Below are 51,072 nucleotides of genomic sequence, written 5' to 3'. Positions count from 1 at the left end.
TACACGAGCCTTATCGTCGGCAGCGTCAGATGTGTATAAGAGACAGGGGCTCAGGTGTTGCGCGTGCGGGCCAAGGGCGGGTTGCGCGCGAAGTAACGCTCGATGCTGCGCATCAGCGCATCGGCCAATTCGTTTTGGTAGCGTTCACTGTTGAGGCGGGTTTCCTCATCGGGGTTGCTGATGAAGGCGGTCTCGACCAACACACTCGGGATATCCGGCGCTTTGAGCACCGCAAACCCGGCCTGTTCGACCTGAGGTTTGTGCAGTTTGCCGATGCGCCGGATTTGCCCCAGCATCTCGCTGCCAATTTTCAGGCTGTCGTTGATTTGGGCGGTGGTGCTCATGTCCAGCAGGGCGCGCTGCACCGTGGCGTCTTGTACCTTCAGGTTCAAGCCACCCACTTGGTCGGCACGGTTTTCTTGCACCGCCATCCAACGCGCGGCGGCGCTGGAGGCGGCGCCTTGGCTGAGCGCAAACACGCTGGCGCCGCGTGCATCGGGCGTGAGGAAGGCATCGGCATGCAGGCTGATGAACAAGTCGGCTTGTACGCGCCGCGCTTTGTCCACCCGCACGTGCAAGGGCACAAAGAAATCTGCATCACGCGTTAAAAAGGCGCGCATGGGCAGCGTGCCGTGGCGGGTTTTGATTTGCGTGGCATTGATGCGATCCCGCATGCGGTGCGCGATTTGCAACACCACGTCTTTTTCTTTGGTGCCACGCGGGCCAATGGCGCCCGGGTCTTCGCCGCCGTGTCCTGGGTCGAGCGCCACAATGATGTAGCGCTCTTGCGGTTCAGCTTCTTGTGCCGCCGAGGCGGCCAAGGTGATCGGGGGTGCCACCACGGGCGGGGGCGCCGGCGGCAGTGCGGTGGGTTGGCGTTTTTGGGTGGCCAGCAAATCGGCCATGGGATCGGGCGTGGTGCTGAGCTTGGCGCCTGAGGGGGGCGGTGGCAGGGCGGTCATGGACGGCGCGTTGGCGAGTCCGGGGTTGCTGTTGCCCGCTTTCAGACGCTCCGCAATCAGGGCCTCCAGCGGGTCGGCCACCAAGGTGGGGTAGAGGTCGAGCACCAGGCGGTGTTGGTAGCGTGCATTGCCCGCTTGCACCGGCGCCAGATTGAACACCTGAGGTTGCACCATCTGGCGCAGGTCGAGCACCAAGCGCACCGTGTTGGGCGTGTACTGGCCCACCCGCACCCCGGTGATGAAAGGGTCGTCCGAACGCACCTTCCCGACCAGCTCGCGCAGCGCTGGGTTGAGCTCAATGCCTTCAATGTCCACGGCCAAGCGCGGTGGGTTGGCCACAAACAAAGGCACGGTTTTCAGCGCCGTGTCGCTCTCAATCGTCACGCGGGTGTAGTCGGCAGCGGGCCACACCCGCACCGCGACGATGGTGGCGCCCCATGCGATGTCCGTTTGGCCCAGCAGCAGCGACAAGGCGCCGGCTTTCAGCAGCGAGCGGCGCTGGCGCAGGGCCGATGGGGCAGTGGTGTCTGTCATGCCAGCCAGGCTTCGCCCAGGGGCGTGTTGGCATGCAGCGTGACCTGACGCTGGGTGTCGGTGTCGACCTGAAGGTGCAGGTCCAGGTCGGGCGTGGGCATCACGCCACTGGCGTGCTCGGGCCATTCACACAGTTTCAAGCCGGGGCTGGCAAAGATGTCGCGAAAGCCCGCGTCTTCCCATTCGCGTGGATCGCTGAATCGGTAAAAGTCAAAGTGCCAGATTGGCCACGGGCCTGCCGAGGTTGTCACCTCGTAGGGTTCAACCACCGCGTAGGTTGGGCTTTTGATGCGCCCAGTCACGCCCAAGGCGCGCAGCAGATGGCGCACGAACGTGGTTTTGCCCGCACCCAAGTCCCCATGCAGGGCCATGCACGCAGGGGCAAGGTGATTCGCAGACAGGGTCGCCGCCAGTTGCTGAGCAAAGGCTTGGGTGGCGGCTTCGTCGTGCCAGGTGAGGGTTTTTACAATGGACACATTGTTCAAGGAATTACGGTTGTCGAACCACCACACATTGTTGCTGTCGCAGATGCAGATTTGGGCTCAGTCCCTGGGATTTTCCCAAATTGCGGTGGCCCCTGTGGATTTGTCGTCGGCTGAGCCGGGTTTGCGCGATTGGCTGGCCCACCATTTTCACGGTGAGATGGCCTACATGGCCCGCCACGGCATGAAGCGCGCCCGACCTGCCGAGCTGGTGCCGGGTACCTTGAGCGTGGTGACCGCCCGCATGAACTACCTGCCGCGCGACACCCCTGCCGATTGGCAAGCGCTGGAATGGCAGCGCTTGCGCAGTCCGCAGCAAGGCGTGGTCTCGGTCTATGCCCGGGGACGCGATTACCACAAGGTGCTGCGCGCGCGGCTTGACACCTTGGCCCAGCAGATTGATGCACACCTGAGCGCCCATGGCCCCGAGGTCGCCCCTTTGCAGTACCGCGCCTTCACCGACTCTGCGCCCGTACTTGAAGCCGAGTTGGCCACCCGCAGCGGCCAGGGTTGGCGGGGCAAACACAGCTTGGTGCTCAACCGCGAGGCGGGTTCGATGTTCTTCTTGGGCGAGATCTACCTCAATGTGCCCTTGCCTTCCAGCGCACCGGTCAGCGCGCATTGTGGCCAATGCAGCGCCTGCATCGATGTCTGCCCCACCCAGGCCATCGTGGCACCGGGCGTGGTGGATGCGCGACGTTGCATCTCTTACCTCACGATCGAGCATGCGGGGCCGATTCCTGAGGACCTGCGTCCGCTGGTGGGTAACCATGTGTATGGCTGTGACGATTGCCAATTGGCTTGCCCCTGGAACAAGTATGCGCAAACCGCCAGCTTGGCCGACTTCGATGTGCGTGAGGGCATGGTGGATCAGGGCCTGGACCAGTTGCTGGGGTGGACCGAAGCCGAGTTTTTGCAGCGCACCCAAGGCAGTGCCATTCGCCGCATTGGCCACCCGCGTTGGTTGCGCAATGTGGCCTTGGCCGCAGGCAATGCCTTGCGCGTCGCGGAATCGGTGAGCCTGCGCCAAGCCTTGGCGGTGCACCTCACGCACAGCAGCGAGGTGGTGCGCGAGCAGGTGCAGTGGGCCTTGCAACAGTCCTCAGAGGTGTGAGGTCACCGCATGCCGCCTGCTCAGGGCTGGAAGACGGGCAGAAAGTGAGAAGCGATGGCCCGAGTCCCTGCGTTGTTGAGGTGGGTCGCATCGCGGTACCACACTTGGCCCCCTTGGCCGCCCCAGCATTGCGTGGCGTCACAAAAAACGCCTGAGGTGTCGATGATGCGCACGTTGGGAAATTTCTCAACCAATCGCTCAAACACAGCCAGTTCTGTGTGTCGGCTGGTTTGGTTGTAGTGCGCCCATGACACGCTCCCGACTTGCGGATGTTGGGGCTGCTTGGCATAGGCGGTCATCGGGTCCAGCGCGTGCCCACCCGGCGTGTCCACCACCAACCACACGGCCATGTGGTGTTGGGTCAACTCGGCCACGGTCTGGACCAGCTGCTGCTCCAGCATGGGGTTGTCCAAACCCTGCCACGAAGAAGCCAACACCACCCGGGTGATCGAGAGCGCTTGTGCCTTGGCCATCACCTTTTGGAACACCTCTTGGTTAGAAGCGTCCAACTCCAGCAGGGGCCGGGTGTTTTTGGTGTTCACATACAAGCTGCTTTGGTGGTCTGAGGCCAGTTGGTCGAGCATGGGAATCAGCATGCTGGCGTGGCTGTTGCCCCACAGCAGCACCTTTTGAGGGTTGGCGGTGTTCTCGTGGTGGTGGCAAATGGGGGAGCGCAAATCGACCACACGCGCAGAGACTTCACAGCGCTTGGTGTACGACTGAATGCGGGCTGTCAAAAACGCGCGGGGTTGTTCGGCATAGCGGTAGGCCGCGCCATCGGTGGTCACCACGTGAAGTGCAAATGCCGTGATCACCACAAAGCCCACCAGCACGGCCTTGAGCAAGCTGCTGGAGGAGGCGAGCCAGCGCTTGCGCCGAATTGGCAGCTCCAGCCACCGAAAGCTGGCGTAGGCCAACGCCAAAGCGGCCAACCAAAAGCCCATGAATGGCAGCACGTCTGTGGGCTTGAGCTGCAGGTGCTGCATGAACACCAGCAGCGGCCAGTGCCACAGGTACAAGGGGTAAGAGATCAGGCCTATGGCCACCCAGCTTGGGCGCGACAACAACTTGCCCAGGGAGCTGTCCGACGAGCCACCCAGCAGCACCACCCCACACGCACCCAAGACAGGCACGAGCGCGATTTTTCCTGGAAAGGGCATCGTGGCGTCAATGAAGAAAATGCCATAGGCCAGGGCGGCCATGCTGGCCCACCCCAGTGTTTCCCGCAGCCAAGCGCTCGGTCGTTGCGCCTGCCCCCAGTGCAAGCGCCAGACCGCCGCCAGACCGCCCAGCCCCAGCTCCCAGGTGCGCGTGAAAAGCAAGAAAAAAGCAGCCTGTGGCTCGCTCAAACTCAGGGTGGCACTCAGGTAAAACGACGCCAAGATCAGGCCGCACGCAGCACCCACCCAAGCCTTGAATGAGAACCTCTGCAGCCCAACCAACAGCAAAGGCCAAAACAGGTAGAACTGCTCTTCAACAGCCAAGCTCCAGGTGTGCAGCAGCGCTTTGGTCTCGCTGCCCCGAAAGTAATTGCCCTCAGACAAAAACACCAGGTTTTGCAAAGACAGCGGCTGAACCACCAGCGAGTAAGCCAACGACCGCAGGTCCTCGGGCTCCAACAGCCACCAGGCCACGGCGGAGACGGCCATCAGCATGGCAATCAACGGTGGCGCAATGCGACGGATCCGGCGCAGGTAAAAACTCTTGAGGGTGAAGGTGTTGTTTACCAACTCTTGGCGAATTTGGCTGGTGATCAAAAAGCCGCTGATGACAAAAAACAGGTCCACACCGACAAACCCACCCGGCGCCCACACCGGGTTCAGGTGAAAAAAAATGACCGACAACACCGCGACAGCGCGCAAACCGTCAATGTCTTGCCGATACCGCATGTCATGCGTGGCGGCTGTGGAGGGGGTGGGCGGATCGACGTGCATGTGTGGATTGTGACGATTCCCATGCAGCACATGTCTTCCTGAAGCCCAAGCCAGGCAAGGTTTCAGCCGCTTGCGTAGGCTGACATCGGCTTGGATGTCATCCTCTCATGGGCGATATTTAAAAGGTTTTCAAACCAACCGCAGTTCAACCCGCTTGCCCAGAGCTTGAGCATATTTGCGAAGGGTACTTAAACTGGGTGAGTGTTTGCCACTTGCTAAAGAGCTTTCAAGGCGAGCCACAGAAGGGGCTTTTGTGCCCATGCGCTCTGCGATTTGCGCTTGAGTTAAGCCAGCCGCTTTGCGAGCAGCGAGGATTTGATCCAAGATCCCAAACTCTTCTTTGTTGAGTCTATCGACCTCTCGATTGACCTCTGGATTTTTGAGCATCTTTTTGACCATTTGGTCATGGGTCATTTGGGGCTTAGTCATTTTTTAATTCCTTCATTCGTGCCTTGGCAACTTTGAGCTCTTTGTCTGGCGTCTTCTGTGATTTTTTGATGAAACTGTGCAGCATCACAATTTCTTGACCCACCATGGTGCAGAAGAAAACTCGGGCAATACCCTCTGCACCCTTTAGCCTCAACTCAAACAAACCATCACCAAACGCATCGGTATGTGGTAGGCCCAGATGAGGCCCAAAATCAATCATCCTTTGTGTCAGGGAGATGTAGCGGGCTTGCAGAGTTGTGGGTAATTTAAAGATGTCTTCTTGCACTTCATTGCTGAAATAACGGATCGTGTAAGACATGATCAATAGTAACAAATATGTTAACAATCGGCAAGCACTGATTCGACTAAAAATGATGAAGCCTTCAGCAGATGTTTATCGCAATCCCATCCAACGGTCAGGACTTCAACAGCGCTCTTTTAAATGCCCATCTGACACACGCGACCCAATGCTGAGGAATCAACTTGCTCGGGCTTGAACTGGTCAAACCCAACCCTGCCGCCAAACCCCGTCATCCTGCAGTTCACGCCAAGGAATGATCTGTGTGGCTTTTGAAAACACCGCTTCGATTTCCACCGACTCGATCGGATCGGTGGCTAACTCGGGTTGAATCACCCGGCTGACCAAGAAGTGTTTTTGCTTGGCCACGGGTCGCACTGCCGTCCACTTGGTCAGGTGCAGTTTTTTAGGGTTCAACGGATTCATGGTGGCAGTTCAATGGGGCATGGGCGCTTTGACTGCTGCGCCCAACTCAATCATCCACAGGGCGTGATAACTGGTTAAAAGCAGCAAGGCCCTGTTGCACGCTGCGTGTGCGTCTTTAGCTATGACCTGCCCCCAGCGCAGTTCTCGCGCTGTAAGCGTTTTTGATTTGTATAGGCGAGCGTTAGCTTTGGTGCCTGAATTGTGACGCTTTCCATGGAAAGAATGGCCTGAAGGGACTATTTGAAAAAATAAGTATCGGCGCTTAAATATCATTATGAAAAAAGTAATTCAATTTCTAACTAGAACATCAATTGCTTTGATGGCTGGATTGTTCTTGTTCAGTGCGAATGCTGCCACGGTTGTCTCCTCCTGCAATCCAACTGCGGCGGCGGCTGATGGCGTGACCATGCTCAAGACTTGCGCGCCCGAAATCACTTTTTACGCTGCTGGTAGTGCAAACGTTATGCGCCCTGCCATTGAAAAGATGTTGAGCACTCATGGCAGAGTCTTTGACAGATACAAACCGTTTGTAACGATCAAATTATCTGGCGCTGGTGATGCTTATGCTTACTATGGTTATGGTGCGGCTGGCAAGCCATACATGGACAAGCGCGTGGCTGTGATCGTGAACGGCACCAATGGTTCCATGGCGGGTGTTAACCAACTGTTGACTGGTCTGAAAAAAGGCTCTGTTTTAAATGGCGTGGACAATCTAGAGTACATAACCATCCAATTGCACACTGCTGCAGCGCAGAAGGCTGGTTTAACCATGGCTGATACTGACTTGCAGACGGTCACCAACTACGATGTTGTTACCAATAAATTAACACCCATCGTGACACTGGCTTCTCATCGCGTCGCTGACTTCAAGACCGGCTGGGGCATAGACAAGCAAAAAGTGGCGCACATGGCCTTCTCGGATGTGCGACCTTCTGAGTTTCCACCAGGCATGATCACCAGTTGGGACCCCAAGGCTTTCCCAGCAGAAACAATCGCCATGCAAGGATTCGGCGTCTTGGTCAACAACAACATGTACAAAGCATTAATGGCCCGTGATGTGCGAGAAGGCGAAATCACAGACCTTGCCTGTGATGCGTCTGATGCCAGCATGCTCTTGTCCAAGTGCCAGCCTGGCATCACTTTGGCGGACTACTCGGCATTGATGAAAGGCAACATCACTTCGGCTGCAGAGTTTGTGAGAGACAAATCGGAAAACCGTGTTTTGAATCACAACCGCCGCATTGGCATTATAGGTTCACAGATTGCAACTCAAATCATCTTTGCCGGACAGGCCAACTATGCAGGTAAAGCTCCTCTGGCCACTGGTTTTGCAATCGTCGGGAAGGACACTATCATGACCAACATTCAGACTTTAGCGGTAAACCCCGGCTTCAACGTGATAACCCACTGGGCCACGGCTGCATTGGTTAATCAAGTGAAGTATGACTACACGGGCTTATCGATAGGCGTTGCGTCCTTGGCACACGCTTACGCGAACGGGCTTGGTTTCGGCCTCAGTCCAGAGTCTCAAACTGCCAGGTGGATTAAATTGGACCGATCGCCCAATTTCAAACCGGATGGCAGCATAGACACAAAGTTACGCACAGGACTTCAATTGGGCTATCCGTTTGTCTTTGAGTTTGTGACACTCAAGCCCGCTAAATTAATGTCCCCCTACCTCGACATCGCTAATGAAATCGTGAGTGGTCTGAAAGACCCCGCAAACGATGTGACGGGTTTCGCTTACATCGCTTCTTACGATGGGACTAAGAACACTACTTGGACACGCGGCGGCAACAATTACTTTCCACTGAGCAAATATTGATACGTTGCTGGGGCTGTAACTGTAACTTGCTTAGTTTGAGATCGCGCACAGGGTGTGTGGCGCTTCGTGCAAAGACTATTTTCATTTAGGGGTGCGTGGCACGCCAACACAGAAGTTCCGTTTGCAGTTTGTTTGTTTTGAAGTTTGAGGGTTTTGAAATATGCCTAGCAGCTTGCCTCAGGCCCCCAAGCCCCCCAAACCCAAGACCATCAAACCCATCAAGCCCCAGAGTTCTGAGCATATGAGAGTCACCCAGTTAAAGGCGAATGTGGGTCGGCAAAAGGATGCGCTTATGCGTGAGCGTGAAAACCAGAAACGCCAAAGAGATGCAGAGCACAGGTGGCGAAATCTAGGCTTGACCGAAAAACATGCTGAATTTTCAAGCAGTGACCACACGCCTGATAGGCTATGCACCAACGGTCACATGGTCGATTTGCTCTTCGCGTGCCGAGACATATGTGACAGTTTGCACGCAAAGCTTAGTCCAAACGGGCCAATTCGTTTTGACAGTATTGACACATGAAAAGTCCGATTGCTTATATTATTGAATTTATTATTTTGGGTAAAAGCTTGGTATCAACAACGCCTAACTTTTAGCCAACTCTCAGCATTGGCAAACACACCTTGGATGGCAATACCGCCGCCTTGAGTTCAGCCACTGCCAGGCTAAAAAATAATCTTAAGAACAGGAAAGACCATGAGCAGCAACATCACCCTGATCGATTCCCGCGTTACTGGCTACCAAACGCTGATCGACAAGCTGCCCATGGGGGCTTCGGTGTTGGACAGTGGCAGCCTAGAGTCCCATGCCGTGCAACTGGCCAGCATCGGCAGCGCAATGACGCAAACTGGCGAGATATTTTGAGCTACCAATGGCAGGCCTCTTGTTCATCGTCTGAGGATCGAGTGGGTCGATTTGAAAATCAAGTGAGCGGCGCAGTTGGAGCCAACCGCCGCAAGGAGTGATCATGATGTCGGATTATCAGCGCCAGGTTTTGTGGACTCGGCTGCTCGGGTCGAGTTCGTATGGTGGCGCAGACGCCCTCACCACGGGCGCCGACGGGGCTATCTACATGGCGGGGTATACCGGCGGCTCGATCGACGGGCAGGCGAATTCGGGCGGCATCGATGCCTTCCTGACCAAGTACAACCCGGACGGCAGCAAGGCGTGGACTCGGCTGCTTGGGTCGGATGGGTTTGATTCGGCCTTCGCCCTCACCACGGGCGCCGATGGGGCTATCTACATGGCGGGGTATACCCCAGGCTCGCTCGACGGACAGGCGAATTCGGGCAGCTATGATGCCTTCCTGACCAAGTACAACCCGGACGGCAGCAAGGCGTGGACGCGGCTGCTCGGGTCAAGTTCGGATGATTTCGCCTACGCCCTCACCAAGGGCGCCGACGGGGCTATCTACATGGCGGGGTATACCCTAGGCTCGCTCGACGGGCAGGCGAATTCGGGCGGCTTCGATGCCTTCCTGACCAAGTACAACCCGGACGGCAGCAAGGCGTGGACTCGGCTGCTTGGGTCAAGTTCGGATGATGTGGCCCTCGCCCTCACCAAGGGCGCCGACGGGGCTATCTACATGGCGGGGAGAACCAGCGGCTCGCTCGACGGGCAGGCGTATTCGGGCAACGGCGATGCCTTCCTGACCAAGTACAACCCGGACGGCAGCAAGGCGTGGACTCGGCTGCTCGGGTCGAGTTCGAGTGGCTTGGCCCACGCCTCCGGCCTCACCTCGGGCGCCGACGGGGCTATTTACATTGCTGTGGATTCCGACCGCGGCGATATCCTGACCAAGTACAACCCGGATGGCAGCAAGGCGTGGACTCGGCTGCTCGGGTCAAGTTCGGAGGATTTCGCCCGCGCCCTCACCAAGGGCGCCGACGGGGCTATCTACATGGCGGGAAGAACCAGCGGCTCGCTCGACGGACAGGCGAATTCGGGCAGCTATGATGCCTTCCTGGCAAAGATCCAAGCCCCCCCCCACTACATTGCCGAGAACACCAAAACCGTCACCACCTTTGCTGTGTCCGATGCACTGCTGGGCACAGCCCCAAAGTACACCCTCACCGGTGCCGATGCAAGCCTCTTCAAAGTCTCCAGCAAGGGCGTTCTGACCTTCGCCACAGCGCCTGACTACGAGCAACCACTGGACGCTAATCATGACGGCATCTACGATGTCTCGGTGACCCTGTCCAATGCTAAAACGGGCTACCAGGTGGTCCAAGACCTGACTGTGGGCGTTGAATTCACCCCCATCTTGGGCACTGCCGGTGCAGATACCCTCAAAGGCACTGCAGGCTGGGACACCTTGGACGGATTGGTGGGTGACGACAAACTGACAGGCGGTGCTGGACTGGACACCTTCATAGTCAGCAGTGGCCATGACATGATCCTTGACTTCAACCTGCTGACCAAGGACGCGACAGGCAGCGAGATTCTTCAAGTGTCTGCAGGCGCAACAGCAGATGCCACGCTCAAGGCAGCCTGGACTGCCACCTCAGATTCGTTCAACGACGGCACAGCCAACCTCACGACCAAGGGCATGGCTGTTGACCTGTCAGGCATCACGCACGGACAGGGCTGGAACGTGACCAATGCAGGTGCGGCTACCACGATCAAGGGCAGCCAATTTGACGATGTGCTTATCGGCGGTTCTGGCAATGATCAGCTCTTGGGTGGCGCTGGCAATGACGTGCTGGCCGGTGGCAAGGGTGCAGACACGTTGACCGGTGGCACGGGCAGTGACACCTTCCGCCTGAGCGGCGATGTCAAGACTGACCACATCACCGACTTTTTATCGGGCACGGACCGCATAGAGCTGGACCACTTGCTGTACAAAGTTCTGGGCACTGGTCAGTTGGCGGCGAACCAGTTTGTACAGGGCACTGCGGCAACCACCGCCACTCAACGCATCGTCTACGACCAACCCACAGGCAACCTGTGGTACGACGCGGACGGCTCAGGCAAGGGCAAGGCGGTGTTGATCGCGGTATTGGACAACCATGTGCAGATTGCGCACACGGATTTTTGGATCGTTTAAAACAGTCTTGCGACAGAGGTCAATAACGCGATGGCTGTTTCACCTGAAAGGGGCAAACGTGCGATGTAAGAAACTTTGCATGTGCCGTCCGTACCTGGTGTTTCAAATGACAGATGCGTCACTTTGGATGCTCATGATGCACTTGTCATTCATACGACATCCACAGTTATTAACGTTATGGAATGCAAGTTTCCAACCCAAGAAAGTGTCAGCCTTGCACCGCATGTTGTGAAGGTTGGTTAGACGTCAATACCCCTGTGGCAAAAGCCCATCTTGGTAAGCCATGTACCCATTGCCAAAACAATGGATGCACTATTTACAGCCGCCGTCCCGTAGACCCTTGTCAAACATTTCATTGCGCTTGGCGGCAAGATGGCTCATTGTTGCCAGAGTCCATGCGGCCAGATCAATCAGGGGTGATCATGATGACGGATCAACTTCAATGGGAAGGTCAATACATCATCATGGCAGTCGCTACTGGCCATCGCATTCCGATTCGAACATTTCATTGGTTATCCAGCCTTGCCCACCTCACTTCGCGTCAGTTGGCCGCCGTTGAGTTCAACAAAGAAGCTGAGGTTTTCAACGGTGAATTCCATCTGCGTACGATTGGCACCGATTCATTCAGACAGGCTATGGTGATGTACTTTTCACAAAAGGGATTCGTCGGCTCCATCGTTGAACACCAAGGTGTCGAGATTAACTAAGGTCTGATTTTTAGCCAATACGGTGTGGTGATTCGGATCTACAAATAGAAGGTGCTTTCGCAACGAGATCTCTCGACTGTCTCAAACCCAAACCTGCCGCCAGACTGCGTCGTCTGGCAACGGGTTCATGGTGGCAGTTCAATGGGGCATGGCCGCTTTGACGGCTGCGCCCAACTCAATCACCGCCATGGCGTAGTAGCTGCTCCAGTTGTAGCGCGTCACCACATAAAAGTTGTCGGTGCCCGCCACATAGCTTGGGGCGTCGTCGCCATTGAAGAGTTCCACCAGCGCCAAGGGGCCTGGGTGTTGTTGTGCCACCTCGTCCAGCACCGCGCCCTTGTCTTGGAAATTGCGCACGCTGAATGAGGGCAAGATGTCAGGCGCGAGCAGCGTGGGTTTGTCGAGCTTGGCTTCGTCAAACCTCACCGGGTAATGGGTGGGCATGCCAGTTTGCCAGCCAAAAGCTTGGAAGTAATGGGCCACCGAACCAATGGCGTCGACCGGGTTGTTGAGCAAATCAATGCGGCCATCGCCATCAAAGTCAACTGCAAATTTGGCCCAACTCGAAGGCATGAATTGGGGCCAACCCATGGCGCCTGCAAAGCTGCCTTTGATGGGGGCGGCGCCAACAGGCTGCTGGCGCATCTGCACCAAAAAGTGCCCCAACTCGGACTGAAAAAAAGCTTGGCGTTCTGCCGCGCGAGGGTGCTCTGGCGGAAAGTTCAAGGCCAGGGTGGTCAGCGCATCCAGCACTTTGTAATGGCCCATGTGCTGGCCATAAAAAGTTTCGACGCCCAAGATGCCCACCACCATGTCAGCGGGCACGCCGTAGACAGCTTGGGCCTTTTCTAAGGCGCTGCGGTAGGTGTTCCAAAAGGTCACGCCAGCGTTGATGCGCTTGGGTTCGATGAAGCGTTCTCGGTAGGCGCGCCAATTTTTGGGCACGCTCACCGGAGGAGGCAGCACCAGTTTGGGCAAGCCACGCAACTGCTGCGCGCTGCTGAGTTGCTGGCGCACCCAGGCCGGGGGCAATTGGTGGGTTTGGGCCAGCGTGTCTGCCAACTGCAGCACCTCGGGTGTCGCACCAAAGGGTGTGCCGGTGACGGCGCGTGGCATGGCGCGCACGTGATGGCGGGCGTGGTGTTTGCCACCTGCCAGGCTGGGCGCTGAACAAATGGCCAGGGCCAAGCCAGTCATCAGTGAGAGCCAGCAGCCAATGTGTTTGCGCGACATCAAGAACAAGGAAGCAGAGGAGGTCACTAGGGGGGTGTGGGGGGCGAAAAGCAAGGCTTGCATGTTAAGCTGGATCGAGACCCTCACAAGACAAGAGACCATGCGTAAAACTGGTTATTACACCCACCCTGTGTGTTGGCAGCATGAGATGGGCGCGGGGCACCCCGAGTGCCCTGATCGGCTCAGCGCCATTCAAGACCGATTGCTCATCAGCGGCGTGGACATTGGGCTCACGCAGCTGGAGGCGCCAGAAGCCCCGTTGGCAGACATCGAGCTGGCCCATGACCGCATGTACATCGCAGCCTTGCGCGGCATGTCTGACCGACTGGTCGAAGACATGCAAGCGGGTGGTCCCGCCTATGCGCACATGGATGCGGACACCGCCCTCAATGCCCACACGTGGAAGGCGGCCTTGCGTGCCGCAGGTGCCGCCATTGCCGCCACCGATGCTGTCGTGGCCGGCGAATTGGAAAATGCGTTTTGTGCCGTGCGTCCGCCGGGTCACCATGCCACGGCAAAACAAGCCATGGGCTTTTGTTTTTTCAACAACGTGGCCGTGGCTGCCAAATACGCGCTGGAGCGCCATGGCTTGAAACGTGTGGCGGTGGTCGACTTTGATGTGCACCACGGCAACGGCACCGAAGACATCTTGTCGGGCGATGACCGGGTGTTGATGGTGAGTTTTTTTCAGCACCCGTTTTATCCCCACTCGGGCACAGAGCACCCCGCACGCAACATGCTGAACTTGCCAGTGCCGGCCTACACCAAAGGCATGGACGTGAGAGAGTTGATCGAGACCTATTGGGTGCCACGGCTCGAAGAGTTCAAACCAGAGATGGTCTTCATCAGTGCAGGGTTTGATGCGCACCGCGAAGACGACATGGGTCAAATGGGCTTGGTCGAGCAAGACTATGCCTGGATCACCGACCGCATCAAGCAAATTGCGTTGCGTCATGCCAAGGGCCGCATCGTCTCTTGTTTGGAAGGCGGCTACAGCCTGAGTGCTTTGGGGCGCAGCGTCGAGGCGCACCTGCGTGTCTTGGCTGACATTTGAGGACACACCCATGAACGACTTGCAAGAACTTTTGCGCGACTTGCAAAGCCCCGGCATTGCCTTGGAGCTGGGCGGTTTGCTCATGTGCTTGGGCCTGGCTTGGTGGCTCACGCGCATGTTGGGGCGCAGCTTTGCGGGGCACACGATCGTCTTGGGTCGTCGCATTGTCGATGGGGTGTTGTTCCCCGCGCTGAGTTTGGTCTTCACGTCGCTGTTGAAGTTGGGGCTGCTGAAAATCCAACATGTCCCGGTGCTCAAAGTGGCCGTCCCGGTGCTGGTGTCGTTGTTGCTGATTCGCTTGATGGCCCGTGTGCTGGCTTCGGCTTTTCCCGACTCTTCGGGCGCGCGCGCGATTGAACGCATGGTCTCGTGGATGGCTTGGGGCCTGGCGGTGCTGTGGATCACTGGCTGGATCGCGCCAGTCCTTGATGAGTTAGAGGGCATTCAGATCAGCTGGGGCAAAACCCACATCACCTTGTTGCACATGCTGCAAGTGGTGCTGACCTCCGGCTTGGTGCTGGTGCTCAGCTTGTGGATGTCTGCTGCGCTGGAGCAGCGCGTCTTGCGCCATGCGGTGGCGGATTTGTCCATGCGCCGGGTGCTGGCCAATGCGGTGCGCGCTGTGTTGCTGGTGCTGGGGGCTTTGTTTGCCTTGTCCACTTTGGGGGTTGACCTCACGGCGTTGTCGGTTTTGGGCGGCGCGCTTGGGGTGGGCTTGGGGTTTGGTTTGCAAAAGCTGGCTGCCAATTACGTCAGCGGATTTGTCATCTTGCTTGAGCGATCGCTTCGCATTGGCGACTATGTGCGGGTGGATGGGTTTGAGGGCACGGTGTCAGACATCAAAACCCGCTACACCTTGCTGCGAGCCAACAATGGCATTGAGTCGGTCGTGCCCAATGAACTGCTGATCACCCAGCGGGTTGAAAATCTGTCGCTGGAAAACAGTCGCATGTTGCTGACCTGCCATTTTTGGGTGGGCCTGGAGGCCGACCCGGTGCAGGTCCAAGCTGTGTTGGTCCAAGCTGCCCTGGGTGCGCCGCGGGTGCTGGCTGATCCCGGCCCCTCGGCTGTGCTCCATGAAGTCACGCCGCAAGGCCTGCATTTCGTGCTTAACTTTTGGATGGACGACCCGTCCAGCGGACAAGCACCTGTGCGCTCAGGGGTCAATTTGGCCGCTCTGTCGGCCTTGCGCAGTGCCAACATTTCCCTCGGTCAAACCCCGCAGGAAGTTGTGATGCGGAGATGATGGTTTTTCGACGAAAATGAAAAAAGCACGAACGTTCTAAAAAGCCGCTGCAAAACCTTACAATGTGACGTTTACGTAAACGTCAATCTCTTTTTCTATTCAACCGTGGAGTTTTTCCCATGAAAGCATTGGTCGCTGTCAAACGCGTGGTGGACTACAACGTCAAGGTCCGGGTCAAGTCGGATCAATCGGGTGTGGACATTGCCAACGTGAAGATGAGCATGAACCCGTTTGACGAGATCGCCATCGAAGAGGCGGTGCGTCTCAAAGAGGCGGGCGTGGTGACGGAAGTCATCGCGGTGTCGTGCGGCGTGACGCAATGCCAAGAAACCCTGCGCACGGCCATGGCCATTGGTGCCGACCGAGGCATCTTGGTCGAAACCAGCGAGGAGTTGCAGCCCCTGGCTGTGGCCAAGCTGCTCAAAGCCTTGGTGGACAAAGAACAACCCGGCCTCATCATCTTGGGCAAACAAGCCATTGACGACGATTGCAACCAAACCGGTCAAATGCTCGCGGCCCTGGCCCATCTGCCCCAAGCCACCTTCGCTTCCAAAGTGGTGGTGGCCGATGGCAAAGCCCAAGTCACCCGCGAAGTGGACGGCGGTTTGGAAACCCTGTCCATCAGCCTGCCTGCGGTGATCACCACCGACTTGCGCTTGAACGAGCCGCGCTACGTGACCTTGCCCAACATCATGAAGGCCAAGAAAAAGCAACTCGATGTCTTCAAACCCGAAGACCTGGGTGTCAATGTGGCCCCGCGCATCAAGACCCTGAAAGTCAGCGAACCGCCCAAGCGCAGCGCTGGCATCAAAGTGGCCGACGTGGCCGCTCTGGTGGACAAGCTCAAAAACGACGCCAAAGTTATCTAAGCACACGCAGAACCGATCAAGGACAACACACCATGACATCTCTCGTCATTGCAGAACACGACAACGCCAGCCTCAAGGCGTCTACCCTCAACACCGTCACCGCAGCCCTGGCCATGGGGGGTGACGTGCATGTGCTGGTCGCGGGCCACAACGCCGCAGCCGCAGCCGCAGCCGCAGCCCACATTGCTGGCGTGGCCAAAGTGCTGCACGCCGATGGCGCCACCTTGGCCGATGGCTTGGCCGAAAACGTGGCGGCCCAAGTGCTGGCCGTGGCGGCCAGCTACAGCCACATCCTGTTTCCGGCCACCGCAGGCGGCAAAAACGTGGCACCCCGCGTGGCCGCGTTGTTGGATGTGGGCCAGATCAGCGACATCACCCGCGTGGACAGCCCCGACACCTTTGAGCGCCCCATCTACGCGGGCAATGCCATGGCCACCGTGCAGTCGAGCGACGCCACCAAGGTGATCACCGTGCGCACCACCGGCTTTGATGCGGCAGCCGCCACCGGAGGATCCGCCAGCACCGAGAGCGTGGCCGCAGTGGCCGACTCGGGCCAAAGCAGCTTTGTGGGGCGTGAAGTCACCAAGAGCGACCGCCCTGAGTTGACGGCAGCCAAGATCATCGTCTCGGGTGGCCGTGCTTTGGGCAGCGCCGAAAAGTTCAACGAGGTCATGACGCCGTTGGCCGACAAGCTGGGCGCTGCGCTAGGTGCCAGCCGTGCCGCCGTGGACGCGGGCTACGCGCCCAACGACTGGCAGGTGGGTCAGACCGGCAAGATCGTGGCGCCGCAGTTGTATGTGGCGTGTGGCATCAGTGGTGCCATTCAGCACTTGGCGGGCATGAAAGACAGCAAGGTGATCGTGGCGATCAACAAAGACCCCGAGGCCCCGATCTTCAGCGTGGCCGACTTCGGCTTGGAGGCGGACTTGTTCACCGCTGTGCCTGAGCTGGTCGCCGCACTGTAAGAAACGTTTCAAAAGGCACCCTCAGGGGTGCCTTTTTTTCTGTTGCATTGATTTTTGGAGACACACCGTGAGCTACATCGCCCCCATCAAAGACATGCTGTTCAACATGCAACACCTGGCCGGTTTGGACCAGATCGCGCAAATCCCGGCCTTCGAAGACATGGGCCTTGAAACTGCCCAAGCTGTGTTGGAAGAGTGCGCCAAGTTGAACGAGTCGGTGTTGGTGCCTTTGAACTGGCAAGGTGACAAGAACCCCTCGTATTTCAAAGACGGTCATGTCACCACCACGCCAGGGTTCAAAGATGCCTATGCGCAGTACACCGAAGGTGGCTGGCAGAGCTTGCAGCACCCCGCCGAGTACGGTGGCCAAGGCTTGCCCAAAACCATTGGCGCTGCGTGTGGCGAAATGCTCAACTCCGCCAACATGAGTTTTGCCTTGTGCCCCATGTTGACGGACGGTGCGATTGAGGCTTTGTTGACGGCGGGTTCTGACACGCTCAAGGCCACGTACCTTGAAAAGTTGATCTCAGGTCAGTGGACCGGCACGATGAACTTGACCGAGCCGCAAGCGGGTTCTGACTTGGCCGCCGTGCGCACCCGTGCCGAGCCACAGCCCGATGGCACTTACAAGGTGTTCGGTACCAAGATTTACATCACCTACGGTGAGCACGACATGGCCGAGAACATCGTGCACTTGGTGTTGGCGCGGGTGCAAGGTGCACCCGAAGGCGTCAAGGGCATCAGCTTGTTTGTGGTGCCCAAGTTCTTGGTGAATGCCGACGGTTCGCTGGGCGCGCGCAACGATGTGCATTGCGTGAGCATTGAGCACAAGATGGGCATCAAGGCCAGCCCCACTGCCGTGTTGCAGTATGGCGACGGCACGCTGGGCGGTGTTGCAGACAGCGCCGGACCCGGCGCTGTGGGCTTCTTGGTGGGTGAAGAAAACCGTGGCCTCGAGTACATGTTCATCATGATGAACGCGGCTCGCTACGCCGTGGGCGTGCAAGGCATTTCGATGGCTGAACGTGCTTACCAAAAAGCGGTGCAGTTCGCGCGTGACCGGGTGCAAAGCCGTCCGGTGGATGGCAGCATGAAAACCAGCGCGCCGATCATTCACCACCCTGATGTGCGCCGCATGCTCATGACCATGCGGGCCTACACCGAAGGTTGCCGTGCCATGGCCACGGTGGCCGCCGCAGCCTATGACGCGTCGCACCACCACCCCGACGCAGCCACCCGCAAAGAGAACTTGGCGTTCTACGAATTTTTGGTGCCCCTGGTCAAAGGCTTCAGCACCGAGATGAGTTTGGAGGTCACCAGCCTGGGCGTGCAGGTGCACGGGGGCATGGGTTTCATCGAAGAAACCGGTGCCGCGCAGTATTACCGCGACGCCAAAATTTTGACCATTTACGAAGGCACCACTGCCATCCAAGCCAACGATTTGGTGGGACGTAAAACCGGGCGTGATGGCGGTCAAACGGCCAAGGGCATTGCGGCGCAAATTGCCCGCACCGAGGCAGACTTGATCCAGCAGGGCAGCGCCCATGCCCTTGCCGTGGCTGCGCGTTTGAAGGCGGCCCGGGAAGCGTTTTTGCATGTGGTGGACTTTGTGGTGGCCGGCAGCAAAACCAACCCCAATGCGGTGTTTGCAGGCAGCGTGCCTTACCTCATGCTCACAGGCAATTTGGTGGCCGGCTGGCAGTTGGCCCGTGCTTTGTTGGTGGCGCAAGAGGCCATGGCGCGCGATGAGGAGGCGGCATTCATGCAAGCCAAAATCACCACCGCGCGTTTTTATGCGGACCACATCTTGTCCAAAGTGCCCGGCGTGCGCGACAGCATCGTGGACGGTGCAGACAGCGTGACCGACATGGCGCTTGAGGCGTTTTGACTACAACGATACAACGTTCAAACTAGCCCGTCAGAGACGAAGCACTTTGATCTTGCAAAAGGTACCACACATTGGTACTATCTTGTTATGAAGCGCGCACATCAAAAGACACTGGAAGCAGTCTTTGCACATCCAACCAGCGCCAACATCGCCTGGAAAGATATTGAGTCCCTGTTGATCGGTCTTGGTGCTGAAGTCAGTGAACGCGAGGGAAGTCGCGTTGCCATGGTCTTATTCAACGAAGTGCGTGTCTTTCACAGGCCACATCCTTCGCCAAAGACAGACAAGGGGGCTGTGGTGTCCGTGAAGAAGTGGCTTGAGCAATATGGAGTTAAACCATGAACGTGATGACTGTCGATGGATACCAGGCAAGAATTGAATATGACTCTGACATCGATATGTTCAGGGGCGAGATTCTTGGGCTGACTGGAGGTGCCGATTTCTATGGCAAGACCCCCAAGGAGTTGAAGGCCGAGTTCAAGAAGTCTTTGGCTGTATTTCTTGAGGTTTGCGCGGAGAAGGGCATCGAGGCCAGGCGCAACTACTCGGGAAAATTCAATCTGCGTATTTCTCCTAAATTGCACGAAAGGTTGGCCATCGCAGCCCAAGCCGAAGGCAAAAGCATCAACACGCTGGCGCAAGAGGCACTGGCACAGCATATTGCTGCCTAATCAGCCTATCTATCATCAAAATCGCCCGTTCAAGACTGGCTCCATAAGAGAATCATTCATGTCCAATTTACCTCCGGTATTTAAGCAGCTGAAGTTTCCAGTCATTGCTTCGCCCTTGTTCATCATCAGCAACCCCCAGTTGTTGATTGCGCAGTGCAAAGCAGGGGTGGTGGGGTCCATGCCCGCGCTCAACGCGCGACCCGCTGAGCAGTTGGAAGAATGGTTGATCGAAATCACCGAGGCCTTGGCTGCGCACAACCGTGACCACCCCGAGCAGCCCGCAGCGCCTTTTGCCATCAACCAAATCGTGCACAAGAGCAACGACCGACTCGAGCACGACATGGCCCTGTGTGTGAAGTACAAGGTGCCCATCATCATCACCTCATTGGGGGCACGTGAAGATGTGAATGCAGCCGCCCACAGCTATGGGGGTGTGGTGATGCACGACATCATCAACAACAAGTTTGCCAAGAAGGCCATCGAAAAAGGTGCAGATGGTTTGATTGCCGTGGCCGCTGGTGCCGGTGGTCATGCGGGTGTGAAGAGCCCGTTTGCCCTGATTCAGGAAATACGCGAATGGTTTGACGGTCCCGTGGCGTTGAGCGGCTCGATTACCACGGGCGGCGCCGTGCTGGCTGCCCAGGCCATGGGGGCTGACTTTGCCTATGTGGGCTCGGCCTTCATTGCAACGCAGGAGGCCCGTGCGTCGGATGCTTACAAGCAGTGCATCGTTGACAGCAACTCAGACGACATCGTCTACAGCAACTTGTTCACCGGCGTACATGGCAACTACTTGGCCCCGTCCATTCGCAATGCCGGCCTCGACCCCGAGCACTTGCCTGAGAGCGACGCCAGCAAGATGGACTTTGGCGGCGACAAAACCAAAGCCTGGAAAGACATATGGGGCTGTGGCCAAGGCATTGGTGCGGTCAAGGCCGTGGTGCCAGCGGCTGAGTTGGTGGCGCGCTTGAAGCGTGAGTACCAAGAGGCCAAGTCACGCTTCACGGCCTGAAGGGCATCAGACCTTTGCACCCACAAAAAAGGCCAGAGATCACTCTGGCCTTTTTGTTTGCGGGTTCAAATGCTCAGCGCAGAACCAGCACAGGAATGGTCGAGTGAGTCAGCACTTGTTGCGTTTCGCTGCCCAACAACAAACGTTTGATGCCGCGACGGCCATGCGAGGCCATGACGATCAAATCGGCTTTGTGTTTTTTGCTGGCAGCGATCAAGGCGTCGGAGACGATGTCTGATTTGACAACGACTCCTTTGGCGGTCACACCTTTGGCTTTGGCAGCCTTGACCACGCCGTCCAACAACTTTTGCGCGTTGTCGCTCCAGGTGGTTTCAATTTTAGAAACTTCGGTGGGGCTCAAAGGCAAAGAACCTTCGAAGTAGCTTTGTGGATAACGTGGTGTGATTTTCACCGCTACCAACTCGGCGCCACTCAAAGCAGCCAAATCAATGGCGCTGCTGACGGCTTTTTTTGACAGGGTGGAACCATCGGTGGCGACCAAAATTCGTTTGTACATACAAATGCTCCTTTGTGATTGACAGGGACTAGCTTAACGCAGTTGCACCGCTTGCATTTGACGCATGTCAACTGCACGTCAAGCAAACCCGCTACGCTGCGCACTTATGTCTTTTGACCCATCTGTCTCCACGCTGCTTGACGACCCCCAGGAGTGGTTGCGTTTCAGCCAGCCTCACACAAGCAACGCTTCACTGGCGCAAGACACGCTGTGGGACTCGCAGGTGGTGATTCAGGGCATGCACTGCGCAGCCTGTGCCTTCACGGTCGAGGCCGCGTTGTTGGCGGTGCCCGGTGTGCGCTCGGCAGAGGTCAATGCCGCCACCCACCGGGCTAAGGTGGTGTGGTCGGCGTCGGTGGTCAAACCCTCAGTCTGGGTGCAAGCCATTGCCGCTGTGGGCTACGGCGCATTGCCAGCGGCCGACAGCAGCTTGCGTCAAATCCGGCAAGAAGAAACGCGTCGGGCATTGTGGCGTTGGTTGGTCGCAGGGTTTTGCATGATGCAGGTGATGATGTACGCCTACCCAGCCTATGTGGCGGGCGAGGGTGACATCACCCCCGACATGGTGCAACTGTTGCGCTGGGCTTCTTGGGTGCTCACCTTGCCGGTGGTGTTTTTTTCGTGCGGGCCTTTTTTCAGCGCCGCTTTGCGTGACATTCGGTGGCACCGCATCAGCATGGATTTGCCGGTGGCTTTGGGCATGGCCATCACGTTTGCACTCAGCTCGGCCGCCACGTTTGAGCCCAACGGCATCTTGGGCGGCGATGTGTACTTTGATTCACTCACCATGTTCGTGTTCTTCTTGCTGACGGGACGTTGGCTGGAATTGCGCGTGCGCGACCAAACCGCCGGTGCCCTTGAAGCTCTGATGAACCGTTTGCCCGACAGCGTGTTGCGCCAGTTGGGAGACGGCTCTTTTGAGCGTGTGGCCGTGCGCCGCTTGTTGCCTGATGACGTGATCCGCGTGTTGCCGTCTGAGGGCTTTCCATCAGACGGTGTCATTCTGGAAGGGCAAACCTTGGCCGATGAAGCGTTGCTCACCGGAGAGTCTCGACCACAGTCACGGGGTGTGGGGCAGCCAGTGGTGGCGGGCAGCCACAACCTGTTGGCGCCCGTGTTGGTTCGGGTCACCCAGGTGGGTGAAGACACCCAGTTCTCCAAGATCGTGGCGCTGATGGAAAACGCGTCGCTGCAAAAACCACGGCTTGCGCAATTGGCCGACCGTGTGGCCAAGCCTTTTTTGTTAGGGGTGTTGGTGATGGCCGCATTGGCTGGCGCTTGGTGGTGGCCCAGCAACCCTGGGCATGCGTTGATGGTGGCGGTGGCCGTGTTGGTGGTGACCTGCCCGTGTGCTTTGTCTCTGGCCACGCCAGCGGCCATGCTAGCTGCGGCAGGGGCCTTGGCCCGTCAGGGGGTATTGGTGCGGCACCTTCAGTCTTTGGAGGCACTGGCCGGTATTGACACCGTGATCTTTGACAAGACCGGCACCCTCACACGCGATGCGCAACGCATCACGCATGTGTTTGTGAGTGACGCGTTGTCCAGCGAATTGGCCCTTGGATGGGCCGCCGCTTTGGGTGCGCATTCTTTGCATCCCTTGTCGCGCGTGTTGGTGGCTGCGCGTGATGCGTCTGGCGTATCCCATGTGGCGGCGCAAGATGTGGTGGAGACCGTTGGTCTGGGCTTGCAGGGGCAAGTGGATGAGGTGTTGCGTCTGGGGTCCGCTACTTTTTGTGCCGACTGGGGTGTGGTGGTGCCTGAGTTTGCATGTGCTGCGCAGGTGCATTTGTGCCGTAGGGGCGAGTGGTTGGCCAGTTGGCAGTTATCCGAAGATGTGCGTGAAGACGCGGCACCCACGGTGCAAGCTTTGAAGGACATGGGTATAGCGGTCTATGTGTTGTCGGGTGACCATTCACAAGCGGTGCAACAAGTGGCCCAAGAGCTTGGCATTGATCTGGCGTTTGGGGCGTGCACCCCGCAAGACAAATTAGCGCGCATGATGGGCCTGCAAGCGCAGGGACATCATGTGGTGATGGTGGGGGATGGTTTGAACGATGGTCCAGTGCTAGCAGGTGCCCATGTGTCGATGGCGTTTGGCCAAGCGGTACCACTGGCACAGTCCAAGTCTGACTTGGTGTTGATGGGCGGCAAGTTATTTGTGGTGGCGACCAGTTTGCGTTTGGCCCGGCAAACCTTGCATGTGGTGCGGCAAAACTTGGTGTGGGCTGCGATTTACAACACGGTGTGCGTGCCGCTGGCCGTGGTGGGATGGTTGCCTGCATGGCTGGCCGGCTTGGGCATGGCCTTGAGTTCTTTGTGTGTGGTGTTGAATTCGTTCAGGTTATCGAAAGCTTCTTGATGGACATTCTGTACGTACTCATTCCGTTGTCGGTTTTTTTGGTGTTGTGCATCTTGGCCGGCCTGTGGTGGGCCATTGACCGTGGCCAGTTTGAAGCTGTCGACCAAGAAGGGGAGCGGATTCTTCGTGACGATTGATTTGCATCAATAACCGAGCTCGGTCTTTTGCGGATACTGGTAAAAAATGAAAGGTGACCGATGAACTCATCACAGCAAGCCGTCTACAGCGACACCGTGGTACGGCAGTTTTCCATCATGGCGGTGGTTTGGGGTGTGGTTGGCATGTTGGTGGGCGTGATCATCGCCTCTCAACTCGCTTGGCCAGAACTGAACTTTGGCATACCTTGGCTCACGTATGGTCGCTTGCGACCTTTGCACACCAACGCCGTGATTTTTGCGTTTGGTGGCAGTGCCTTGTTTGCCACCAGCTACTACGTGGTGCAGCGCACCTGCCACACGGCGTTGTTTTTGCCCAAGCTGGCTGCGTTCACCTTTTGGGGTTGGCAGTTGGTCATTGTGGCGGCGGCCATCAGCTTGCCCATGGGCTTCACCCAGGGCAAAGAATACGCTGAGCTGGAGTGGCCCATCGACTTACTGATCGCGGTGGTTTGGGTGGCGTATGCGGTGGTCTTCTTTGGCACCGTGGGCACACGCAAGGTCAAGCACATTTACGTGGCCAATTGGTTTTATGGTGCATTCATCATTGCGGTGGCCTTGTTGCACATCGTCAACAGTGCGGCCATTCCGGCAGGTTGGATGAAGTCGTACTCGGCTTACGCGGGTGCGCAAGACGCCATGATCCAGTGGTGGTACGGTCACAACGCGGTGGGCTTTTTCCTCACCGCAGGTTTCTTGGGGATGATGTATTACTTCATTCCCAAACAAGCCGAGCGTCCCGTGTACTCGTATCGCCTGTCGATCGTGCACTTCTGGGCTTTGATCTTCACCTACATGTGGGCGGGTCCTCACCACCTGCACTACACCGCCTTGCCCGATTGGGCGCAGTCTTTGGGCATGGTGTTCTCGCTCGTGTTGTTGGCCCCCAGCTGGGGCGGCATGATCAACGGCATCATGACCTTGTCGGGTGCGTGGCACAAATTGCGTGACGACCCCATCTTGCGTTTCTTGATCGTGTCCTTGTCTTTCTACGGCATGTCCACTTTCGAAGGCCCGATGATGGCCATCAAAACAGTGAACGCCTTGAGCCATTACACCGACTGGACCGTGGGCCACGTGCACTCGGGTGCCTTGGGTTGGGTGGGCTTGGTGTCCATGGGGTCGCTCTACTTTTTGATCCCCAAATTGTTTGGACAGAAAAAAATGTTCAGCGTCAAAGCCATTGAAGTTCACTTCTGGCTGGCCACCATTGGCATCGTGCTCTACATCGCTGCGATGTGGATTGCCGGTGTGATGCAGGGCTTGATGTGGCGCGCCATCAACACCGATGGCACGTTGACTTACACCTTTGTGGAGTCGGTGAAAGCCACGTACCCCTATTACGTGGTTCGTGTGGCGGGTGGTTTGCTCTATTTGGGCGGCATGTTGATCATGCTCTGGAACGTTGTGAAGACAGCGACTCAGGGCAACGCAGTCAGTGTCGCGATTCCTGCACCCGCTCACGCCTGAGGAGATACACATGTCTGATCACAATTCCAAAGGTTTTTCCCACGAGCGCGTGGAGACCAACAACTTTTTAATGATCGTGCTGATTTTGATCGCGGTCGCCTTTGGCGGCATCGTCGAAATCGTGCCCTTGTTTTTCCAAAAATCGACCACCGAGCCGGTGACGGGCTTGAAGCCTTACACCGCGCTGCAATTGGCGGGGCGTGATGTGTACATCCGCGAGGGCTGCTACAACTGTCACTCGCAAATGATCCGACCTTTTCTGTCTGAGACGCTGCGCTACGGCCACTACTCGGTGGCAGGCGAGTCGGTGTATGACCACCCCTTCCAGTGGGGCAGCAAACGCACGGGCCCTGACTTGGCACGGGTGGGTGGCAAATACAGCGACGAGTGGCACCGTGTGCACTTGAACAACCCACGCGATGTGGTGCCCGAGTCCAACATGCCCGAGTACCCTTGGTTGTCGAAAAACATGGTGGATCCCAGCGATATGGCGCCGCGCATGAAAGCCTTGCGCATGGTGGGTGTGCCTTACAGCGACGAGGACATTGCAAAAGCAGCAGAAGACGTCAAGGGTAAAACCGAGTTGGATGCGGCCATTGCGTATTTGCAATCGCTCGGTCTTGCGCTCAAGTAAGAAGGTTCTCCATGGACGTCAACGACTTACGCATCGCCACAACCTTGCTTTCATTTGCCATTTTCATTGGCATCTTGGTATGGGCTTTTTCTCGGCGCAACCAAACCGATTTCGACGCAGCTGCAAAGCTGCCGTTCGATCAAGACTAGGCCACCAGCGCCTGTGTAAAGGAATCGAATCATGAGTGATTTCACCAGCAATTTTTGGTCGGTCTTTGTGGCCACCATCTCCATCTTGGGCATCGTCTACTGCATCGCTTTGTTGTGGTTTTCGTCCAAGGTCAAAGTCTCTTCGCACAACACGCAAGACGGCACCACCGGACACGTGTGGGATGAAACCCTGCGCGAAATGAACAACCCCTTGCCCCGTTGGTGGCTGTGGCTGTTCATCATCACCATTGTGTTTGCGGTGGTTTATGGCGTGGCTTACCCCGGATTGGGCAGCTTTGCCGGCCAACTGGGATGGACCTCGCAAGGCCAGTACGAGTCTGAAGTGGCCAAAGCCAAACAAGCCTTGGAGCCCATGTATGCGGCCTTCACGGCCCAGCCCCCTGAGCAATTGGCGGGAGACCCCAAAGCCATGGCGGTGGGAGAGCGTTTGTTCATGAACAACTGTGCGCAGTGTCACGGCTCCGATGCACGTGGCTCCAAGAGCTTCCCCAACTTGACCGATGGCGATTGGCTGCATGGCGGCACGCCCGACAAGATCAAAGAAACCATCACCAAAGGACGCATGGGACAAATGCCCCCCATGGCGGCCGCGGTCGGCACGCCCGATGACATTCGCAACGTGTCGCACTATGTGCTGAGCCTGTCAGGCAGTCCCAGCGACTCGGTGCGTGCCTCGTTGGGCAAAGCCAAATTTGGCGCGTGCGCAGCGTGTCACGGCGCCGATGGCAAAGGCAATCAAGCCCTGGGGTCGGCCAACTTGACCGACAAGATCTGGTTGCACGGTTGGGGTGAAGAAGCCATCACGGCCATGATCACTGGCGGCAAGATCAACCCAATGCCTGCCCAAGAAGGTCGTTTGACCGAAGCACAAATCCATGTCTTGACGGCCTATGTGTGGGGCATGTCAAACAAACCCCAAGCCGTTGCGGCTGTTTCCAAGTAAACGATTTGAATCCAGAAGACACCCCTACGCGCAAGACTATCCCCATCGTCCCTGAGCCAATGGATTCAGACGACGAGGCGATGGTCTCGCTGTATGCCGCCAGCCAAAAGATTTACCCGCGCTCCGTCGAAGGCATCTTTGCTTATTGGCGTTGGATCTTGGTGGTTCTGACCCAGTTGCTTTTTTATGGGCTGCCGTGGTTGGAATGGGGCACACGGCAGGCGGTGCTGTTTGACCTGGCCTCGCGCCGGTTTTATATTTTTGGTTTGGTCTTGTATCCCCAAGACTTCATTTACCTGACCGGTTTGTTGGTCATCTCGGCCCTGTCTTTGTTTTTGTTCACGGCCGTGGCCGGGCGTTTGTGGTGTGGCTACGCCTGTCCACAGACGGTGTACAGCGAAATATTTTTATGGATTGAGCGAAAAATTGAGGGCGATCGCTCAGCCCGCATGCGTTTGGACGATGCCGAGTTCTCGCTCGAAAAGCTGGTCAAGAAGTGGTACAAGCATTTGATCTGGATCTTCTTTTCCATCTGGACCGGCTTCACGTTTGTGGGCTACTTCACCCCGATCCGTGACTTGGCCATGGAGTTCTTTTTGACCCACATGAGTTCGTGGGAACTTTTCTGGGTCTTCTTCTACGCTTTTGCCACCTATGGCAATGCGGGCTTCATGCGCGAGCAAGTGTGCAAATACATGTGCCCCTATGCGCGCTTTCAAAGTGCCATGTTTGACCATGACACCTTGATCGTCACCTATGACAGCGAACGGGGCGACCCCCGCGGGGCGCGCTCCCGCAAGGCCGATCTGTCGACCCTTCAATTGGGCGCCTGCGTGGACTGTTCTTTGTGTGTCCAAGTGTGTCCCACCGGCATCGACATCCGAAATGGCTTGCAGTACGAGTGCATTGGATGCGGCGCCTGCGCCGATGTCTGCGATGGGGTGATGGACAAGATGGGCTACGCCAAAGGGCTGGTTCGCTACACCACACAAAATGCCATGGAAAACAAATGGACATCACGCCAAATGTGGTCCCGTTTGCTCAGGCCTCGGGTGCAGATCTACAGCATGCTTTTGGTGGCTTTGGTGGTGGGCTTGTTGGTCTCGTTGGGTTTGCGCACGCCGTTCAAGGTGGACGTGGTGCGCGACCGCGCAACGCTGGCACGCATCACCGAATACGGCACCCTAGAAAACATCTACCGTTTGCAGATCATGAATGCCGCCGAGACCGAGCAGACCTACCATGTGGGGGTGCAAGGCCTGCCCAAGCTGCGCATCGAGACCGAGACCGACGTGGTGGTGGGGCCTGCGCAAGCCCGATGGATTGTGTTGCGTGCCGATATCCCCTACGGTTCTGCCGAGTCGGGGTCGCACAAAATCCAGTTTGAAATTCAAGCGCAAAAGACCGGTCAATGGGTGGTCGAAAAGTCTGTGTTCATCGTACCGAGGTAAACCTATGCCAACATTGAATCCACAACACGACACACAACCTTGGTGGTCCTACGGCCACGTGTGGTTGATCATTGCAGGACCTGCCGTGGTGGTGGTCGCTGGCTTTGTGACCTTGGCCATCGCCATCCGCATTCCCGATCCGGTGGTGGCAGAAGACTATTACCGTCAAGGTCTCAACATCAACAAGACCTTGGCTGACAAACAAGCGCAGCCCATGATGCCCGCCATGCAGGCACGCAACCATGTGGTGACCCCCAAAGATCAGTTGCCCACGAAAACCCCATGATGGCTCACCATCGTGCAGGTCTCAACTTTTAAATCGGTTTTTTGAGGAGAGTTTTGATGTTGGCACAACGCATGATGTGGATCGCATGGCCCGCCTTTTTGGTGGCAGGTGTTTTAGAGGTGGTGGTGTTTGCCATGTTTGACCCGCAAGACATGCAGTGGTTTGGCCAACCGGTGGAGATGTCGCGTCAAGGTATTTACACGCTGTCGTTCTTTGCGTTTTGGTTCATCACGGCAGGTTCAAGCGCACTCACCACCTTGCTGTCGATGTCGCCTTTCGAGACCAACCGCTGCCCCTTGGTCCCCACCGAGCGCCCCAATGGCTGCCCCAAGCAAGAGGCTTGTGATGAGGCTTGTGGCGATCAGCAAGCTGCCTGAGCCCCTGACGCGTTCCAACAAAAAGGCCCGTTCAAAACGGGCCTTTTGTTTGGGGCGGTGACTTGCTCAGTTGGGCTGACACGTCTGCGCGTTGACCAACAGTTTGAGCGCCTCAGGGTTCAAGATACGGACATGGCGTTGCTTGACTTCCACAATGCCTTCGTCGGCAAACTTTGAAAAGGTGCGGCTGACCGTTTCAAGTTTGAGGCCCAGATAGCTGCCAATCTCTTCGCGGGTCATGCGCAAGATCAATTCAGATTGCGAAAACCCACGGGCATGCAAGCGTTGCACCAAGTTCAGCAAGAAAGCGGCCAAGCGTTCTTCAGCGCGCATGCTGCCCAGCAGCAACATCACACCATGTTCACGCACGATTTCGCGGCTCATGATCTTGTGCACATGGCGTTGCAAGGCGTTGATGTCGCGCGACAACTCTTCGATGCGGTCAAACGGCATCACGCACACTTCGGCGTCTTCCAGCGCCACCGCGTCACAGGTGTGCAAATCGCTCACGATGCCGTCCAAGCCAATGATTTCGCCGGCCATTTGAAAGCCCGTCACCTGGTCGCGCCCGTCTTCCGAGGACACGCAGGTTTTGAAAAAACCCGTCCGAATGGCGAACAGCGCATTGAACTTGTCACCGTTTCTGAACAAGCTGTCACCCCGCGCCACTTTGCGCCGCACGGCCACCACATCGTCGATGCGTTGCAGCTCATCGGCAGACAGCCCCAAGGGCATGCACAGCTCGCGCAGGTTGCAGTTTGAGCAAGCGACTTTGATGCTGGGGATCGTCATAGGTCGTGATGCGAGGTTGTGTTGACGCAGGTCAAGGTGATTCTTCCGACGTAAAGGCACATTATGAGACGTAAACAGGACGTTTCACTGATGACCCATTCCAAATCCAACGCATCGATCTCCGAACCGGTGACCACCATGAGCCCCGACTTGCTGCGGCGTTACGACGTGGCCGGCCCGCGTTACACCTCTTACCCCACCGCAGACCGGTTTGTGGAGGCCTTTGGCGAGGCCGATTACGTGCAGGCCCTTGAGCAGCGCCGTGAAGGGGTGGCTGTCAACGCCTACCCTTTGTCTTTGTACCTGCACATCCCGTTTTGTGAAGCCCTGTGCTACTACTGCGCTTGCAACAAGATCATCACCAAGCACCATGAGCGCGGCGCAGAGTACTTGCGTTACCTGGAACGTGAGGTCGCCCTCAATGTGGCGCACTTGGGTGCAGGCCAAACGGTGTCGCAGTTGCATCTGGGCGGTGGGAGCCCCACCTTTTTGAGCGATGAGGAGTTGCGCTCGCTGATGGCCATGCTGCGGCGAAACTTTGAGTTTGCCCCTGGCGGCGAATACTCGATCGAAGTCGATCCCCGCACTGTGTCGGCCGAGCGTTTGAACACCTTGGCCTTGCTGGGGTTCAACCGTCTGAGCTTTGGGGTGCAAGACTTTGACCCTGACGTGCAAAAAGCGGTGCACCGCGTTCAGCCTGCACAGCAGGTGTTTGACTTGGTGGCCGAGTCACGCACCTTGGGGTTTGATTCGATCAACATCGATTTGATTTACGGCCTGCCCATGCAAACCCCCGACACCTTTGATCGCACCTTGGCGCAAGTGGTGGATTTGCGACCGGACCGCATTGCCTTGTATGGCTATGCCCACTTGCCCGAGCGCTTCAAACCCCAACGCCGGATTCACAGCCAAGACTTACCCCCCGCGAGTTCCAAGTTGGCCATGCTCTCCAGTGCGCTGCGCGTGCTCATGGGCGCGGGCTATGTGTACGTGGGCATGGACCACTTTGCCCTGCCCAACGATGCTTTGGCCGTGGCCAAGCGCCAAGGGCGCTTGCACCGCAACTTTCAGGGCTACAGCACCCAACCCGATTGCGACTTGATCGCTTTAGGCGTCTCTGCCATCGGCCATGTCGGACCCACGTTCAACCAAAACGTCAAAACTTTGGACGCGTATTACGACTTGCTCAACCAAGGCCGTTTGCCGGTGGAGCGTGGCTTGGCCTTGTCGCGTGACGATTTGGTACGCCGCACCGTCATCATGGCCTTGATGTGCCAAGGCCATGTGCAGTTCGAGTCGGTCGAGGTGGCGCACTTGGTCGACTTCAAAAAATACTTCGCCACCGAGCTGGAAACCTTGGGCGGCATGCAAGAACAGGGCTTGGTGGTGCTGGACGGCAGTGGCATCCAGGTCACCGAGTTGGGATGGTTCTTTGTGCGTGGCGTGGCCATGGTGTTTGACAAATACCTGCAAGCCGACCGAACCCGCGCGCGGTTCTCTAAAATCATTTGATGAACTCCACCTTGGCCCTCACCGCACTCTTGATGGGGTTGGCGGGCGGGCCCCACTGTTTGGCCATGTGCGGTGCGGCTTGCGCCGGCATTGGCCGGGCCGCACAAAAGCAAGGCGTGGGGCCTGGGCGTGACACCCGCGCCATGCTGTTGTTTCAATTGGGGCGCATCGTGGGTTACAGCACCCTGGGCGCTGTGGCCGCGTCCACCATGCAAGGGGTGGGTTGGCTCACCACCCAGTCGGCCGTGTTTCGTCCACTGTGGACCTTGTTTCACATCCTTGCTTTTTTGATCGGTGGCCTGCTGCTGTGGCGGGCCGAGCAACCCTTGTGGCTGGATGGGGTGGGGCGAGGTGTCTGGCGCAAAGTGCAGGCGATGACGGCGCACATCACCCTGCAGCGCAGCGGGCCCTTGTTGCTGGGCATGTTGTGGGCCTTGATGCCCTGTGGCTTGCTCTACGGCGCTTTGCTGGTGGCCGCTTTGAGCAACAGCCCCTGGGAAGGCGCGGGTGTGATGGCCTTGTTTGCCTTTGGCAGTGCGGTGGTGCTGACCCTGGGGCCCTGGCTGTGGCTGCGTTTGCGCGGCTTCAAGCCTGCGGGGGACCACAGCGGTGCCTGGGGTGTGCGCTTGGCGGGTGCCGCGTTGATGGCCAGTTCAGGCTGGGCGCTGTGGATGGGCTTGGTGGAATACCAAGCGCCTTGGTGCTTGGTGCCTTAGCAACCAGCGGCACACAGGGCTGGTGTGCCTTGGTGTCCGTTGGCCTCCAGGCCTTCACGCATGGTGTTTGAGGTGGTCACTCAAGAGTGTGGCCACATGCACCGCCTGGCGTTGTGCGCCATCGGCAATTTGGTGGCGGCAGCTGGTGCCATCGGCGACCACCAGTGCATCGGGTTCGGCACGCACCGCAGGCAACAAGCTCAACTCAGCCATGGCCTTTGAGACTTCGAGGTGGGAGGCCTCGTAGCCAAAGCTGCCGGCCATGCCGCAGCAACTGCTCTCGATCAACTGGGGCTTGGCACCCGGGATCAAGCGGATCACCTCCAGCACGGCGGGCATGAGGCCAAACGCTTTTTGGTGGCAGTGGCCATGCAACAAGATAGGGCGACGTGTGGGCTCTAACTTGGACTTGAGTGTGTCGAGGTGACCGGCTTGGGCCTCCCGCGCCAGGAAGTCTTCAAACAGCACGGCGTGCTCGCTCACCGTGTGGGCCATTTCTCCCAAACCCAGCACCAGCGCTTCGTCGCGCAGGGTCAGCAAACAAGACGGCTCTAAGCCGACGATGGCAATGCCGCGCTTGGCAAAAGGCAACAGGGCATCCAACAACGCTTGTGCCTGCTCACGCGCTTGGTCCACCATGCCGTTGGCCAAGAAGGTGCGGCCGCAGCACAAGTGGCCTTGGTTGCTGCCATGCCCTTGTCGGCTTTTGGACGCCACGTGCACTTGGTAGCCTGCGGCTTGCAACACGCGCATGGCAGCGCGTGCGTTGTCGGATTCGAAGTAGCCGTTGAAGGTGTCGACAAACAGGACCACGGGCTTAGGGGCAATGAGCACTTCTTCCGCGGTGGCACCCAAGGTGCTGCGGTTGAAAAAGTGATCACGTTGCCAGGTGGGCCAGCTGCGCTCGGCCGACAAGCCGGTGACGCGTTCAGCCAGCTTGGCCAGCAGGGGCACGCGGTTGCGCAAGTTCAGCAGGCCAGCCCAGCGGGCAGCGTGTTGGGCATAGCGTGGCAAAAAGCCAATCAAGCGGTCTTTGAGCGTGTGGCCGTGGTAGCGCTTGTACTGGTGCAGGGTTTCGATCTTCATGCGCGCCATGTCCACGCCGGTGGGGCAGTCGCGTTTGCAACCTTTGCAGCCCACACACAGGTCCATGGTTTGCAGCAGTTCTTCGCTGGTCAGTGCATCGGTGCCGAGTTGCCCGCTCAGGGCCAAACGCAAGGTGTTGGCGCGGCCACGGGTGAGGTGCTGTTCGTCACGCGTGACGCGGTAACTCGGGCACATGGTGCCCGCATCGAACTTGCGGCAGGTGCCGTTGTTGTTGCACATCTCCACCGCTTTGGCGAATCCCAGCGCCGGGTCACCGCCGGTGCCGGGTGCGGTGGTTTGTTCGGTGGCCGGGTCGTTGTGGACGTTCCAAGCGCTCCAGTCGAGTGCGGTTTGGATGGGGATGACTTGGTAGGGCATGCCGTTGGGTTGGCCATAACGCATCAGGGTTGTGTCGTCCATCTTGGGAGGATTGACCACGCGTTGGGGCGACAACAGGTGCAGCGGGTCGAGTTCTTGTTTGATCTGCCCCAGCGCCTCGGTGATCTTGGGGCCGAACTGCCAAGAAATCCATTCCCCACGGCACAGCCCATCGCCGTGTTCACCGCTGTAAGCACCTTTGTATTGGCGCACCAAGGCGCTGGCTTCTTCGGCAATCGCGCGCATCTTGGCAGCGCCATCGCGTCGCATGTCCAGAATCGGGCGCACATGCAGTGTGCCCACCGACGCGTGGGCGTACCAGGTGCCTTTGGTGCCGTGTTTTTTGAACACCTCGGTCAAGGCATCGGTGTACTCGGCCAGGCTCTCCAAAGGCACCGCGCAGTCTTCGATGAAGCTCACCGGTTTGCCGTCGCCCTTCAAGCTCATCATGATGTTCAGACCCGCCTTGCGCACTTCCCACAGGTTTTTCTGTGGTGCGTCGTCGATCATCTCCACCACGCTGCCGGGCAGGCCCAGGTCGCCCATGAGTTCTACCAGTTGGCGCATCTTGGGTTTCAAACTGTCTTTGTCTGCTCCGGCAAACTCCACCAGCAACACCGCTTCAGGTTCGCCAATCAGTGCCGTGCGAATGGTGGGCGCAAAGGCGGGGTTTTGCAGCGACAGATCGATCATGGTGCGGTCCACCAGCTCGACCGCCGTCAAGGTGCCGTCGCCCAACTTGACGATGTGCTGCGCCGCATCCATCGCCTTGTAAAAGCTGGGGAAGTTCACCACCCCCAGTACTTTGGCGCGGGGCAACTCGCTCAAGCGCAGGGTGAGCGACTTTGTCATCGCCAGCGTGCCTTCGCTGCCGACCAGCAGATGGGCCAAGTTGACCGAGCCGTCCGTGGTGTAAGGCCGCTCGTTTTGGTTGCAAAAAATGTCCAGGTTGTAGCCCGCCACGCGACGCAGCACTTTGGGCCAATGGGCCTCAATCTCGGGCCGCAGTTCGTCGGCCAGGCGTTTGACAAAGTCACCGATCTGGCGCGCCCGACCGCTGCTCGCGTCGTAGCGGCCCCACTGCAACAAGTCGCCGTCGCCCAGCCAGGCCGAAGTACCCAGCACGTTGTGCACCATGTTGCCGTAGGCAATCGAGCGGCTGCCACACGAGTTGTTGCCCGCCATGCCGCCCAAGCTGGCCTGTGCGCTGGTGGACACATCCACCGGAAACCACAAGCCGTGGGCTTTGAGTTCGGCGTTGAGGTGGTCGAGCACCAAGCCGGGTTCGACCTCGACCGTGCGTTGGTCCACATCGAGGTGAACGATCTGGCGGATGTGTTTGCTATGGTCGATCACCAAGCCCGCGCCCGTGGTCTGGCCGCACTGGCTGGTGCCGCCGCCGCGCGGCACGATGGGCACGCCTAAGTCCCGGCAAATCGCCATCGCCATGGGCACTTCGTGGGCATGACGCGGCACAAACACGCCCACGGGCGTGACTTGGTAAATCGAGGCGTCGGTGGCGTAGCGCCCCCGATCCGCCGCAGAGAACAACACCTCGCCCTCGGTTTCGGCACGCAGTCGGGCGGCCAGACGACCGGCCACCTCGTTGCTGGTGCTGGCCACGCGCTCAAAGACTTGGCTGGCGGTTTCGGTGATGTGTCGGGGCAGGGGCGCGTTCATGGGTCAGGCTTTGCGTGAGGTTTTGGGTTTGGCCGTGGGCGTGTCGGCGCTGGCTTGCAGCTGCGCCAACACCACGTCGCGTTTGTGTTCGAGGTGACGCACCAGCACATCGCGCAGCACCTGGGGCTGGCGCGCTTGCAAGGCGTCAATCATGTGCGCGTGCTCTTGCACGGCGCTTTGCCACTTGTCGTCGTCTTGGTTGGACTTGAAGCGCAGCGCTTGCAAGCGTGCATTGACGTGTTCGTAGGTGGCACTGAGCACCGGGTTTTTGGCGGCTGCGTGGATGGCGCGGTGGATGCTGGCGTTGAGCCGGTAATAGCTGGAGAGGTCGCGGCGTGTGTAGGCGGCCATCATCTCGAAGTGCAGGGCTTGAATTTCCTTGAGTTCGCCCTCGGTGATGCGTTCGGCGGCCAACATGCCCGAGATGCCCTCCAAGCCCGCCATCACCTCAAAGGTGTGGCGCACATCGTCCAGCGTCAGCGACACGGCCACCGCGCCTCGGTTGGGCAGCAACTCCACCAAGCCTTCAGCGGCCAGTGTTTTGATGGCTTCGCGCAGCGGCGTGCGCGACACGTGCAGCGACTCGCACAAGGCCCGCTCGTTGAGCTTGGCACCCGGCGCAATCTGGTTTTCCACCAGCATTTGGCGCAGCCGGTGCGTCACATGGCCGTGTAAGGCGGTGCGGGGCAGGGACAACAGTTCAGCGGTCATGGGCGTATTTTGTATGCAAAATATGAGCAGGTCAACTTCGTGAGTAAGGGTGAACGCTAGTTGACGGTTTTATTTTGTATGCAAAAAATAGCGGTATCTCTGGAGATTTTTGTTCATGCTCAACCTCGACTTTCACCCCACGGGCCGCCACTTTTTGCAAATCCCCGGCCCATCCCCCGTGCCCGACCGCGTGCTGCGCGCCATGAGCCTGCCCACCATCGACCACCGGGGGCCTGAATTTGGCGCGCTGGGCCTGAAGGTGCTGGCCGACATGCAAAAGATTTTCAAAACCCAGCACCCGGTCATGATTTATCCCGCCTCGGGCACCGGGGCGTGGGAAGCCGCCTTGGTCAACACCTTGAGCGCAGGCGACCATGTGCTGATGTTTGAGACCGGCCACTTCGCTTCGTTGTGGAACAAGCTGGCCACGCGTTTGGGGCTGAAGTCGGAGTTCTTGGGGCTGCCCGGTGTGGAGGGCTGGCGACAAGGCGTCAAGGCCGACATGATCGAGGCCCGCCTCAAGGCGGACACGGCGCACAGCATCAAGGCGGTGTGCGTGGTGCACAACGAAACCTCCACCGGGGTGACCAGCGACATGGCTGCCGTGCGCCGCGCCATCGACAACGCTAAGCACCCCGCACTCTTGATGGTGGACACCATCTCAGGCCTGGCCTCGGCCGACTACCGCCACGACGAATGGGGTGTTGACGTGACCGTCAGTGGCTCGCAAAAAGGCCTCATGCTGCCGCCGGGCATCAGCTTCAACGCCTTGTCGCCCAAAGCCATCGAGGCCAGCAAAACCTCCACCTTGCCCAAGTCGTTTTGGGCCTGGGACGAGATGCTGGAGATCAACAAAACCGGCTACTTTCCCTACACCCCCAACACCAACTTGATGTACGGCCTGAGTGAAGCCTGCGACATGATCTTGGGCCAAGGCCTGGACGTGGTGTTTGCCCGCCACAAGCGTTGGTCCAAAGGGGCTTGTGCTGCTGTGACTGCCTGGGGCTTGCCCATTCAGTGTGCGGACCCGGCGCTGTATTCACCCATCTTGACTGGCGTGATGACCCCCGAGGGCGTGGACGCTGACGCCGTGCGCCAACTCATTTATGAGCGCTTTGATTGTTCCTTGGGCACGGGCTTGGGCAAGGTCAAAGGCCGCATGTTTCGCATTGGCCATTTGGGCGACTGCAACGACCTGACCTTGATTGCTGCCTTGTCGGCATGCGAGATGGGCCTCAAGCTCAGTGGCGTCAAGCTGGCGGGATCGGGCGTGCAAGCGGCGATGGATTACTTTTCGGCCCATCCCATTCCGGCGCTGATTCGCGGCTGATCGCAACAACTGCCGTCTCTACACCCATTGGCATTCCAACCGCACCCTTTGCCTCACTGAAACCCACCCACAGGAGTCACCGCCATGCAACGCAGAACACTGCTCCAAGCCAGCGCCGCCACTGCGGCGACTTTGGCGGCCCCCATGATCAAAGCCCAGAGCTTGCCCAATGGGCCAATTCGCATCGTGGTGGGTTTTCCACCCGGCGGCGGCACCGACGCGCTGGCGCGCGTATTGGCGCAAAAGCTGCAAATCTTGTGGGGCACCACCATCGTGATCGACAACAAAGGTGGGGCGGCGGGTGTGATTGCGGCTGACTACGTGGCCAAGCAACCCGCCGATGGCAACACCTTGCTGATGGCGCACATCAACAGCCATGCCCTGGCACCCAGCTTGCAACCCAAGTTGGGCTACAACGTGGAGCGCGACTTCACGCCGATTGGCTTGGTGGGGGTCACCCCCAATCTGTTGATTTGCAATGAGAACCAACCCGCCAAGAACGTCAAAGACTTGGTCGCCTTGTGCAAACAAAACCCCGGCAGCATCAGCTTTGCGTCAGCGGGCGGGGGCTCGGCGCAGCACCTGGCGCTTGAAATGTTCAAGCTGCGCGCCGGCATTGACGCCTTGCACATCCCCTACAAAGGCTCAGGCCCGGCACTGACCGATTTGATTGGCGGTCAAGTGCAGTATTGCTTCGAGACCATGACCTCTGCCACACCGCATGTCAAAAGTGGCAAGGCTATTGCATTGGCCCAAACACGACCTAAGCGCGCCAAAGGGCACCCCAATGTGCCCACCATGGACGAGCAAGGCTTTGCGGGTTTTGATGCCACCACCTGGTATGGCTTGGTGGGGCCAGGCAAGTTGAACCCGGCGTTTGTGAAACGCATCAACGAAGACATGAACCGCGTCATGGCCATGCCCGATGTGATGGAAAAGTTTGACCAGTACGGTGCCGAAGACGGGGGCGGCACGCCCGAGCGTTTTGCCGACTTCATCCGCAGTGAGACCCAGAAGTGGGCCAAGGTCGTCAAAGATGCCAAGGTGCAGGCCGATGCCTGAAGCTTGACTTGCCCAGGGTGTTGCTTGTAAAGTGTGTACACATTGATTCACAAATACGAGCAGGTAGGAAAGTCATGGAAGCAACAAAAGTTGGTATCAGAGAATTTCGCTCAGATTTGGCGGAATTCATTGCATCGAGCACGCCAGTCGCGGTCACACGCCATGGTCAGACCGTGGGTTACTTCATCCCAACTCGAGTGCAAGTGTCAGCAGATTTAGCCTCGCTTCAACAAGCCAGCAAAACACTGGATCAACTGATGGCCAAGCATGCTGTCAATGAGGATGATGTGGTGGCTGAATTCAAAGTCGCTAGAAAAAAACAAGCAGTTAAAAACAAGCGGACTTAAAGCCATGGGGGGTAAGGCGATTGTTCTGGACGCCAACATCTTGGTGCGCGCTGTGCTCGGGCAACGCGTGCGTTTATTGCTTCTTGAGCATGCCGACCATATCCAATTTTTCGCGCCCGATGTGGCGTATGAAGACGCTCACAAATACTTGCCTGGGTTGCTAGACAAACGAGGGGTATCTGGCGTGGTGGTTGAACAGGTGCTTGGCCAACTTGAATCGATGGTTCAATTGATGGGCTTTGAGGTTTATGGCGCTATGAAAACACAAGCACTTCAGCGTATCGCTTCTAGAGATGCGGACGACTGGCCAGTGCTTGCGTGTGCCATGGCATTGAACTGTCCGGTTTGGACAGAAGATACCGATTTCTTTGGTACGGGTGTCGCGACTTGGACCTCTGACCGTATCGCACTGTATTTCGCTTGACTGAGCGACAAACAGCGCGAACTCCGATCAGCTCGACAAACCTTTGTAGAGCATGTACACCGCCAGCGCATACAAGATCATGGCAAAAATGCGCTTGAGCTTTTTCACAGGCAAGCTGTGGGCCGCTTTGGCACCCAGTGGGGCGGTGAACACACTGCACAGGGCAATCACCACCAAAGCGGGAACCCAGATGTAGCCAATGGCGTCATCGGGCAAGCCCGTCACCGACATGCCGCTGATCACGTAGCCGGCCACGTTGGCCAGCGCAATCGGAAAACCCAGGGCCGAGCTGGTGGCCACAGCCGTGTGAATTGCCACATTGCACCAGGCCATGAACGGCACGCTGATGAAGCCGCCACCGGCGCCCACCAAGCCCGACAAAAAGCCAATCGCGCTGCCTGCCGCCACCAAGCCCGCTGTGCCCGGCACTTGGCGTGACGGCGCAGGCTTTTTGTCCAAAAACATTTGCGTGGCAGAAAAGCCCACGAACAAACCAAAAAAGATCGCCAAGTTGGCGCCTTTGAGCATGGCAAACACCCCCATGCTGGCAATCATGCTGCCCAGCACAATGCCGGGGGCCAAGCCTTTGACCAAGTCCCAACGCACAGCGCCACGTTTGTGGTGGGCACGCACGCTCGATATAGAGGTGAAGATGATGGTGGCCATGGATGTGGCAATCGCCATCTTGACGGTCAGGTTGGCGTCCACACCACGTTGCGACAACATGAAGGTCAAAAACGGCACCATGATCATGCCCCCGCCAATGCCTAAGAGCCCAGCCAGAAAGCCAGTGCAAATGCCCAGCAGGGCCAGTTCGATGATGAGTTGGGGTTGGATGTCCATGACGCGCCTAGGCAGGTAAAAGAAAAGGTGTCTGCAAGGTGCCTGGAGCCGTCATCCTGAACCGGGGGTTCAGGTGGGCGAGGTCAGACTGACGTTGGGTTCATCTGACGCGAGACGATCACGCTCATCAGTCGATGTTCCAAGCCCTGGCTCATATGAGCATTGGTTCAAGGAAATATAAAGCCCCAAGGACCGAGCAGACCGCGCAATTGTAGGTGGGCTCAGAGCAGTTGGTTGTCGCGTGTGAGCACGCTGTCCAAGCGTTGCAGCAATTGGTGCAACTGGGGCGACGCGTCGCCAGTGTCGCCGCTGGGGGTGGGCGCAGGTTTGTCGGTCAAGTCAAACGCCAAATTCAAGGCGGCCAGCACAGCGATGCGGTCACGCGCTTTGATCTTGCCCGCATCGCGAATCTTGCACATGGCTTCATCCACCTTGGCCACGGCCTGCCCCAAGCGTGTTTCGCCGCCTTCAGGGCAGCCCAACACATAGCCCTGACCCATGATTTGTACTTCGATTTGTTTCATCCAACTTCCTTGGAGGCTGCGCCTTGAGGCAGGCGATCGATCAGCGCGTCGATGCGATGCCGCGCAGCACCCAAGCGTGATTTGAGCAAGTCGCGCTCGTGGCTGACTTCTTGCAACTGCTGCGTCAACAAAGCGTTGGTGCGTTGCAGTTCTTCGTGACGCACAAGCAGGCGTTCCACGCGCTCGGCGATTTGATCGATTTGGGTGGTGTTGGTCATGGCCCATGCATTTTAAGGTCACAGCAAGGTTCGTCATTAGAATCAAATTTGTTGGTGCTCGCGGCGTGGTTCACATGCCGCAGTTCAACGGGAAGCAGGAAGGTCGCGTCAACCCAGCTCGACAACACCCAACCTGCGCTGCCCCCGCAACGGTCAAACGGACGAGCTCTTGAGCTCCGCTTCTGTCACACACGCCACTGGATGCCTTGAACAAGCGTCTGGGAAGGCGACAGAGGTTGCTTCCGTCAGCCCGGATACCGGCCAACAAGGTGGCGGTGCGTCTGACAACGTACCGCTTGAACGCCCAAGCACTGTCGGGGAAGGCGGTGAGGGCACTTGGTGTTGGATTCAAATCATGAACAAATTTATCCGTGCGCGTGGCGTTTGGCCTGTGCTGTTGTCTTTGGTTTGTGCGAGTACTTTTGCTCAATCAATTTCTCAAGAGGTGGTGGTGACTGCCACGCGCATTCCCACCCCTTTGAATGAGTCGTTGCGAGACATCACGTCCATCGGTCGGGCCGAGATCGAGAGCTCTGGTGCAACCAGCATGATCGAGCTGCTCACCACCATCCCAGGTGTTCAAGTCAGTCCCGACTCTGCGCGAGGGGCAGTGCCTTCCATTTTTATCCGGGGAACGAACAGCACGCACACTTTATTTTTGGTGGATGGACAAAGAATTTCTTCTGCAACAACCAGTGCGACGGCCTTTCAAGCCATACCCATCGAGCAAATTGAGCGCATCGAAGTTTTGCGTGGCTCCTCCAGTTCTTTGTACGGGTCGGATGCCATTGGTGGCGTGATTCAAGTGTTCACGCGCGACGGTTCTTCAGGCCAGCCTGCGCCTTCTCTTTATGCAGCCATAGGTCAATATGGCACGGCCATCACTTCGGTTGGTTATGGCGGAACTCTGGGAGATACGCGTTTTCAACTTCAAGCGGGGCATGAAACCACGCGTGGATTCAGCGAAATCAAAGCATCCAAATCTGGCCTGTTCGACACCTACAACCCTGACCGTGATGGCTACAGACAAACCAACTTTGGCTTGAAGGTCAGTCAAAAAATATCACCGGACTTAGAGTTGGGTGGCAACTATCTGTATTCAGACGGTGTGAAGTATTCAGACAACGCCAACTGCGATGCAAGTTACACCACTTGCACCACCCTTTACGGTAACAAAGATCTCCAGACCATTCACTCGGGTGCTGTGAATTTGATTTGGCAGGCCTCTCAGCGCTGGAAGTCGTCGATCCGTCTGGGACGAAGTCAAGACAATTCCGAGTCCAGAGAGTTCGATCCCGTGACTCAGGTGACTACGATTCCAAAATACAAAACGACGCAAGATCAGTTGGTGCTTCAAAACGACATTGCACTCGATGTGGGGCAGTTGATGGTGTCTTTGGAGTCGCGTGATGTCAGCGTGGACTCCACCAAGACATTTGATGTGAGCAGTCAAAACAGCAAGTCATTGGTCTTGGGCTATCAGGCATCTTTAGAACGTCACTTGGTACAGGCCAGTGCACGCAGAGATGACATCCAAAAAATTGGCAACCGAACCACCGGGTCTCTGGGGTATGGATACCGCCTGAGCCCAGGGTTGGTGATGCGCGGCAGTGCCGGTACAGCGTTTCATACGCCAAGTTTCAATGACCTCTATTGGCCATTTGATCCGGTCAACTTTTACAAAGGCAATCCCGCACTCAAGCCCGAAAGCTCCACGAATAAAGAGATAGGTCTACAGTTTGACAGTCCAGTGACCAGAGCTGGCATTACCTTTTACCAAAACAAAGTCAAAGACCTGATTGCTTACTACTCGGACCCGATCACCTACATAGGAACCATGGAGAATATTGGTGCAGCAGACATCAAGGGGGCAACATTGCATTACGCAAGACGCGTCAATCATTGGAAGTTGAGTGCCTCCTACGATTACTTGAGTGCTAAAGATCTCGCGACAGGGAATTTCTTGGCGCGAAGAGTTCCACGCTCAGCCACTTTAGACCTAGAAAGAACAGATGGTCAGTTGAAATCAGCCGTTCGATTGCAGGCTTACGACAGCCGTTTCAATGACAGTGCAAATACGCAGCCATTGCCTGGTTATGGATTGATCGGTTTGCGTTCCAGCTACGCTATTAACCCATCCCTGCAAGTCAATGCGCAGCTCAATAATCTGATGAACAAAGATTACATCGTCATTCGCAGCACCTTATCCCCCTACAACGACTATTCAGTAGCTGGTCGTTCTTTGTATGTCGGACTTCGCTACAGCCCCAAATAAGTGGGGATTCAATTGCTGATTCAAGGCCCTTCTCGCATCGTCTGTCTCACCGAGGAGACCACGGAGTGGCTCTACCTGCTGGGGCAAGAGGCACGCATCGTGGGCATTTCAGGCTACACCGTGCGCCCGCGTCGGGCGCGGGCTGAAAAACCCAAGGTCAGCGCGTTCTTGAGCGCCAAGATCGACAAAATTTTGGCGCTTGAGCCCGACTGCGTGTTTGGCTTTTCAGACTTGCAAGCCGACATCGCCGCGCTGCTGATTCGCGCGGGCGTGCAAGTCACGGTGTTCAACCAACGCAGCGTGGACGAGATTTTTTCCATGCTCTACCAAGTGGCGGCGATGGTGGGGCAGGCCGAGCAAGGCCTGCAACGCTTGGCCGATATGCGCGAGCAACTCGATGAGATCCGCCGCACGGCAGCGACCTTCAAGCGCCGGCCCAAAATTTATTTTGAAGAATGGGACGAGCCGCACATCAGCGCCATCCGCTGGGTCTCCGAGTTGATGGACATGGCCGGTGGTGACGACTGCTTTCCTGAGCTGGCGCGCATGTCGCTGGGCAAGGACCGCATCATTGCCGATGGGCAAACCATTGTGGAACGCGCGCCCGACATCATCATTGGCTCGTGGTGTGGAAAGAAGTTCCGCGCTGACAAAGTGGCCGCACGTCCGGGCTGGCAAGACGTGCCTGCGGTGCGCCACGGGCAGGTGTTTGAAATCAAATCGGCCGACATCTTGCAACCCGGTCCTGCCGCCTTGACCGATGGTGTGGCGCAGCTGCACCGCATCGTGCAGCAATGGGTGGTGCAGCATGGCTGAGCGCACCCTGGCGCGTGTTGGGTGCTTGCCGCGTGAGCCGCGTGTCATGCGTGTGCGGATTTGGCTGGGCTTGTGCATCGCTTGGCTGTGCATGACGTCGCTGTGTGTGGCGCAAGCCCAAGCCGTGGTGGTGCGTGACGACCGCCAGCTGCCAGTCACCCTCAGCCAAACGCCCCAGCGCATTGTCAGTTTGCTGCCCTCGCTCACAGAAACCGTGTGTGCTTTGGGGCAGTGCCAGCGTCTGGTGGGGGTGGACCGTTATTCCAACTGGCCCGAGTCGGTGGCCAAGTTGCCACGTTTGGGAGGCGGCATCGACCCGCAGATTGAGAGAGTGGTGGCACTCCAGCCTGATCTGGTGTTGATGGCCACCTCTGCGCGTGGTGCCGACCGTCTGCGCGCCTTGGGGCTGACCGTGTTGTCTTTGGAGCCCAAGTCGCATGGCGACATGCAGCGCGTCATCACCACGCTGGGCCAAGCCTTGGGCTTGCCAGATGCGCAGGGCCAACGCGTGTGGCGTGACATGCAGGCGGGCTTGGAGGCCGCTGCCCAATCGGTGCCCGCTTCGGTGCGTGGTGCACGGGTGTACTTTGAAGTCAGCCCCGCGCCTCATGCGGCCAGCGAGGGGTCTTTCATTGGCGAGACCTTGTCGCGCTTGGGCGCTCGCAATGTGGTGCCCGCCACGCTGGGGCCTTTTCCGCAGCTCAACTCAGAATTTGTGGTGCGTGCCCAGCCTGAGGTGATCATGGTGGGCGACAGCAACTGGGCCCTGATGCGCAACCGTCCGGGTTGGGCCAGTCTGCGTGCCGTGCAGACCCAACGCGTGTGCACCTTCACGCCCGAGCAGTCGGATGTGCTGGTGCGTCCTGGTCCGCGCATGGCCGAAGCGGCGGCACTGATGGCCCAATGTCTGCGCACCGAGCGAGGTGCGCCATGAGCGGAATGCGTGGCACAACCGGGCAGGCCATTCAACCCTGGCACTTGGGCAGCGTGTTGGGGCTGCTCAGCCTGTTGGGACTGCTCGTAGGCAGCGCGGTGGGCAGCGAAGGCTTGACGCCGCTGTGGGCGATCTTGCAAGAGCCCTTGTCGGCGCAGATCGTGTGGGACATTCGCATGCCCCGCTCCGTGGGCGCTTGGACGGGCGGCGCCTTGCTGGGGCTGGCGGGTGCTCTGGCCCAGGGCCTGTTTCGCAACCCCTTAGCCGATCCGTATTTGCTGGGCAGCGCCTCAGGTGCTTCGCTGGGTGTGGCGCTGGGTTTGATGCTCTTGGGGCAAAGTGTGGCGGCAGGTGTGTGGTTGCACGTGGGGCTGACGGGCATGGCGTTTGCGGGCGCAGTGTTGGCCGTGGTGCTCACGCTGGTGCTGGCACGTGGCGTGCACCACAGCTTGCGCTTGTTGTTGGCCGGGGTGATTGTGGGCGTGGTGCTGGGTGCCGTGTCGTCGCTCATCACCTTGTTGCGCCCCGATGTGTTGCAAGGCATGCAAGGTTTTGTGTTGGGATCGACGGCGTTTGTCAGTTGGTCTGCTTGCGGCTTGATGCTGGCCGTGCTGCTGGTGTGCACGGCGCTTTCGGCTTGGTTGAGCCCCTTGTTGGATGCGCTGGGGTTGGGCGAGGCCACCACCCTGAGCCTGGGGCTGCCACTGGCCCCCATGCGCGTGGTGCTGGTGGGCGTGCTGTCGTTGGCCACCGCCACCGCTGTGGCACAACTGGGCTTGATTGCGTTTGTCGGCTTGGCCGCGCCACATGTGGTGCGATCGCTGACCCACAGCACCCACCGCTGGGGTGTGCTGTTGTCGGCGGGTATGGGGGGGGTGTTGCTGTTGTGGGCCGATGTGTTGGCGCGTGCCGTGCTGGCTCCGCAAGAGCTGCCCGTGGGTCTGCTCACCGCTGTCTTGGGCGGTGTTTATTTGTTGTGGCTGATGCACCGAAGCCAATCGCATGACGCTGGGGGTGCGTCATGAACACCACGCCCCGTATGGCGCTGCGCGCTCAAGATCTGCATCTGTCCTTGGGCCACCGCTCGGTGTTGCAGGGTGTCAACACGACGTTTGCGGCAGGCCGCTGGACCAGCATCGTCGGCCCCAATGGCGCGGGTAAATCCAGTCTGCTCAAGGTGTTGGCGGGTTTGTTGCCCGCCGCACAAGGGCAGGTGTTTTGGTTTGACCAACCGTTGCAGGCCATCCACCGCCGTGCACGTGCGCAGCAACTGGCCTGGCTGGGGCAAAGCGAAGTGGCCTCAGACGATGTGCGTGTCTGGGATGTGGTGATGCTGGGGCGCTTGCCGCACCAAGACTGGCTGGCCAGCCCCAGCGCACAAGACCATGCCGAGGTGACGCGTGCGCTGCTCGCCACCCAGGCTTGGGACTGGCGGGAGCGTCGCTTGGGCGCGCTGTCTGGCGGAGAGCGTCAACGCGTGCTGCTGGCGCGTGCGCTGGCGGTGCAAGCGCAGGTGCTGTTGCTGGACGAGCCCTTGGTCAACCTCGACCCGCCGTACCAAGTGGACTGGTTGCAGCAGATGCGCGCCTTGGTGGCTGAGGGCAAAACCGTGGTCAGTGTGTTGCACGAAATCGGCATGGCCTTGCAGGCCGACGAACTGGTGCTCATGCAAGACGGACAGGTGGCGTTTCAGGGCGCTTGCGCACAAGCGGCCACACACCGTGCAGTGGAAGCGGTGTTTGAACAACGCATTGCCATCCATTCGGTGGCGGGGCAGTGGGTGGTGGTGCCCCACATCGCCTCTGGGGTGGGTGAATGACGGCACTTTGTCTCTTGGGTCTTGGCGCATCTCTGTGCAGATTCGGCAAAATGCGGCCATGAACACCCAACGTCGCCCCCTTCTTCGTGCGGCCCTTGCGCTGGCGTTTGTCACCACCGGTTGGTGCACACACTCAGCCATGGCGCAAAGCAGCTACCCCAGCAAACCGATGGTGATGGTGGTGCCCCAAACTGCGGGTGGCACCAACGACATCGTGGGGCGCTTGGTCAGCCAAAAACTCTCCGAGGTGCTGGGCTCGCCCGTGGCGGTTGAAAACCGTCCAGGTGCCGGTGGCAACATTGGCACGCAGTACGCGGCCAAAGCGCCCAAAGACGGCTACACCTTGTTGATGACCATCAGCAGCAGCCAGGCCATCAACCCCGCGCTGTACAAGAACCCGGGCTTTGACCCGGTGAAAGACTTCAAGCCCATCAGCCTGATTGGTGCTGTGCCCAATGTGCTGCTGGCAAACCCAAGCTTTGCACCCAACTCGGTGAAAGAACTCATCGCCTTGGCCAAAGTCAAACCTGGCTTTTATCAATACGCCTCAGCAGGCAATGGCACGCTCAACCACTTGCTGGGTGAAATGCTCAACAGCATGGCCGGCATCGACTTGCAGCACGTGCCCTACAAAGGCGTGGCACCGGCCTTGAACGATGTGCTGGGCGGTCAGCTGCCGCTGGTGTTTGCCAGCTTGCCGTCGTCGCTCTCGCACATCAAAGCGGGCAAGCTCAAGCCGCTGGCGGTCAGCAGCCCACGCCGCTCACCCGCCTTGCCCGATGTGCCTGCTTTGTCAGAGGTGGTGCCGGGGTACAGCGGCACGCTGTGGATTGGTTTGTTTGCCCCCGCCGGTGTGCCAGCCGATGTGCTGTCCAAGTTGCACGACGCCATGACCAAAGCCCTGGCTGCCAAAGACCTGCGCGACAAGTTGGAGCTGCAAGGGGTGGAATTGGCGCCGCCCACCACGCCCGATCAATTGGCTGCCTTGCTCAACGAAGACATGGTGCGTTGGGCGCAGATTGTCAAAAGCTCCGGTGCGTCGGTGGACTGAGGTTCCTCACATGACATCCACCACCGCGCGCGCGCCAAACAGACCCCGTCCGCTCGACCACATCACCGTGGTGTCGCTGGAGCATGCCATTGCGGCACCGTTTTGCACCCGCCAGTTGGCCGACTTGGGGGCGCGTGTCATCAAAGTCGAGCGCCCCGGCGTGGGCGACTTTGCCCGTGCCTATGACCAGCGTGCCCACGGCCAGTCGTCCCACTTTGTGTGGGTCAACCGCTCCAAAGAGAGCTTGGCGCTTGACCTCAAAGACCCGCAACACTTGGCCGTGCTCCAGGCCTTGTTGGCCAAGGCCGATGTGTTGGTGCAAAACCTTGCACCCGGTGCTGCGGCCCGCATGGGGCTGGATGCCCCCACGCTGATGGCGGCGCAACCGCGCTTGATCGTGTGCGACATCTCGGGCTACGGCAACGACGGTCCTTACCGCGACAAGAAGGCGTATGACTTGTTGATCCAAAGCGAAGCGGGTTATTTGTCGGTCACGGGCACGCCCGAGCAGCCCAGCAAAAGCGGCAACTCGATTGCCGACATTGCAGCGGGCATGTACGCCTACACCAACATCTTGTCGGCGCTGTTGCTGCGCGACAAAACCGGGCAGGGCTCGCACATTGACGTGTCCATGTTGGAAGCCTTGAGCGAGTGGATGGGTTTTCCCATGTACTACGCCATGGACGGTGCCACGCCTCCCCCACGCACGGGTGCGGCGCACGCCACCATTTACCCGTATGGACCTTTTCAAGCGGGCGATGGTGGCACGGTGATGCTGGGCCTGCAAAACGAACGCGAGTGGGTGCAGTTTTGTCAACACGTGTTGCTGCAACCCGAGTTGGCCACCGATGCGCGCTTTGACAGCAATGCGCGGCGCAACGCCCACCGCGAGGCCTTGCAACACATCATCCTCAACACCTTTGCCGAGTTGACCGCCGCCCAAGTGATGGAGCGGCTGGACGTGGCACACATCGCCAACGCCCGCATGAACAGCATGGCCGAGGTGTGGGCCCATCCGCAGTTGCAGGCGCGCGCGCGCTGGACCTCGGTGGGTTCACCCGCCGGGCCCATGCCTGCGTTGTTGCCGCCGGGCAAGCAAAGCAGCTTTGACTACCGCATGGATGACATTCCTTCGGTGGGCCAACACACCGAGGCTATCTTGCAAGAGCTGGGGCTGACGCTGCCTCCCACCTGAGCCTCACCCGCAAGGGCAGGGCGGGTTAACCGGGATGTGCAGACGGGCGTGTGTGATTCACCATCCACACCTGTAAATCACACACCTGAGGAATTTGCATGACGCACCGATTCACGGCTTGGCTGCTGACCTGTGGCCTGTTGGGCGGTTTGGCCCAGGCTCAAGCGCCCGCCCCGGCATTGAGCTACCCCGACAAACCTGTCACCTTGGTCATCCCGTTCGCGGCAGGTGGCCCCACCGATGTGGTGGCGCGCATGATGGCCATTCCCATGGGCAAATCGCTCGGCCAGTCGGTGCTGGTGGAAAACGTCAACGGGGCAGGCGGCACCATCGCCTCCAACCGGGTGGCGCGTGCGGCCCCCAATGGCTACACCATCTACTTGCACCACATGGGCATGGCCACCGCGCCGGCCTTGTACAAAAAGCTGCCGTTCGATCCGCTCAAAGACTTCGAGTACATCGGCCAAGTGCTGGATGTGCCCATGACCTTGCTGGCGCGCAAAGACATGCCCGCCAACACCTTCCCCGAGTTGCTGGCCTACATCAAGGCCAACAAAGACAAAGTGTCTTTGGCCGATGCCGGGCTGGGTGCGGTGTCTAACCTGTGCGGCCTGTTGTTCAAGAGCATGATCGGTGTGGACATCAACACCATCCCCTACAAAGGCACAGGCCCCGCCATGAATGACTTGCTGGGGGGGCAGGTTGACATGCTGTGCGACCAAACCACGCAGACCGTGCCCATGATCAAAGAAGGCCGCGTCAAGGTGTATGGCGTCACCACCACCAAACGGCTGGCCGCGTTGCCCAACATTCCCACGCTGGACGAGCAAGGACTCAAAGGCTTTGAAGTCAAGGTCTGGCACGGCATGTACGCGCCCAAAGGCACACCCGCGCCGGTGCTTGAAAAAATCAACGCTGCCTTGCGCTTTGCCATGCAAGACCCCACGGTCAAACAACGCATGGCAGACCTGAGCTCAGACATTCCGCCTCTGGACAAGATCACGCCGCAAGGTTTGAAAACCCACCTGGAGGCCGAGATCGCCAAGTGGGACCCGATCATCCGCAAGGCGGGTGTGTCGGCGGATTGAGTTTGGCCGAAGACTGTTTTGGGCAGCCACCATCGGGTGGCTTTTTCTTTCACTTGTAGTTGCGCGGTTCGCATGAGTAATTTCGATTAGAGAAATTGATTTACCAATGTTAAACTTCTCGGCGAGATATTTGCACATCTAAAAAAGCCGGAGACATGCCCCATGGGGTCTTACACCTACCCGAAATTCGCCTACACGCCGCCCACCGATTTGATGACCACGCCGCCGCAGCGTCGGCCCTTGGTGATCGTGGGTGCCGGGCCTGTGGGCTTGGCCGCAGCCGTGGATGCGCGCTTGCAGGGCTTGGAGGTGTTGCTGTTTGACGAAGACGACTCGGTGTCGGTGGGCTCACGTGCGGTCTGCTACGCCAAACGCACCTTGGAAATTTTGGACCGCTTAGGCGTTGGCCAGCCACTGTGCGACAAAGGCGTGAGCTGGAACATCGGTCGCACCTTTTTGCAAGAAGACGAGGTGTACCAGTTCAACCTGGTGCCCGAGCCGGGCCACAAACGCCCCGGCATGATCAACCTACAGCAATACTATTTGGAAGAAGCCTTGGTGACGCGTGCGCTGGAGTTGGGCGTGGACATCCGCTGGAAGTGCAAAGCGGTGGGCGTGCGCCACGAGGCCGACCACGCCGTGGTGCGCATCGCGTCACCCGAAGGCGAGTTCAGCATCGAGGCCGACTGGCTGGTGGTGGCTGATGGTGCGCGCAGCCAGATACGCCGCATGTTGGGTTTGGACATGGAAGGCCAGGTGTTCAAAGACCGCTACTTGATTGCCGATGTGGTGATGCAAGCCGACTTTCCCGCTGAGCGTCGCATGTGGTTTGACCCTCCGTTCCATCGTGGCCAAAGTGTGCTCTTGCACAAGCAGGCCGACAACGTGTGGCGCATCGACTTTCAGTTGGGCTGGGACGCCGACCCCGAGGAAGAAACCAAGCCCGAGCGCGTGCTGCCACGCATCCAAGCCATGCTGGGCGACGCGCGTGCGTTCACGCTGGAGTGGGTCAGCATTTACACCTTTCAGTGTCGGCGCATGAACCAGTTCAAGCACCAGCGTTTGTTGTTCGCGGGCGATGCGGCGCACCAGGTGTCGCCCTTTGGCGCACGTGGCGCCAACTCAGGCCTGCAAGATGCGGACGGTTTGATGTGGAAGCTGGCGCTGGTCATGAAGGGTTTGGCGTCTGAATCTTTGCTGGAGAGCTACAACG

The 51,072-nt window shown here is 58.3% G+C and carries 51 protein-coding genes and 1 riboswitch; of the genes, 37 read left to right on the top strand and 14 right to left on the bottom strand.

Annotated features, from left to right (window positions below; translation table 11 throughout):
* Nucleotides 1–50: 50 nt before the first annotated feature.
* A complete protein-coding gene (locus ACKWJN_RS14490; RefSeq protein WP_408598041.1) occupies nt 51–1,496 on the bottom strand; it encodes an N-acetylmuramoyl-L-alanine amidase in 1,446 nt (481 codons plus the stop codon).
* Complete coding sequence (tsaE, locus tag ACKWJN_RS14485) at nt 1,493–1,972, bottom strand: tRNA (adenosine(37)-N6)-threonylcarbamoyltransferase complex ATPase subunit type 1 TsaE (RefSeq protein ID WP_408598039.1); 480 nt, start codon at nt 1,970–1,972, stop codon at nt 1,493–1,495. Before tsaE ends, ACKWJN_RS14490 begins: the two co-directional genes overlap by 4 nt.
* Before the next feature lie 52 nt (nt 1,973–2,024).
* Between tsaE and queG the strand changes: the two genes are divergently transcribed.
* Nucleotides 2,025–3,092 (top strand): tRNA epoxyqueuosine(34) reductase QueG, encoded by a 1,068-nt coding sequence (gene queG / locus ACKWJN_RS14480; RefSeq protein ID WP_408598049.1) that lies wholly within the window; start codon nt 2,025–2,027, stop codon nt 3,090–3,092.
* A 20-nt stretch (nt 3,093–3,112) separates the two neighbouring features.
* Here the strand turns inward: queG and ACKWJN_RS14475 are convergent, their stop codons facing one another.
* From ACKWJN_RS14475 to ACKWJN_RS14460, 4 genes are all read right to left on the bottom strand, one after another.
* Nucleotides 3,113–5,026, bottom strand: a complete 1,914-nt coding sequence (locus ACKWJN_RS14475) for an acyltransferase family protein (RefSeq protein ID WP_408598037.1) — start codon at nt 5,024–5,026, stop codon at nt 3,113–3,115.
* A gap of 129 nt (nt 5,027–5,155) precedes the next feature.
* Nucleotides 5,156–5,455 carry a helix-turn-helix domain-containing protein gene (locus ACKWJN_RS14470; protein ID WP_408598036.1) on the bottom strand — a complete coding sequence of 100 codons (300 nt, stop codon included), beginning with the start codon at nt 5,453–5,455 and terminating at the stop codon, nt 5,156–5,158.
* Nucleotides 5,448–5,774 (bottom strand): type II toxin-antitoxin system RelE/ParE family toxin, encoded by a 327-nt coding sequence (locus tag ACKWJN_RS14465; RefSeq protein WP_408598035.1) that lies wholly within the window; start codon nt 5,772–5,774, stop codon nt 5,448–5,450. The genes ACKWJN_RS14470 and ACKWJN_RS14465 overlap by 8 nt, the downstream gene beginning before the upstream one ends.
* Nucleotides 5,775–5,957: 183 nt before the next feature.
* Nucleotides 5,958–6,179, bottom strand: a complete 222-nt coding sequence (locus ACKWJN_RS14460) for a TIGR02450 family Trp-rich protein (protein ID WP_408598033.1) — start codon at nt 6,177–6,179, stop codon at nt 5,958–5,960.
* 274 nt (nt 6,180–6,453) lie between these two features.
* Between ACKWJN_RS14460 and ACKWJN_RS14455 the strand changes: the two genes are divergently transcribed.
* The 4 genes from ACKWJN_RS14455 to ACKWJN_RS14440 all read left to right on the top strand — a co-directional run bounded on the left by ACKWJN_RS14455 (nt 6,454) and on the right by ACKWJN_RS14440 (nt 11,758).
* Complete coding sequence (locus ACKWJN_RS14455) at nt 6,454–8,004, top strand: hypothetical protein (RefSeq protein WP_408598031.1); 1,551 nt, start codon at nt 6,454–6,456, stop codon at nt 8,002–8,004.
* A gap of 697 nt (nt 8,005–8,701) precedes the next feature.
* On the top strand, nt 8,702–8,869 hold the full coding sequence (locus ACKWJN_RS14450) for a hypothetical protein (RefSeq protein ID WP_408598030.1): 168 nt from the start codon (nt 8,702–8,704) through the stop codon (nt 8,867–8,869).
* Nucleotides 8,870–8,975: 106 nt separating this feature from the next.
* Nucleotides 8,976–11,051 carry a M10 family metallopeptidase C-terminal domain-containing protein gene (locus ACKWJN_RS14445; RefSeq protein WP_408598028.1) on the top strand — a complete coding sequence of 692 codons (2,076 nt, stop codon included), beginning with the start codon at nt 8,976–8,978 and terminating at the stop codon, nt 11,049–11,051.
* A 425-nt stretch (nt 11,052–11,476) separates the two neighbouring features.
* Nucleotides 11,477–11,758, top strand: coding sequence for a hypothetical protein (locus ACKWJN_RS14440; RefSeq protein ID WP_408598026.1), 282 nt, complete (start codon nt 11,477–11,479; stop codon nt 11,756–11,758).
* 138 nt (nt 11,759–11,896) lie between these two features.
* Here ACKWJN_RS14440 and mltB read toward each other — a convergent pair whose 3' ends face one another.
* Nucleotides 11,897–12,955: a lytic murein transglycosylase B gene (gene mltB / locus ACKWJN_RS14435; protein WP_408598047.1), complete on the bottom strand. Its 1,059-nt coding sequence runs from the start codon at nt 12,953–12,955 to the stop codon at nt 11,897–11,899.
* A gap of 136 nt (nt 12,956–13,091) precedes the next feature.
* Between mltB and ACKWJN_RS14430 the strand changes: the two genes are divergently transcribed.
* The 8 genes from ACKWJN_RS14430 (at nt 13,092) to ACKWJN_RS14395 (ending at nt 20,696) form a co-directional block, all read left to right on the top strand.
* Nucleotides 13,092–14,045: a histone deacetylase family protein gene (locus tag ACKWJN_RS14430; protein ID WP_408598024.1), complete on the top strand. Its 954-nt coding sequence runs from the start codon at nt 13,092–13,094 to the stop codon at nt 14,043–14,045.
* 10 nt (nt 14,046–14,055) lie between these two features.
* Nucleotides 14,056–15,291, top strand: a complete 1,236-nt coding sequence (locus ACKWJN_RS14425; RefSeq protein ID WP_408598022.1) for a mechanosensitive ion channel family protein — start codon at nt 14,056–14,058, stop codon at nt 15,289–15,291.
* A 119-nt stretch (nt 15,292–15,410) separates the two neighbouring features.
* Nucleotides 15,411–16,160, top strand: a complete 750-nt coding sequence (locus tag ACKWJN_RS14420; RefSeq protein ID WP_408598020.1) for an electron transfer flavoprotein subunit beta/FixA family protein — start codon at nt 15,411–15,413, stop codon at nt 16,158–16,160.
* A 32-nt stretch (nt 16,161–16,192) separates the two neighbouring features.
* Nucleotides 16,193–17,125: an electron transfer flavoprotein subunit alpha/FixB family protein gene (locus ACKWJN_RS14415; RefSeq protein ID WP_408598019.1), complete on the top strand. Its 933-nt coding sequence runs from the start codon at nt 16,193–16,195 to the stop codon at nt 17,123–17,125.
* A gap of 67 nt (nt 17,126–17,192) precedes the next feature.
* Nucleotides 17,193–19,013, top strand: coding sequence for an acyl-CoA dehydrogenase (locus tag ACKWJN_RS14410; RefSeq protein ID WP_408598017.1), 1,821 nt, complete (start codon nt 17,193–17,195; stop codon nt 19,011–19,013).
* Nucleotides 19,014–19,100: 87 nt separating this feature from the next.
* The gene (locus ACKWJN_RS14405; RefSeq protein WP_408598016.1) at nt 19,101–19,355 is read left to right on the top strand and encodes a type II toxin-antitoxin system HicA family toxin; all 255 of its coding nucleotides are present in this window, start codon (nt 19,101–19,103) and stop codon (nt 19,353–19,355) included.
* A complete protein-coding gene (locus ACKWJN_RS14400; protein WP_408598014.1) occupies nt 19,352–19,684 on the top strand; it encodes a type II toxin-antitoxin system HicB family antitoxin in 333 nt (110 codons plus the stop codon). The genes ACKWJN_RS14405 and ACKWJN_RS14400 overlap by 4 nt, the downstream gene beginning before the upstream one ends.
* 58 nt (nt 19,685–19,742) lie before the next feature.
* Nucleotides 19,743–20,696, top strand: a complete 954-nt coding sequence (locus ACKWJN_RS14395) for an NAD(P)H-dependent flavin oxidoreductase (RefSeq protein WP_408598012.1) — start codon at nt 19,743–19,745, stop codon at nt 20,694–20,696.
* Nucleotides 20,697–20,769: 73 nt separating this feature from the next.
* On the opposite strand, the gene ACKWJN_RS14390 is transcribed toward ACKWJN_RS14395, so the two are convergent.
* The gene (locus ACKWJN_RS14390) at nt 20,770–21,213 is read right to left on the bottom strand and encodes a universal stress protein (RefSeq protein ID WP_408598011.1); all 444 of its coding nucleotides are present in this window, start codon (nt 21,211–21,213) and stop codon (nt 20,770–20,772) included.
* Nucleotides 21,214–21,319: 106 nt separating this feature from the next.
* Between ACKWJN_RS14390 and ACKWJN_RS14385 the strand changes: the two genes are divergently transcribed.
* From ACKWJN_RS14385 to ACKWJN_RS14345, 9 genes are read left to right on the top strand one after another with little or no spacing between them, the layout of a single operon-like run.
* Nucleotides 21,320–23,572 (top strand): heavy metal translocating P-type ATPase, encoded by a 2,253-nt coding sequence (locus tag ACKWJN_RS14385; RefSeq protein ID WP_408598010.1) that lies wholly within the window; start codon nt 21,320–21,322, stop codon nt 23,570–23,572.
* Nucleotides 23,572–23,709, top strand: a complete 138-nt coding sequence (gene ccoS, locus ACKWJN_RS14380) for a cbb3-type cytochrome oxidase assembly protein CcoS (protein ID WP_408598008.1) — start codon at nt 23,572–23,574, stop codon at nt 23,707–23,709. Before ACKWJN_RS14385 ends, ccoS begins: the two co-directional genes overlap by 1 nt.
* A gap of 60 nt (nt 23,710–23,769) precedes the next feature.
* Nucleotides 23,770–25,197, top strand: a complete 1,428-nt coding sequence (ccoN, locus tag ACKWJN_RS14375; protein ID WP_408598007.1) for a cytochrome-c oxidase, cbb3-type subunit I — start codon at nt 23,770–23,772, stop codon at nt 25,195–25,197.
* A 10-nt stretch (nt 25,198–25,207) separates the two neighbouring features.
* Nucleotides 25,208–25,831 carry a cytochrome-c oxidase, cbb3-type subunit II gene (gene ccoO, locus ACKWJN_RS14370; protein WP_408598005.1) on the top strand — a complete coding sequence of 208 codons (624 nt, stop codon included), beginning with the start codon at nt 25,208–25,210 and terminating at the stop codon, nt 25,829–25,831.
* Between the two features lie 11 nt (nt 25,832–25,842).
* On the top strand, nt 25,843–25,980 hold the full coding sequence (locus ACKWJN_RS14365; RefSeq protein WP_408598004.1) for a cbb3-type cytochrome oxidase subunit 3: 138 nt from the start codon (nt 25,843–25,845) through the stop codon (nt 25,978–25,980).
* Between the two features lie 31 nt (nt 25,981–26,011).
* A complete protein-coding gene (ccoP, locus tag ACKWJN_RS14360; RefSeq protein ID WP_408598002.1) occupies nt 26,012–26,944 on the top strand; it encodes a cytochrome-c oxidase, cbb3-type subunit III in 933 nt (310 codons plus the stop codon).
* A 5-nt stretch (nt 26,945–26,949) separates the two neighbouring features.
* On the top strand, nt 26,950–28,395 hold the full coding sequence (gene ccoG / locus ACKWJN_RS14355; protein ID WP_408598000.1) for a cytochrome c oxidase accessory protein CcoG: 1,446 nt from the start codon (nt 26,950–26,952) through the stop codon (nt 28,393–28,395).
* A 4-nt stretch (nt 28,396–28,399) separates the two neighbouring features.
* Nucleotides 28,400–28,681, top strand: coding sequence for a FixH family protein (locus ACKWJN_RS14350; protein ID WP_408597998.1), 282 nt, complete (start codon nt 28,400–28,402; stop codon nt 28,679–28,681).
* A 56-nt stretch (nt 28,682–28,737) separates the two neighbouring features.
* Entirely contained in the window at nt 28,738–29,058 is a 321-nt protein-coding gene (locus tag ACKWJN_RS14345) for a hypothetical protein (RefSeq protein ID WP_408597996.1), read from the top strand.
* Nucleotides 29,059–29,124: 66 nt separating this feature from the next.
* Here the strand turns inward: ACKWJN_RS14345 and fnr are convergent, their stop codons facing one another.
* Complete coding sequence (gene fnr, locus ACKWJN_RS14340) at nt 29,125–29,850, bottom strand: fumarate/nitrate reduction transcriptional regulator Fnr (RefSeq protein ID WP_408597995.1); 726 nt, start codon at nt 29,848–29,850, stop codon at nt 29,125–29,127.
* Nucleotides 29,851–29,940: 90 nt separating this feature from the next.
* Here fnr and hemN point away from each other — a divergent pair, with 90 nt between their 5' ends.
* A complete protein-coding gene (gene hemN, locus ACKWJN_RS14335) occupies nt 29,941–31,362 on the top strand; it encodes an oxygen-independent coproporphyrinogen III oxidase (RefSeq protein WP_408597993.1) in 1,422 nt (473 codons plus the stop codon).
* A complete protein-coding gene (locus ACKWJN_RS14330) occupies nt 31,362–32,078 on the top strand; it encodes a sulfite exporter TauE/SafE family protein (RefSeq protein ID WP_408597991.1) in 717 nt (238 codons plus the stop codon). Before hemN ends, ACKWJN_RS14330 begins: the two co-directional genes overlap by 1 nt.
* A gap of 54 nt (nt 32,079–32,132) precedes the next feature.
* Here the strand turns inward: ACKWJN_RS14330 and ACKWJN_RS14325 are convergent, their stop codons facing one another.
* Entirely contained in the window at nt 32,133–35,222 is a 3,090-nt protein-coding gene (locus ACKWJN_RS14325; RefSeq protein ID WP_408597989.1) for an FAD-binding and (Fe-S)-binding domain-containing protein, read from the bottom strand.
* Between the two features lie 3 nt (nt 35,223–35,225).
* Nucleotides 35,226–35,933, bottom strand: coding sequence for a GntR family transcriptional regulator (locus ACKWJN_RS14320; RefSeq protein WP_408597987.1), 708 nt, complete (start codon nt 35,931–35,933; stop codon nt 35,226–35,228).
* A gap of 115 nt (nt 35,934–36,048) precedes the next feature.
* On the opposite strand from ACKWJN_RS14320, the gene ACKWJN_RS14315 reads away from it, so the two are divergent.
* The 4 genes from ACKWJN_RS14315 to ACKWJN_RS14300 all read left to right on the top strand — a co-directional run bounded on the left by ACKWJN_RS14315 (nt 36,049) and on the right by ACKWJN_RS14300 (nt 39,096).
* Nucleotides 36,049–37,263, top strand: a complete 1,215-nt coding sequence (locus ACKWJN_RS14315) for a pyridoxal-phosphate-dependent aminotransferase family protein (RefSeq protein WP_408597986.1) — start codon at nt 36,049–36,051, stop codon at nt 37,261–37,263.
* 84 nt (nt 37,264–37,347) lie between these two features.
* Complete coding sequence (locus ACKWJN_RS14310) at nt 37,348–38,325, top strand: Bug family tripartite tricarboxylate transporter substrate binding protein (protein ID WP_408597984.1); 978 nt, start codon at nt 37,348–37,350, stop codon at nt 38,323–38,325.
* Between the two features lie 74 nt (nt 38,326–38,399).
* Entirely contained in the window at nt 38,400–38,672 is a 273-nt protein-coding gene (locus ACKWJN_RS14305; RefSeq protein ID WP_408597982.1) for a type II toxin-antitoxin system Phd/YefM family antitoxin, read from the top strand.
* Nucleotides 38,611–39,096 carry a PIN domain-containing protein gene (locus ACKWJN_RS14300; protein ID WP_408597980.1) on the top strand — a complete coding sequence of 162 codons (486 nt, stop codon included), beginning with the start codon at nt 38,611–38,613 and terminating at the stop codon, nt 39,094–39,096. The genes ACKWJN_RS14305 and ACKWJN_RS14300 overlap by 62 nt, the downstream gene beginning before the upstream one ends.
* Before the next feature lie 27 nt (nt 39,097–39,123).
* On the opposite strand, the gene ACKWJN_RS14295 is transcribed toward ACKWJN_RS14300, so the two are convergent.
* The 3 genes from ACKWJN_RS14295 to ACKWJN_RS14285 form a co-directional block, all read right to left on the bottom strand.
* Nucleotides 39,124–39,939, bottom strand: a complete 816-nt coding sequence (locus tag ACKWJN_RS14295; protein WP_408597979.1) for a sulfite exporter TauE/SafE family protein — start codon at nt 39,937–39,939, stop codon at nt 39,124–39,126.
* 221 nt (nt 39,940–40,160) lie between these two features.
* The gene (locus ACKWJN_RS14290; protein ID WP_408597977.1) at nt 40,161–40,463 is read right to left on the bottom strand and encodes a cell division protein ZapA; all 303 of its coding nucleotides are present in this window, start codon (nt 40,461–40,463) and stop codon (nt 40,161–40,163) included.
* The gene (locus ACKWJN_RS14285; protein ID WP_408597975.1) at nt 40,460–40,681 is read right to left on the bottom strand and encodes a DUF904 domain-containing protein; all 222 of its coding nucleotides are present in this window, start codon (nt 40,679–40,681) and stop codon (nt 40,460–40,462) included. The genes ACKWJN_RS14290 and ACKWJN_RS14285 overlap by 4 nt, the downstream gene beginning before the upstream one ends.
* 35 nt (nt 40,682–40,716) lie before the next feature.
* Nucleotides 40,717–40,962: riboswitch (cobalamin riboswitch) on the top strand.
* A 74-nt stretch (nt 40,963–41,036) separates the two neighbouring features.
* Between ACKWJN_RS14285 and ACKWJN_RS14280 the strand changes: the two genes are divergently transcribed.
* The 9 genes from ACKWJN_RS14280 to ACKWJN_RS14240 form a co-directional block, all read left to right on the top strand.
* The gene (locus ACKWJN_RS14280) at nt 41,037–42,956 is read left to right on the top strand and encodes a TonB-dependent receptor domain-containing protein (RefSeq protein ID WP_408597973.1); all 1,920 of its coding nucleotides are present in this window, start codon (nt 41,037–41,039) and stop codon (nt 42,954–42,956) included.
* Complete coding sequence (locus ACKWJN_RS14275; RefSeq protein WP_408597971.1) at nt 42,957–43,772, top strand: ABC transporter substrate-binding protein; 816 nt, start codon at nt 42,957–42,959, stop codon at nt 43,770–43,772.
* Nucleotides 43,773–43,863: 91 nt separating this feature from the next.
* Nucleotides 43,864–44,706 (top strand): ABC transporter substrate-binding protein, encoded by an 843-nt coding sequence (locus ACKWJN_RS14270; RefSeq protein ID WP_408598045.1) that lies wholly within the window; start codon nt 43,864–43,866, stop codon nt 44,704–44,706.
* Nucleotides 44,707–44,711: 5 nt separating this feature from the next.
* Nucleotides 44,712–45,731, top strand: coding sequence for a FecCD family ABC transporter permease (locus ACKWJN_RS14265; RefSeq protein WP_408598043.1), 1,020 nt, complete (start codon nt 44,712–44,714; stop codon nt 45,729–45,731).
* Complete coding sequence (locus tag ACKWJN_RS14260; RefSeq protein ID WP_408597969.1) at nt 45,728–46,525, top strand: ABC transporter ATP-binding protein; 798 nt, start codon at nt 45,728–45,730, stop codon at nt 46,523–46,525. The genes ACKWJN_RS14265 and ACKWJN_RS14260 overlap by 4 nt, the downstream gene beginning before the upstream one ends.
* A 58-nt stretch (nt 46,526–46,583) precedes the next feature.
* Nucleotides 46,584–47,576: a tripartite tricarboxylate transporter substrate binding protein gene (locus ACKWJN_RS14255; protein ID WP_408597968.1), complete on the top strand. Its 993-nt coding sequence runs from the start codon at nt 46,584–46,586 to the stop codon at nt 47,574–47,576.
* Between the two features lie 10 nt (nt 47,577–47,586).
* Complete coding sequence (locus tag ACKWJN_RS14250; protein ID WP_408597966.1) at nt 47,587–48,771, top strand: CaiB/BaiF CoA transferase family protein; 1,185 nt, start codon at nt 47,587–47,589, stop codon at nt 48,769–48,771.
* Nucleotides 48,772–48,869: 98 nt separating this feature from the next.
* Complete coding sequence (locus tag ACKWJN_RS14245) at nt 48,870–49,859, top strand: tripartite tricarboxylate transporter substrate binding protein BugD (RefSeq protein WP_408597964.1); 990 nt, start codon at nt 48,870–48,872, stop codon at nt 49,857–49,859.
* Between the two features lie 162 nt (nt 49,860–50,021).
* Nucleotides 50,022–51,072: FAD-dependent monooxygenase (locus ACKWJN_RS14240; protein ID WP_408597962.1), on the top strand; the 1,051-nt coding region annotated here is incomplete at its 3' end.

Origin of the sequence: Limnohabitans sp., from assembly GCF_046052825.1 — a bacterium.
In the GTDB taxonomy this organism is placed as follows: domain Bacteria; phylum Pseudomonadota; class Gammaproteobacteria; order Burkholderiales; family Burkholderiaceae_C; genus Limnohabitans.
Note: the sequence above shows the minus strand (reverse complement) of the source record. Positions and strands in the feature narration are given on the sequence as shown.

Coding starts and splice junctions, on each gene's coding strand:
- ACKWJN_RS14490 (WP_408598041.1), bottom strand. CDS start 1,496: ATGACAGACACCACTGCCCCATCGGCCCTGCGCCAGCGCCGCTCGCTG.
- queG (WP_408598049.1), top strand. CDS start 2,025: ATGCAGATTTGGGCTCAGTCCCTGGGATTTTCCCAAATTGCGGTGGCC.
- ACKWJN_RS14475 (WP_408598037.1), bottom strand. CDS start 5,026: ATGCACGTCGATCCGCCCACCCCCTCCACAGCCGCCACGCATGACATG.
- ACKWJN_RS14470 (WP_408598036.1), bottom strand. CDS start 5,455: ATGACTAAGCCCCAAATGACCCATGACCAAATGGTCAAAAAGATGCTC.
- ACKWJN_RS14465 (WP_408598035.1), bottom strand. CDS start 5,774: ATGTCTTACACGATCCGTTATTTCAGCAATGAAGTGCAAGAAGACATC.
- ACKWJN_RS14460 (WP_408598033.1), bottom strand. CDS start 6,179: ATGAATCCGTTGAACCCTAAAAAACTGCACCTGACCAAGTGGACGGCA.
- ACKWJN_RS14455 (WP_408598031.1), top strand. CDS start 6,454: ATGAAAAAAGTAATTCAATTTCTAACTAGAACATCAATTGCTTTGATG.
- ACKWJN_RS14450 (WP_408598030.1), top strand. CDS start 8,702: ATGAGCAGCAACATCACCCTGATCGATTCCCGCGTTACTGGCTACCAA.
- ACKWJN_RS14445 (WP_408598028.1), top strand. CDS start 8,976: ATGTCGGATTATCAGCGCCAGGTTTTGTGGACTCGGCTGCTCGGGTCG.
- ACKWJN_RS14440 (WP_408598026.1), top strand. CDS start 11,477: ATGACGGATCAACTTCAATGGGAAGGTCAATACATCATCATGGCAGTC.
- mltB (WP_408598047.1), bottom strand. CDS start 12,955: ATGACTGGCTTGGCCCTGGCCATTTGTTCAGCGCCCAGCCTGGCAGGT.
- ACKWJN_RS14430 (WP_408598024.1), top strand. CDS start 13,092: ATGCGTAAAACTGGTTATTACACCCACCCTGTGTGTTGGCAGCATGAG.
- ACKWJN_RS14425 (WP_408598022.1), top strand. CDS start 14,056: ATGAACGACTTGCAAGAACTTTTGCGCGACTTGCAAAGCCCCGGCATT.
- ACKWJN_RS14420 (WP_408598020.1), top strand. CDS start 15,411: ATGAAAGCATTGGTCGCTGTCAAACGCGTGGTGGACTACAACGTCAAG.
- ACKWJN_RS14415 (WP_408598019.1), top strand. CDS start 16,193: ATGACATCTCTCGTCATTGCAGAACACGACAACGCCAGCCTCAAGGCG.
- ACKWJN_RS14405 (WP_408598016.1), top strand. CDS start 19,101: ATGAAGCGCGCACATCAAAAGACACTGGAAGCAGTCTTTGCACATCCA.
- ACKWJN_RS14400 (WP_408598014.1), top strand. CDS start 19,352: ATGAACGTGATGACTGTCGATGGATACCAGGCAAGAATTGAATATGAC.
- ACKWJN_RS14395 (WP_408598012.1), top strand. CDS start 19,743: ATGTCCAATTTACCTCCGGTATTTAAGCAGCTGAAGTTTCCAGTCATT.
- ACKWJN_RS14390 (WP_408598011.1), bottom strand. CDS start 21,213: ATGTACAAACGAATTTTGGTCGCCACCGATGGTTCCACCCTGTCAAAA.
- ACKWJN_RS14385 (WP_408598010.1), top strand. CDS start 21,320: ATGTCTTTTGACCCATCTGTCTCCACGCTGCTTGACGACCCCCAGGAG.
- ccoS (WP_408598008.1), top strand. CDS start 23,572: ATGGACATTCTGTACGTACTCATTCCGTTGTCGGTTTTTTTGGTGTTG.
- ccoN (WP_408598007.1), top strand. CDS start 23,770: ATGAACTCATCACAGCAAGCCGTCTACAGCGACACCGTGGTACGGCAG.
- ccoO (WP_408598005.1), top strand. CDS start 25,208: ATGTCTGATCACAATTCCAAAGGTTTTTCCCACGAGCGCGTGGAGACC.
- ACKWJN_RS14365 (WP_408598004.1), top strand. CDS start 25,843: ATGGACGTCAACGACTTACGCATCGCCACAACCTTGCTTTCATTTGCC.
- ccoP (WP_408598002.1), top strand. CDS start 26,012: ATGAGTGATTTCACCAGCAATTTTTGGTCGGTCTTTGTGGCCACCATC.
- ACKWJN_RS14350 (WP_408597998.1), top strand. CDS start 28,400: ATGCCAACATTGAATCCACAACACGACACACAACCTTGGTGGTCCTAC.
- ACKWJN_RS14345 (WP_408597996.1), top strand. CDS start 28,738: ATGTTGGCACAACGCATGATGTGGATCGCATGGCCCGCCTTTTTGGTG.
- fnr (WP_408597995.1), bottom strand. CDS start 29,850: ATGACGATCCCCAGCATCAAAGTCGCTTGCTCAAACTGCAACCTGCGC.
- hemN (WP_408597993.1), top strand. CDS start 29,941: ATGACCCATTCCAAATCCAACGCATCGATCTCCGAACCGGTGACCACC.
- ACKWJN_RS14330 (WP_408597991.1), top strand. CDS start 31,362: ATGAACTCCACCTTGGCCCTCACCGCACTCTTGATGGGGTTGGCGGGC.
- ACKWJN_RS14325 (WP_408597989.1), bottom strand. CDS start 35,222: ATGAACGCGCCCCTGCCCCGACACATCACCGAAACCGCCAGCCAAGTC.
- ACKWJN_RS14320 (WP_408597987.1), bottom strand. CDS start 35,933: ATGACCGCTGAACTGTTGTCCCTGCCCCGCACCGCCTTACACGGCCAT.
- ACKWJN_RS14315 (WP_408597986.1), top strand. CDS start 36,049: ATGCTCAACCTCGACTTTCACCCCACGGGCCGCCACTTTTTGCAAATC.
- ACKWJN_RS14310 (WP_408597984.1), top strand. CDS start 37,348: ATGCAACGCAGAACACTGCTCCAAGCCAGCGCCGCCACTGCGGCGACT.
- ACKWJN_RS14305 (WP_408597982.1), top strand. CDS start 38,400: ATGGAAGCAACAAAAGTTGGTATCAGAGAATTTCGCTCAGATTTGGCG.
- ACKWJN_RS14300 (WP_408597980.1), top strand. CDS start 38,611: ATGTGGTGGCTGAATTCAAAGTCGCTAGAAAAAAACAAGCAGTTAAAA.
- ACKWJN_RS14295 (WP_408597979.1), bottom strand. CDS start 39,939: ATGGACATCCAACCCCAACTCATCATCGAACTGGCCCTGCTGGGCATT.
- ACKWJN_RS14290 (WP_408597977.1), bottom strand. CDS start 40,463: ATGAAACAAATCGAAGTACAAATCATGGGTCAGGGCTATGTGTTGGGC.
- ACKWJN_RS14285 (WP_408597975.1), bottom strand. CDS start 40,681: ATGACCAACACCACCCAAATCGATCAAATCGCCGAGCGCGTGGAACGC.
- ACKWJN_RS14280 (WP_408597973.1), top strand. CDS start 41,037: ATGAACAAATTTATCCGTGCGCGTGGCGTTTGGCCTGTGCTGTTGTCT.
- ACKWJN_RS14270 (WP_408598045.1), top strand. CDS start 43,864: ATGACGTCGCTGTGTGTGGCGCAAGCCCAAGCCGTGGTGGTGCGTGAC.
- ACKWJN_RS14265 (WP_408598043.1), top strand. CDS start 44,712: ATGCGTGGCACAACCGGGCAGGCCATTCAACCCTGGCACTTGGGCAGC.
- ACKWJN_RS14260 (WP_408597969.1), top strand. CDS start 45,728: ATGAACACCACGCCCCGTATGGCGCTGCGCGCTCAAGATCTGCATCTG.
- ACKWJN_RS14255 (WP_408597968.1), top strand. CDS start 46,584: ATGAACACCCAACGTCGCCCCCTTCTTCGTGCGGCCCTTGCGCTGGCG.
- ACKWJN_RS14250 (WP_408597966.1), top strand. CDS start 47,587: ATGACATCCACCACCGCGCGCGCGCCAAACAGACCCCGTCCGCTCGAC.
- ACKWJN_RS14245 (WP_408597964.1), top strand. CDS start 48,870: ATGACGCACCGATTCACGGCTTGGCTGCTGACCTGTGGCCTGTTGGGC.